The following is a 56,033-nucleotide window of genomic DNA, read 5'->3' as shown; positions in this document are numbered from 1 at the left end:
GTCAGGCGCCCCATGTCGCTCTGCATCCAGCTCTTGTCCCAATCCGACGTCAGCCCCAGGCGATACGTCAGCGTCGAATCACTGGTGGCCCCCAGGCCGAATTCGAGGCCGGCGGCCTGCGCCGATAACGAGTGTCCTACCGCGACGGCTGCAATCGCAGCCAAACAGAACAAGCGCTTCATAAAACATCCCTTCCGAACGAGTTGTATGGTTTTTTGTACAAGCAATCTCGCTATAGAAGCCTGCGCAGTGACAGAAGTTCAGCTTCTAATGGCGAAATTTCACGAAATTTTCACGTGCGGAAGCTTCGCACAATTCCGGGATGTTTCCATAGTGTCGGTAGGACATTTCTGAAGTGAGACAGATCGCCACTGGTCCAGAACTGCGCCATCGCAGGTTCGCCGCCGGCCAGCACGTCGCGTTCACCCAATAAACGCTTAAGTTGACGTGCCACTGCGGCGCCAGTATCGATCAGGATGATGCTCGGCGGGAGCATCTGCGCCAGCAGCGGTTTGAGGAAGGGATAGTGAGTGCAGCCAAGGATGATGGTGTCGCAACCGGCACTGAGCAGCGGCCCGACGTAGCCCTGGAGCAACTGGCGCAGGGCCGGGCTGTCCAGGTCGCCGGTTTCAATCAGTTCCACCAGGCCCGGACAGGGTTGGGTGATCACGCGCACATCGGCGGCAAAACGATCAAGCAACGCCGCGAACTTGGCGCTTTGCAGGGTGCCGGTGGTGGCGAGCACGCCGACCACACCGCTGCGAGTCGCGGCGGCGGCGGGTTTGACGGCGGGCTCCATGCCCACCAACGGCCAATCGGGGTAATCCAGACGCAGGTCAGCAACGGCGGCAACGGTGGCCGTGTTGCAGGCAATCACAAACGCCTTGGCGCCCCGCTCACGGAAAAACGCCGCGACCAAACGCGAACGTTCGCGGATAAAGGCCGGAGTTTTCTCGCCATAGGGGATATGTCCGCCATCGGCCACATAAAGCAGCGACTCGTGGGGCAGCAGTTGCTGGATTTCCTCCAGCACCGACAGGCCGCCGACACCGGAATCGAACACACCGATCGGCGCGTCCTTACCCATGGCGAGTGCCGCAGACACTGCAGCCAGGGTCACGCTTGACCCGCAGCTCGCGAAAACGCGTGGTCAAGGCATCGATCAGCAATAAACGCCCGACCAACGGTTCACCGAAACCGGCCAGCAGCTTCAGGGCCTCGAGGGCTTGCAGGCTGCCGACCAGCCCCACCAGCGGGCCGACCACGCCGGCTTCACTGCAGGTCAGCTCGGCGTCGCTGCCGTGCCCGTATAAACAGTGGTAACACGGGCTGTCGGCGCGACGCGGGTCGAACACCGACAGCTGGCCTTCCAGGCGAATCGCCGCGCCGCTGATCAACGGCTTGACGGCGGCGACACAGGCGGCATTGACCGCCTCGCGGGTGGAGAAGTTGTCGCTGCAATCGAGTACCACATCCACGCCGGCCACGGCAGCGGCCAGCGAATCGGCGTCCAGCGCGGTGCGATGGGGCACCAGGCGGATGTCGGGGTTGATCGCGCTCAGGCGCGCCATGGCCGAGTCGACTTTGGTCTGCCCGACGCTGGCGGTGTCATGGATGATTTGACGTTGCAGGTTGGTCAGGTCGACCGTGTCGAAGTCCGCCAAATGCAGCTGGCCCACTCCCGCAGCCGCCAGATACAGCGCGACCGGCGCGCCCAGGCCGCCGAGGCCTACGATCAGGGCGCGGGCGCTTTTGAGGCGCAACTGGCCGTCGATGTCCACATGCTGCAACAGAATCTGTCGGCTATAGCGCAACAGCTCCTGGTCGGTCAGCACGGCCGGCGCCCCAGGCTGATACGGTCGTGGCCGCCCAGGTCGACGCGGCTGTGCACGTGCTCAAACCCTTGGCTATGCAACAGGTCGCGCACCGCAGGGGCCTGATCGTAACCGTGTTCCAACAGCAACCAGCCACCGGCATTCAAGTGGGCCGGCGCGTCTTTGATGATCAACCGCAGGTCATCCAAGCCATCATGGCCCGCCACCATGGCGCTGGCCGGCTCGAAACGCACGTCACCGGCCACCAGATGCGGATCGTTGTCGGCGATATACGGCGGGTTGCTGATAATCAAGTCGAAGGTATGACCATGCAGGGCGCTGAACCAATGGCTGTTGAGCACCGTGACGTTAGCCAGGTGCAGACGCTGGCGATTACGCTCGGCCAGGGCCACCGCTTCCAACACACGGTCGACCGCGGTGACCTGCCAGGCCGGGCGTTCGCTGGCCAGGGCCAGGGCAATCGCGCCGCTGCCGGTGCCCAGATCAAGCACCCGGGCGGGTGTAGCGGGCAACAATTCCAGCGCCGCCTCCACCAGCATTTCGGTCTCCGGACGCGGGATCAGCGTGTGCGGCGCCACTTCAAGGTCGAGTTTCCAGAAGCCCTGCTGGCCGAGAATATAAGCCACGGGCTCGCCCGCACGGCGGCGCTGCAGGTAGCCGGCAAATGTCAGGGCGTCTTCGCTGCTGACGATTTTTTCCGGCCAGGTGTGCAGGTAACTGCGCGATTTGCCCAGGGCCGCGGCCAGCAACAGTTCGGCGTCCAGACGCGCGGTGGGCGAGTCAGGCAGGTCGGCGGCGCGCAACAGGCTGGCGATGATGGTCATTTATTCACCTATCGCCGCCAGTTGGTCGGCCTGGTATTCGGCGAGCAACGGCTCGATGACCGCGTCCACGCCGCCGGCGAGGATCTCGTCCAGGGAATACAGGGTGAGGTTGACCCGGTGGTCGGTTACTCGGCCCTGGGCGAAGTTGTAGGTGCGAATACGCTCGGAACGGTCGCCCGAACCCACCAGCAGTTTGCGCTCGCTGGCAATCGCATTGGCGGCGGCGCTGGTTTGCTGGTCGTTAAGCTTGGCCGACAGCCAGGACATCGCCCGCGCCCGATTCTTGTGCTGGGAGCGCTCTTCCTGGCACTCCACCACGATGCCCGACGGCAAGTGAGTGATACGAATCGCCGAGTCGGTCTTGTTGACGTGCTGGCCGCCGGCGCCCGACGAGCGGTAAGTGTCGATGCGCAGGTCCGCCGGGTTGATCTCGATGGCTTCCTGCTCGTCCGGCTCGGGCAACACGGCCACTGTGCACGCGGAGGTGTGGATGCGGCCCTGGGATTCCGTGGCCGGCACCCGTTGTACACGGTGCGCGCCGGACTCGAACTTCAGCTTGCCATAGACATTGTCGCCTTCGACACGCGCAATGACTTCCTTATAGCCGCCGTGCTCGCCTTCGTTCTCGGACAGGATCTCCACCCGCCAGCCGCGACGCTCGGCGTAGCGCGAGTACATGCGAAACAGGTCGCCGGAAAAAATCGCGGCTTCGTCGCCACCGGTGCCGGCGCGGATCTCAAGGAATACGTTGCGCCCGTCATTGGGGTCCCTGGGCAGCAGCATGCGCTGCAGGTCGCCTTCCAGTTCGGCAAGCTTTTCCTTGGCCTCGCGGACTTCTTCCACGGCCATTTCACGCATGTCCGGGTCGCTGTCCTTGAGCAGCGCCTGGGCGCCTTCCAGGTCCGCCTGCACTTTGAGCAGGTTTTTGTAAGTGGCGACCACGGGCTCAACTTCGGCGTATTCCTTGGAATAGGCACGGAACTTGGCTTGATCGGCGATGACTTCGCCATCGCCAAGCAATGCGGTCAGTTCTTCGAAACGGTCCTGGAGCACGTCCAGTTTATTGAGCAGTGACGCTTTCATTGCGGTTTTTTATCCGAAGAGCTGTCTGACGCGCCCTCACCGAGGGCAAAGAGTTCCTGGGCCATGGCCAGCGCATCGAGGCGGCCTTCGGCGGTCAATTTCTTGAGCTGTACGCTGGGTGCATGCAGTAATTTGTTGGTCAGGCCCCGCGCCAATTGCATCAGCACCTCTTCAGCGCTGCTGCCATTGGCCAACAGACGTTGAGCTTTGATCAGCTCTTCATCGCGCAGACGTTCGCCCTGCTGACGATACGCCTTGAGCACATCCACCGCCGCCAATTCGCGCAGGCGCACCATGAAATCTTCGGCGCCGGTGCTGACCATTTCCTCGGCGGCCTGGGCTGCGCCCTGCCGCGTCTTGAGGTTTTCGGCGACCACTTCATGCAGATCGTCGACGCTATATAAGTAAACGTCGTCCAATTCGCCGACTTCAGGCTCGATATCCCGGGGAACGGCGATATCCACCATGAAAATCGGCTTGTGCTTGCGCAGTTTCAGCGCACTTTCCACCGCGCCTTTGCCCAGGATCGGCAACTGGCTGGCGGTGGAGCTGATGACAATGTCACTGCGTACCAGTTCAGCGGGAATATCCGCCAACAGCACCGCATGGGCGCCGAACTGCTCGGCCAGAATGCTGGCACGCTCCAGGGTGCGGTTGGCCACCACGATACGCTTGACTCCCAGGTCGTGCAGGTGACGGGCGACCAGAGTAATGGTTTCCCCGGCGCCGATCAGCAGCGCCTGGCTGCGCTGCAGGTCGCTGAAAATCTGCTTGGCCAGGCTGACGGCGGCAAACGCCACCGACACCGGGTTCTCGCCGATAGCGGTGTCGGTGCGCACCTGCTTGGCGGAATTGAAGGTGGCCTGGAACAACCGGCCCAGCAGCGGCCCCACTGTGCCGGCCTCGCGCGCTACGGCGTAGGCGGATTTCATCTGGCCCAGAATCTGCGGCTCGCCCAATACCAGCGAATCGAGACCGGATGCCACGCGCATCATGTGACGAACTGCCGCATCCTCTTCGTGCACATAAGCGCTGGCGCGCAGCTCATCGAGGCTCAAATGATGGTAATCGGCCAGCCAGCGCAGAACGACATCCGCCGAGAGATGTTCCTGTTCTATATAGAGCTCGCTGCGATTGCAGGTCGAAAGGATCGCAGCTTCGCGACTGTCGGTGAGCCGGCAGAGCTGCTGCAAGGCCTCAACCAACTGCTCAGGCGTAAACGCCACGCGCTCGCGCACGTCTACAGAGGCAGTCTTGTGGTTAATACCGAGTGCGAGGAAGGCCATTCAATATCGCTGATGATGTCGGGAAGCCGGCGATTGTCCTACTTCGAAAGATTCAGAACAACCACCGTCGTCTATTGTCCCTATACCTTGTGCCTATAAAAGGCGCGCACTGAGACTCGGTTATGTTTGACCGAAGGCTTGTGTCATGATGATCCGACCGCAGGTTAGTCGTCCTCTTCCTATATGAATAGATCTTCCGCGTTGCTCCTTGCTTTTGTCTTCCTCAGCGGCTGCCAGGCCATGGCCCCCGCGCAGCCGGACGGTACGCCGCCGGCGGAAGACAGCACCCCCGCCCCAGAAAAGCCCAAGGTGTATTCATCGTTCAGTGAAGAAACGGTGTACAGCCTGCTGACTGCCGAACTGGCCGGCCAACGCAATCGCTTCGACATTGCGCTGGACAACTACGTCACCCAGGCCATCAATACGCAGGACCCGGGCATCTCCGAGCGCGCGTTTCGCATCGCCGAGTACCTGGGGGCCGATCAAGCGGCGCTGGATACTTCACTGATCTGGGCAAAGAACGCCCCGGACGACCTGGAAGCACAGCGGGCCGCAGCCATCCAACTGGCGCGGGCCGGACGCTATGACGACTCCATGGTGTATATGGAGAAAGTCCTGCAGGGCAAGGGCGACACCCATTTCGACTTCCTCGCGCTGTCGGCCGCCGACACCGATCAGGACACCCGCAATGGCCTGATGAAAAGTTTCGACCGTTTGTTGCAAAAGCACCCGAAGAACAGTCAGCTGATTTTCGGCAAGGCCCTGTTGCTGCAGCAGGATGACGAGGCCGAGGCGGCCTTGAAACTGCTGGAGCAGAACCCGCCGGACGACGGCGAGATCGCCCCGATCCTGCTGCGCGCTCGCCTGCTGCAGGCCCTCAATCGCGGCAAGGAAGCGATTCCGCTGCTGGAAAAAAGCATCAAGAAATACCCGGAAGACAAGCGCCTGCGCCTGACTTACGCCCGCACGCTGGTGGAACAGGACCGTATGGAGGACGCCAAAGTGCAGTTCGCCAATCTGGTCCAGCAATACCCGGACGACGACGAACTGCGCTATTCGCTGGCCCTGGTGTGCCTGGAAGCCAAAGCCTGGGACGAGGCCAAAGGGTATCTGGAAGAGTTGATCCAGCGCGAAAGCCATGTGGACTCGGCACACCTGAACCTTGGCCGTATTGCCGAAGAACGCAACGATCCACAGGCTGCGCTGCTCGAATATGCCCAGGTCGGCCCCGGCAACGACTACCTGCCGGCGCAACTGCGCCAGGCCGATATCCTGACGAGTAACGGCCGCACCGACGAGGCGGAAAAGCGCCTGGCCGCGGCGAGGGCTGCCGAGCCGGACTACGCCATCCAGCTGTACCTGATCCAGGCCGAGACATTATCGGCCAACAATCAAGGCGATCGCGCCTGGAAAGTGCTGCAGCAAGCCCTGCTGCAATTCCCCGACGATTTGAATCTGCTGTACACCCGCGCCATGCAGGCGGAAAAGCGCAATGATCTGGCACAGATGGAAAAAGACCTGCGCCTGATCATCAAGCGCGATCCGGACAACGCGATGGCGCTCAACGCTCTGGGCTACACCTTGTCTGATCGCACCACGCGCTACGACGAGGCCAAGGCACTGATCGAACAGGCGCACAAGCTCAACCCGGAAGACCCGGCCGTACTCGACAGCCTCGGCTGGGTGAACTACCGCCTGGGCAATCTGAATGAGGCTGAACGGTTGCTGCGCCAGGCACTGGAACGCTTCCCCGACCAGGAAGTCGCCGCTCACCTGGGCGAAGTGCTGTGGGCCAATGGCAAGCAACGTGAAGCCCGCCAGATCTGGGAGAAATTCCTCAAGGAACAACCTGAAAGCCCTATTCTGCGCGGCACCATCAAGCGCCTGACCGGATCCGAGACCCTTTAAGCTTATGTTTTTGCGCCACGTTGCAATATTCAGTCTTATCGCCTTACTTGCCGGCTGCTCCGGCCTTGGCACCCGCGAATCCGTTGAGGGCCAGGGCAACCCGGCGCAATGGCAGCAGCACAAGAATCAGCTGGCCAGCATCGATGGCTGGCAGATCGAGGGGAAAGTCGGCGTTCGCGCGCCGAAAGATTCCGGCAGCGGCACATTGTTCTGGCTGCAGCGCCAGGACTACTACGATATTCGCCTCTCAGGCCCACTGGGCCGTGGCGCAGCGCGCCTGACCGGCCGGCCGGGGCAAGTCAGCCTCGAAGTGGCCAACCAGGGCCGCTACGAAGCAAGCTCCCCGGAAGCTCTGCTGGAAGAGCAGATTGGCTGGAAGTTGCCGGTGTCTCATCTCGTCTGGTGGGTTCGCGGGCTGCCAGCCCCGGACAGCAAGAGTCGCCTGAGCCTCAACGGCGACAGCCGCCTGGCCACCCTGGAACAGGATGGCTGGCAGGTTGAATACTTAAGCTACGTGCAACAGAACGGCTATTGGCTGCCTGAACGCATCAAGCTGCACGGCACCGATCTGGACGTCACGCTGGTGATCAAGGACTGGCAACCGCGCAAGCTGGGGCAATGACGTGAGCGCAGAAAAACTGACCCTGCCCTCCCCGGCCAAACTCAATTTGATGCTGCACATTCTCGGACGCCGTGAAGACGGCTACCACGAGCTGCAGACGCTGTTTCAATTTCTCGATTACGGTGATGAATTGACCTTCGCCGTGCGCGAAGACGGTGTGATTCGCCTGCATACGGAATTCGACGGCGTACCCCACGACAGCAACCTGATCGTGCGCGCCGCGAAAAAGCTCCGGGAGCAATCGGGCTGCGCGCTCGGCATCGATATCTGGATCGATAAGATCCTGCCCATGGGCGGTGGAATCGGCGGTGGCAGCTCGAATGCCGCAACCACTCTGCTGGGTCTTAACCACCTGTGGCAGCTCGGCTGGGACCCTGATCGCCTGGCGGCGCTGGGCTTGACGCTGGGTGCCGACGTCCCGGTTTTCGTGCGTGGCCACGCGGCTTTTGCCGAAGGCGTGGGGGAAAAACTGACCCCTGTGGAGCCCGACGAGCCGTGGTATGTCGTGCTTGTCCCGCAAGTATCTGTAAGTACAGCAGAAATTTTTTCAGATCCGCTGTTGACACGTAACTCTCCTCCCATTAAAGTGCGCCCCGTTCCCAAGGGAAACAGTCGAAATGACTGCTTACCGGTTGTAGCAAGGCGTTATCCAGAAGTACGTAACGCATTGAATTTGTTAGGTAAATTTACCGAAGCAAAATTAACCGGAACTGGAAGTTGTGTGTTTGGGGGCTTCCCAAGCAAAGCTGAAGCTGATAAAGTCTCGGCCCTTCTTACAGAGACCCTTACAGGGTTTGTAGCAAAGGGAAGCAACGTTTCGATGTTGCATCGCAAGCTGCAAAGTCTGCTCTAAAAGGAATCGAGTACTGGGTACTCGTTGCAACAGATACAGGGGCGTCGCCAAGCGGTAAGGCAGCAGGTTTTGATCCTGCCATGCGTTGGTTCGAATCCAGCCGCCCCTGCCATTTTCCTATACTCATCCAGGTTACCCTCAGCCTCTAGGTACTGCGCGTGTCCAAGATGATGGTCTTTACGGGGAACGCTAACCCCGATCTGGCTCGACGTGTCGTACGTCAGCTGCATATCCCTCTCGGTGACATCTCTGTCGGTAAATTCTCCGACGGCGAAATTACAGCCGAGATCAATGAAAACGTCCGCGGTAAAGATGTCTTCATTATTCAGCCGACTTGCGCTCCGACCAACGATAACCTGATGGAACTCGTCGTGATGGCTGATGCCTTCCGCCGCTCCTCAGCGACTCGAATCACAGCTGTAATCCCTTACTTTGGTTATGCCCGTCAGGATCGCCGTCCGCGTTCCGCACGTGTGGCCATCAGCGCGAAAGTCGTGGCTGACATGCTGACCGTGGTAGGCATCGACCGTGTTCTCACGGTTGACCTGCACGCAGACCAAATTCAGGGGTTCTTCGATATTCCGGTAGATAACATCTACGGCTCCCCCGTCCTGGTGGATGACATCGAAGACCAGCGCTTTGAAAACCTGATGATCGTGTCCCCGGACATTGGTGGCGTCGTGCGTGCACGGGCAGTTGCCAAATCGCTGGGCGTGGACCTCGGGATCATCGACAAACGCCGTGAAAAAGCCAATCACTCTGAAGTGATGCATATCATCGGTGATGTCGAAGGGCGTACCTGTATTCTGGTTGATGACATGGTCGACACCGCCGGCACCCTGTGCCACGCGGCGAAAGCCTTGAAAGAGCACGGTGCGGCCAAAGTCTTCGCCTACTGCACGCACCCTGTGCTGTCGGGCCGAGCGATCGAGAACATCGAAAATTCCGTGCTGGACGAACTGGTGGTGACCAACACCATCCCGTTGTCCGCCGCCGCTCAAGCCTGTGCGCGTATCCGTCAATTGGATATCGCACCGGTCGTAGCCGAAGCGGTTCGCCGCATCAGCAACGAAGAATCGATCAGCGCGATGTTCCGTTAAGGGTAACCCCCTTGGCAACACAGCACTGACGAAAAGCGCCCCGCCCCAGCATTGTGTTGGGGCGGGGCTTTTTTGCCCATATCGAGCCTGGCGCTGGTCGCAAACGCCACTCGATGATGGCTATTTTGGAGATACAAAATGACTGAATTTACTCTGAACGCCCAAGCGCGTACTGACCTGGGGAAAGGTGCGAGCCGCCGCCTGCGTCACGCCGCGAACATTCCTGCCGTTGTATACGGCGGTAGCAAGCCTGCTGAATCCGTGACCATCCTGGCCAAGGAAATCGCCAAGCTGTTCGAAAACGAAGCTGCCTACAGCCACGTTATCGAGCTGAACGTCGACGGCACCAAGCAGAACGTCATCGTTAAAGCGATGCAGCGTCACCCTTCCAAGCAGTTCATCATGCACGCTGACTTCGTTCGCGTTGTTGCCGGCCAGAAACTGACCGCTATCGTGCCTGTGCACTTTGTTGGTGAAGAAGCTCCGGTCAAGAAAGGCGGCGAGATCTCGCACGTCCTGAACGAAATCGAAGTGACCTGCCTGCCGAAAGACCTGCCTGAGTTCATCGAAGTCGACCTGTCGGCTCTGGAAATCGGCGCCATCGTTCACCTGTCCGACATCAAGGCGCCAAAAGGCGTTGAGTTCGTTGCACTGGCTCACGGTGATGACAAAGCAGTTGCCAACGTACACGCTCCACGCGTTGCTCCAGAAGCTGAAGAAGGCGCTGCAGAGTAATTCACTCTGTCTTGCCGGAGCTTGAGGAAACATCGCGGACCGAAACGTAGCGAGAAAGCGGGCGATAACGCGACGTTTACTCTTGAGTAAATGATCTTTGTCGTCCACTTTCGCCGCACACAGGTCGCGGCGACGTTATCCACAACTCCAAAGGAAGGGCCCCTGTCGTGACTGCCATCAAACTGATCGTTGGCCTGGGAAATCCAGGCGCCGAATACGAACAGACCCGGCATAACGCGGGGGCCCTTTTTGTTGAGCGCATCGCCCACGCCCAAGGTGTCAACCTGGTGGCCGATCGCAAATATTTCGGCCTGACCGGGCGTTACTCGCATCAGGGTCAGGATGTTCGTCTGCTGATTCCCACCACCTATATGAACCGCAGCGGCCAGGCTGTCGCGGCGCTTGCGGGCTTCTTCCGGATCAAACCCGAGGAAATCCTGGTGGCCCATGACGAACTGGACCTGCCACCCGGCGTCGCCAAGCTCAAGCAAGGCGGTGGCCATGGCGGCCACAACGGTCTGCGCGACATCATCGCGCAGTTGGGCAATCAGAATACCTTTTACCGCCTGCGGCTCGGCATCGGCCACCCAGGCGTTGCCAGTATGGTTTCAAATTTCGTCCTGGGTCGTGCGCCACGCGCCGAACAGGAAAAACTCGATGCCAGCATCGATTTTGCCCTCGGCGTGCTGCCGGATATCCTCGCCGGTGAATGGAACCGTGCGATGAAAAACCTGCACAGCCAGAAGGCCTGACTCTTACCGAGGGGAAACACCATGGGATTCAATTGCGGCATCGTCGGCCTGCCCAACGTCGGCAAATCCACCCTGTTCAACGCCCTGACCAAGTCCGGTATTGCGGCGGAGAACTTCCCCTTCTGCACCATCGAACCCAACAGCGGTATCGTGCCGATGCCCGACCCGCGCCTGGACGCATTGGCGGCGATCGTCAATCCCAAGCGCATCCTGCCGACCACCATGGAATTCGTCGATATCGCGGGCCTGGTAGCCGGCGCGTCGAAAGGCGAAGGCCTGGGTAACAAGTTCCTGGCCAACATCCGTGAGACCGACGCCATCGCCCACGTGGTCCGCTGCTTTGAAGACGAGAACGTGATTCACGTCTCCAACAGCGTCGACCCGAAGCGCGATATCGAGATCATCGACCTGGAACTGATCTTCGCCGACCTCGACAGCTGCGAAAAACAACTGCAGAAAGTCGCGCGTAATGCCAAGGGCGGCGACAAGGATGCCGTGGTCCAGAAAGCCCTGCTGGAGCAGTTGATCGCGCACTTCACCCTGGGCAAGCCGGCACGTAGCCTGATGAAAACCATGGGCGCCGACGAGAAGGCCGTGATCAAAGGCTTCCACCTGCTGACCACCAAGCCTGTGATGTACATTGCCAACGTCGCCGAAGATGGCTTCGAGAACAACCCACTGCTTGATGTGGTCAAGGCCATTGCCGACGAAGAAGGCGCCATCGTTGTTCCGGTGTGCAACAAGATCGAAGCAGAAATAGCCGAGCTCGACGACGGCGAAGAAAAAGACATGTTCCTTGAGGCCCTCGGCCTGGAAGAGCCTGGCCTGAATCGCGTGATCCGCGCCGGTTACGAAATGCTCAACCTGCAGACTTACTTCACCGCCGGTGTCGAAGAAGTCCGCGCATGGACCGTCAAGGTCGGCGCCACCGCTCCACAGGCGGCAGGTGTGATCCACACCGACTTCGAGAAGGGGTTTATCCGTGCCGAAGTCATCGCCTATAACGACTTCATTCAGTACAAAGGTGAAGCCGGTGCCAAGGAAGCCGGTAAATGGCGACTGGAAGGTAAGGAATATATTGTTAAAGATGGCGATGTGATGCATTTCCGCTTTAACGTATAAACATCACTCAGCACTTCCGTCACAAATAAAAAAGCCGATGCCCTGCATCGGCTTTTTTGCGCCCATTTCTTCAAGGCCGAGCGCACAATCCCTCTCCCGACTTATCCTACTTGCCCAACCTTCTTTAATTAAAAGTTAAAACATATAACTCCAGACTCACACCATGAACTTTTTCCTACGTCATTCCAGAACATGACTACTTTAAGTTTTGGCGATCCGCTTGATACTCTGCGCTCGATTGCATTGCGATAATGGAGCACTTCTTAATGCCGGCCTCCAAGCACAGGGACAATGAAATAGACATTTCACTCATCGAAGGTCCGGACATTGAGAACATACTAAACAGCACCGCTACGCTCAACATTGACCTGCTTTTACTGGGAGAAACAGGCACCGGAAAAGATACCCTTGCACAGCGGATTCATCGCCTATCGGCGCGGCGAGGCAGCTTCATTGCCGTGAACTGTGCGGCCATTCCAGAAACGCTTGCGGAGAGCCAGCTATTCGGCGTAAACACCGGTGCCTACACTGGCGCCGTGCAGTCGAGGGCGGGCTTTATCGAAGCCGCACATCTGGGGACGCTGTATCTGGATGAAATCGACAGTATGCCGCTCCCATTGCAAGCCAAACTATTACGCGTACTGGAATCGCGCAGTGTCGAACGCCTGGGCTCAACTCGATCTATTTCTGTCGACATGCGCGTCATCGCCTCCGCCCAACAATCACTGCACGAGATGGTCGAGCAAGGCACCTTTCGCAGGGACCTCTACTATCGCTTGAACGTCGTCAGCATCTACCTTCCGCCCCTGCGGGACCGGCGAGAGCGGATCATCCCATTGTTTCTGGATATGATTGCGCAAGAGGCCCAACTCTTTAAGCGTTCCAAACCCAGCCCTCTTGGCAAGCTATTGCTGGAGCAACTGTTGCAACACCCCTGGAAAGGCAATATCCGCGAATTACGCTCTACAGCGAAACGCTTCGTGCTGGGGCTCCCCACATTCTCAGCGCCAGTGGTACCCCGCCATGAAGCCGACCAGAGCCTGAAGTCACGATTGCACCAGATGGAAAGATCGTTGATCGAGGAATCACTGCGTCAACATGAATACTGTATCGACGCCGTGGCGATTGAATTGGGTGTCGCGAAAAGGACGCTCTATCATCGGATCAAGCAGCTGGGAATCTCACTCAATGGAGAATGACCTCTGTAGCCGGTGAAACTCTACACTTTTTGAAACATACATAATGTGAAGCAATGGAACGCTCAAATTTTATGAACCACATAACTTATGGAACAGCCTTGCTGAATCCGACAAAAGAATACTCACTTCTTGGAGAAAACAGTATGAGTAATATTCCAGCTTACACCCCGCCGTACGTGGGCAGTTATGGAGGTCTTTCTGAAAGTGAGGCAGATGACGCTTTCGAGCAGATACAAGATAAAAAGCGTGCGGACGGTGTCCGAAACGCCCTGGAAAAAGCAGTCGCTGAAAACACCAACGGTAAAAAAGCGACGGCTGACACGATTCGCTTGTCGTAAAGATTGAGCGCATCGGGGCTTTCCCGGCATATCGTGCCGGGAAGGTCATGTCAACCAAATAACGGTTATTACTGACAACAATAGGTTCGTTCACATTTTATGATGGCAGGTGTTCCATGCTTATAGGAAACATACGAGAGAAGGAGATCAATACACGTACCAAGGACCAGGAGTCCGCCCCGCCGAGTTCAGATGTAGATTTTTTTAACGCCCTGTTGCCACCTCAGGCATTCGCGAGTACGGCCATAAGTACCGCGCCCTCGATGAGGCTACTGTCCGAGGCATCAAACACGTTGGACTCGATGACTAAAAACATGACTAAAAGCCTGCGTGCATTGACCAGCAAGGACAAACACGAAGAGGCTCGAAAATACCCGAGCCAGCTATCCGACGCAGTACTGCTTCAACATATGTTGACCAAGTGCGTTGGTAAAACCGCTCAGGGCATCGATAAAATCTGCAATCTCCAATAGGTTTAAATGACTCGCACGCTGCTTATCGTATCCACTCTGCCCCTCATACTCTTGCTGACCGCTTGCAGTGAACGTGTCGAGCTTCATACCAAGTTAACTGAGCAAGAAGCCAATGAAGTTGTGGCAGAACTGGCCGACAAACATATCCGCGCCACCAAGGCTCCAACAAAAGACGGTGTTACGGTGGCCGTCGATGCCAACGATATTGCGCGCGCTGTGCGAACACTGGAAGCCGTTGGGCTGCCGCGTGCGACGCGCGCTACGTTAGGCAATACCTTTCGCAAAGAGGGCGTCATTTCAACCCCCTTGGAAGAACGCGCTCGCTACATCTACGCGTTGTCCCAAGAACTGGAAACCACGTTATCGAATATTGATGGGGTTATTGTCGCTCGCGTGCACGTCGTACTGCCCGAGCGCGTCGCGCCGGGAGAACCTATACAGCCTGCGTCCGCGTCCGTGTTTATCAAACATGATCCGCGGCTTGATCCCGATAACATCAACGCCCGTGTACGCAGGATGGTTGCAAGTAGCATTCCCGGCATGACCACAGCGGTCGACAACCCACAAAAAATGACGGTCGTATTTGTGCCGGCCACGGCCTATCTGGAGCAGCAACGCTTGGCCTATTTCGGGCCCTTCCTGGTGCCCGGAAATGACATCGGTTTTTGGCGGGCCAGCGTTACATTCTCGCTGATCGCTGTAGTGCTTATAGGTGCGGCGGGAATATTCTGGCGTAAACGAAAGAAAGCTCAGCCCCTTGACGTGCCTGTTCGCTCCCCAAATGAGCAGTAATCTGGTTTGGGCCCAATGGTGGTCGGCACCTTGGTTACAGGCCCACGAGGACTGGAGAGAACTCGATAACTACCCAGCACACCTGGCGCTGCATCGCACCCGGCAGGTGGTAGTGGGCACGTATTACGGCGTTGCGCCCTGCCTGCCTCCCCCACCCGACCCTGTCCTGCTTCAACTGGCAATTGCCTCGGCGGCACAACTTGAACTTGCGCTCGCCTTGATTGGCAGTGTCTGCCGCCCGGCCTGCGCCCAAGCATTGGATGAAGAACTTTATCAGTGGTGTAACAGACTATCCAAAGCGCTGGCGCTTGATATGGCGCAACCTGATGTTGATCCGTTGCAATTGCTGCGCGCCTGGGTTCCTGCCGATACCTGGCAACGAATCAGGCTGCGATTCCCCCGTCAACGCGTTCTGGATCTGGAAGCAGAGATACTGTCGCGCGGCGACTCACAGAGCCGTCTCGATACGCTGTGGCATGCCGTCGTTTGGCGAATAGGGGGAATGTCGAGCAACGATAGCGCTTCGAGTTCAGAGGCGCATGGAGATTAACGATGCTGGTCCGACGTAAAATCAAATCCGTGGAAGGGGCGCCGCCTCTGTCGGGAAGCCTGATCTCTGGCGAAACGCTGGCAAGCTACTCGCAGGCCATTGATGTGGTGGATCAAGCAAAAGCGGAAGCTCGGCAACTGCTGGAAGAAGCCAAAGAACAACGCCAAGAGTTCCTTGAAAAAGCAAGTCTTGAAGTATGGGAGCGTGCCGATGCGCAGTTCAGACGCTGGGAAATCGAGCATCAGGCCTTATGCGATAACCTGGAGCAATACGCCACCTCAGTCGCCAACCAGGCCATTTATCATCTGCTTGAAGAAACACTCGCTCCACAGCGCCTGGCTGCGCTGATCAGGCAACTAATGGCGTGCCATGTTCCGGCGATCAAGGCTACGTTGGCCTGCCATCCGCATGACCTTGAAGCAATCAAGCAGTGCCTTGCCAGCCGTAACAGCACTCACTGGCTACTGCGCCCAGATAATGCCCTTCAACCTCAAACACTGATATTGCATACCGACGAGGGGGACTTCCATATTGATTGGGAGGCGATGATCCACGCGTTCATGGAAAACGATAAAGGCCGTTAACGTCACGCCACACCGTCGTATAAGAAATAAGTGGCCACACATGGAACCAAATCGACATAAAAACCAAAAAATAAAAAATATCCCCCTCAAAGGCCCCCCCTATGACCTTTCTCGATAGCTATAAAGACAGACTTCTAAGCGATGCGAGACATGCCAAAAGGAATGTCGACTTCGCAGCGGAAAACAACTCTGGATCAGAAGAAGATGTGGCGGCGTTTTACGAACTGATCATGAAATATCGCAAAGCGGAATACGCTATCAATGAACAGACGCGAATTAAATTCATGCTGACCAAATCTGGCCTGGACAGCGTATAGCAAATTGAAAACGTTGATTCGTGAGTACTTGAGAAACAAGAGCGGGGAGTTCCGTTACTTCGAGAATGATGACGAAATCATCTTTCGCTACTGTTCAAGCCGTTTGTTGATAAGTGTTCAACTGTCCACCCGCGCTCCGGATAAAGCACAGTTGATGACGTGGATGCGACTGGGAGAGCCCAGTCTGAATCACTTTCAGGGAGCGCTCGCTCAAGCCCCAACCAGCGGTGCACTTTGGTTGATTCATTGTCTGCCTGAACGGACGGACGAACAGCATCTGAATAGCGGCATCGAAGCCCTGCTCAACCAACGCGATACTTGGCGCGCCACTGCCGCGCGCATGAATGAACGCCCTCCTGAACCGCCCCTCACCTCGCTACGTTCGTTGCTGTACTAATCAGAGAAATGTCTATGTATAACAAGCCCCACAAGCGCAACAGTTTGTGTATCGCCCCGTCCGAATCTTCATGCAGACGAGCCGATTGGCGAAGCCTGATCTTACTGGCCTGCCTGTTGACGCCGGCGCAAAACACCCTTGCCGCCATCCCTCCCGAATGGAAAAACACCGCTTACGCCTATGAAGCCGAACACAAACCTCTGCGCGAAGTACTGGAAGACTTCGCCCAGACCTTCGGCACCCAGCTCCAGGTCGAAGGCCTGCTGGAAGGTAACGTCAACGGCAAGATCCGCGCTAATACCCCGCAGTCGATGCTCGACCGTCTCGGTGTGGAACACCGTTTCCAGTGGTACCTGTACAACAACACCCTCTATATCAGCACGTTGGATCAGCAGGAATCAGCGCGCCTGGAAGTCTCGTCCGAAACCATTGCCGACCTCAAGCAGGCCCTCACCGATATCGGCCTGCTCGACAGCCGTTTCGGCTGGGGTGAGTTGCCCGAAGATGGCGTCGTGCTCGTCTCAGGCCCCCGTCGCTACATCGAGCAGATCAAGCACTTCAGCAGTCAACGCCGCTCTCCGGATGAAAAACAGAGCGTGCTGAGTTATCCACTGAAGTTCGCCAATGCGGCTGACCGCCGCGTGGATTATCGCGGTGAGAAGCTCACCATCCCCGGAGTGACCAGTATTTTGCGCGGGCTGTTGGAGCCGCGCTCCACCTCGACGCTCTCGAGTCTGAGCCAGCGCCCAGCGTCACCCCCCGCGCCGCTCACACCCAACATTCCCCGGTTAGGCAACCCGCTGCTGGGCCAGATGCTCGGAGCCGGTGCAAACCCAGCGCCATTGGACAACGGTGCAACGCTCACTCCACGCGCCCCAGCCCCCACCAGCAGGATTCGCGTCGAAGCCGATGTGCGCAATAACGCGGTGCTGATCTATGACCTGCCGGAACGCCAGGCCATGTATCGCGATCTGATTACTCAACTCGACGTCGCGCGCAAACTGGTGGAAATCGACGCCGTCATCCTGGATATCGAGCGCACGCAGCTGCATGAGTTCGGCGTTACCTGGGGGTTCCAGAACAGCCGGTTCCGCAGTGGCGCCGGCGTGTCACCGGGCGCCTCGTCGCAGCTGTCGATTGAAAACCGCGACCGTTTCTATGCCGACATCCGCGCCCTGGAAGCCAAGGGGCTGGCAACCATGGTGTCCAACCCATCGGTGCTCACCCTGGAAAACCAGCCGGCGGTGATCGACTTCAACCGTACGCAATACCTCACGCCCGGCAGTGAGGTCGCCACCATCCTGCCGGTGACCGTGGGCACCAGCGTCCAGGTCGTGCCACGCGTCATCACCAGCCGTGGCGGGCATCAGATCCATCTGGCGGTGGATATCGAAGACGGTAACTTCGATGACAGCAACTCTAAATCCGGCAACCTTGATGTACGCCGTGGCACGGTCAGTACCCAGGCAGTAATGGCGGAAAAACGCTCGCTGGTGGTCGGTGGTTTCCACGTCACCGAAAGCAGCGACAAGCACAGCAAGGTGCCCCTGCTCGGTGATATTCCCTTATTGGGCAAAGCGTTGTTTTCCTCGACCGAACGGCAGAACAATCGACGTGAACGCCTGTTCATCCTGACCCCGCGGGTCATCGGCGACCAGGCCGACCCGTCACGCTACCTGCCCCAGGCCGATCAGGTTGAGTTGCAGACCGCCCTCGCCCCGTTGGCCAGGCGTTATGCCTCTCATCAACCGGTGATCAAGCGCAGCGATATCATCGGCACCCTGGCGCATCTGGTCAGCGGTGAAGTGCCCAAGGCCTTCAAGGCCGCGCCGATGCCGCTTGGGCTGAATACGCTGTGCAGCACCCGTGACGTGCTCGCGCTGAACACCGAACGCAGCCAATGGTATGCCGGCCCCGACTACAACGTCGCAGTGGTGGTGCTGCGCAACCAGTTCACGCGCAATGTGCGTATCGACGAGAAAGAATGCAGCAACTCGCAGACCCTGGCCGTCAGCGTGTGGCCGCGTGCCTGGCTCAAGCCGGGTGAAGAGGCCGAGGTATTTATCGCCATGCGCCCCGTGGTGAAGGATGAACACCTGAGTGTGCCGCGCCCCTCCTTGATCACTCCTGCTCAAAAGGTTACGCCATGAAACCTCGCCTGCTATGCGCCACCCTGATCGCCACTGCGCTGCTCGTCGCCGGCTGCACCCCCACCTGCAAGGGCGACTCCTGCTCTCGCCCGCAATCGAGCAAGGACACCATGGTGATCTGGTGGCCGCCACAGATGCGCATTGAACCAGGCCCCGCCGGCGAGCGAAAAGACTACCAGACGGTATCACTGGAGCGATGAGCGCGCCGCAAATGCCCGACGTGCTACGCCAGGCGTTTCTGGACAATCTGGTGAGCGGCGCTGCCGCTCACCTGCCGCTCGCTCCCGGTATCAAGGCGTGCGCGCTGCAAGGCGGCAAGCAGCCGGGGCTGGCGTTGTATATCGCGCGCGAGGCTTTGCAACCCGGGCAACTGCAACGGGTGCTGGAGCGACGCTTTGAGTATGCGTCGTTGTACGAGGGCTGCTTCGCCTACCTCGATGCCCAGCACGCTTTGGTGATCTGGCACGCATTGCCTGCGGCGCGTCACACGCTGGACACAGTCCTCAGCCGGATGTTGTCGCTGGCCAACCTCGCCGCCCTGGACTCACCGTCCAACCGCTGATCAGCGCCGCTCCAGCTCCGGCAACTCCAGGGTTTCACGCTTGGCCTCATCATCCAGCTCACGCAGGGTCCGGTAGATCAATGCCACGGCCTGCAAGGTTTCGCGAGGAATGCTTGCACCCAGTTTGTTCTTGTAGAGCGTGCGGGCCAGCCAGACGCATTGGATCACCGGCACTTCGGCGGCCTTCGCCCGGGCGATCAGCTGTCGCGCATCGGCGTCCGTACCTTTACTGACCAGCAGCGGCAACGGCGTCTTGCCTGGGCGGTAGTACAGGGCCACCGCGAAGTGCGTGGGGTTGACCACCAGCATATCGGCCTCTTCCAGCTTGGGCAGCTTGACCTTCGGCTCCTCCTGGGCCAGTTGGTACGCCAGTGAGCGGCGCTGGCCTTTGACATGGGGGTCGCCTTCCATGTCCTTGTACTCCTTGACGACCTCGACCTGGGTCATGCGCATGCGCTTGGCGAAAAAGTACTTCTGCAGGCTCAGGTCGATCAGCGCCAGCACCAGCAGCAGCCCGAGACAGGCATGCAGCAAGTGCCTGAACAGTGCGATCAGCGCCAGCAGGTAACTTTGCAGGTCGCTGTTGGCCAGATTGATCAACACCCCCAGCGAAGGCCAGACCACCACGTACACAATCAGGCCAATCAGGAATGCCTTGGCGATGCTCATCAACAGGTTCATCACCGACTGGGCCGAGAACATTTGCTTGAGCTGGCTGACGGGGTTGAGGCGGTTGAAATCGAGCTTCAGGGCCTCCGGGGCGAACAGCAACCCGAACTGCATCCAACTGCTGATCAGCTTTGTGACAATCGCCACGCCAACCATCAGCAGGGCGAACGAGACAAACATCAACAGCCCTTCAACCAGCACTTCTTCCAGCGCTCGTACAAACGGCTGGTTAAAGCGCGACATCGGCAGCGCCATCAATTGCTGGAAGCGCTGCAGGCTGGTCTCGGCGGTGAACAAAGCGATCTCACTGATGGCGGTGAGCACCAGCAACTTGGGAACGTCCTGACTCTGGGCGACCTGCCCCTTCTTGCGCTGGTCGCGCAGTTTCTTGGCTGAAGCGGGATGCTTTTTTTCCCCCGAATCACTCATGGTGTCGAGGCCCTGAACAGCAGCCCGAGCGAGTGTTTTAACTCGCCAAGCCCGAACATGCGCCCGACCATCAGGTCCTGCAGCAGCGCAAAGTACAACAGCACAACCCCGATACCTGCCAGGCTCTTGACCGGCGGTGCCAGCGTACTCACCTGTAACTGTTGGCTGTAGACCCCCAGTAAGGCGATTCCGAATTCCAGCAACAACAGCACCGCAATGAAGGGCGCGGCGTACAGCATCATATGCATGAAGGTATCGCCAAGCAGGCCGACGAATACACTCGTGCCGTTAGGCGCAGGCAGCGGAAACCACACCGTGGGGGGCCAGATCAGGTAGCTGTCCCAGATCACCTGGGTCAACGCGCCCAACCCCAGGCTGACCATCAGCAGAAAGATCGCCAGCTGCTTGAACAAGTGCCCGATCGGCGTGGCATCCGGCCCCAATGAAGGGTTGAGTTGACCGCCGGCCAGCGCACCGCGCTGGTTGTCCAGCAGTGCCCCTACCGCCTCGAACATCCAGAACGGCATCGACAACAGCACTCCCAGCAATACGCCCAGCGCCAGCTCCTTGAGTACCAACCCGCCGAGCATGAGCGCCGAATAATCCTGCCCCTGCAGCGCCGCATGGATACCCGGCGCGGGCATCAATGCCATGACCATCACAATGGTGTGCCGAGGCATGCCGCGTATGTGCTGAAAACAGAACGCCGCCACCAGGAAGGCACAGGGGTAGATACGCGCCATGCCGATCAACAGGCTGGGCAGGAACTCGAGATAGAGCAGCACGGGCGAGGCCTCAGTTCAGGGCCGAACGGCCGATCATGTCGAAGGTCAGGTTGATCAGTTGGATCAACTCCACACCAATCCAACGCCCGGTCACGATCAGTGTGATACCCACCGCCACCAGCTTGATACCGAAGGGCAACGTCTGGTCCTGTATCTGCATCAGCGCCTGCACCAGGGACGTCAGCACACCAACCACCACCGCCACGATCAACGGCGGCGCTGACAGCACCACCACCAGCAACATGCCCTGCTTGAACAGCACGATCGGTTCCATAAGCCACTCAGAGGTAAGAAAGGAACAGGCTGTCGAGCAGCCGCGACCAGCCGGACACCAGCACGAACAGCAGCAGTTTTAGCGGCAGGGAAATGGTCATTGGCGACACCATCTGCATGCCCAGCGCCAGCAGCAGGTTGGAGACGATCAGGTCGATCACGATGAAGGGGATATAGATCAGAAAACCGATCTCGAACCCCGCCTGCAGTTGCGACAGCACGAACGCCGGCACCAGCAGGATCAGGTCTTCACGCTGCACCTCCTGCGCCATTTGCGCAGGCCACAGCCGCGTGGTGTTTTCCAGCAGATGGGTCAACACATCCGGGTCCACGTTGCGCAACATGAAGGCACGCAATGGCTGGATAGCTTCACTCCCGGTCTGCAAAAACAGTTGCACACTGCTCGTGTCCACGGGTGAAGCCTTGACGTTCTCCGCGATCGCGTACCCCACCGGCGCCATGATAAACAGAGTAGCCGCCAGGGCGATGCCATTGATGGCCATGCTCGGCGGTACCTGCTGCACGCCGATGGCGTTGCGGGTAATCATCAGCACAATGACAATCTTCAAAAACGATGTGCAAATCACCAACAGCATGGGCAGCAACGCCAATGCCCCGACGAACATCGCCAGAACCAGGGGGTTGACCCCTTCAAATGTCATCGGCCGACCATCACGCGGGACAACTGCAAGCCCAGGCGCCCGTCGACTTCCACCAACTGTCCCTGGCCGATGGTGCGGTCGCCGTAATAGAGACCCGCCATGCCAGGCGCATAACCGGCGATACCCAGTACCGAGCCGGGTGCGAGATTCCGCAGCTCACCCAGTGTCAGGTTCAACGTGCCGCAGCGCACGTTCAACGTCATGCTCAACTCGTCGAACGGCTCGTGGCCGAACACATCCACCACGGGTTCATCTTCTCCATAGTTCGAATAATCGGGCGCCGCAAAATGTTCATCCATGGATGTGTCCTCGATAGAAGTAAGGGTCAGGCACAAAGCCCCGCCGGCATCGTCGATGCAGCCATGCAGCCGCTGTTTGCCAACCTGCAGGTAGCCGCTGCCCTGGGCTTGGAAAAAAGTCTGCTCAGGCACCAGCACGTCACCGGTACGCAGGCCGCGCACCTGGGCGATCAGTAGGTGCAAACGCCCAAGGGTCACGGCAATTGCCAGCTGCAATTGCGCCGGCAACGGCTCGGCCACGGCACGCCACGCGCCGGCCTCGCACAACGCCAGGAAGCTGTCAGGCGTCAGCCACACGTAGCTGTCGACCCGAGACGTGCCCAGGGACACGCAGAGCCGGCAACCAAACCCTTCAGGGCGATCGGTTTCCAGCAAACGCACAGGGCCCAGTAACGCGCTCACCTGAGGGCTCAGGTGATGCTGGAACACTGCCCAGAACCATGAATCCGGATCGTTGCCGGACGGAGCCAATGTCACTGGACAATCGCCCAGCAGACTGAGCACCGGCCCTGCCTGGGCGAGCGCCAGCACGCCACACGCGGTTTCGAAGCAAACGGCCTCGGCCCGTGTGGGCGCGCGTCCGGGCTCCAACCGCAGCTCGCCGTTCTGGTCAGCAACCTGAAACGCCAGGCGCAGTCCGCGCCCCAAACGCCGGCGCGCGGCAACCGTGTCGCCCTTGATCAAGGGCAAGGTCAATGTCGGGACCATCATGCGCCGCCGGCAGCAGGCAGCAGCAGATTGACCGGCAGACCCAGCACGTGTGAAAACCGGTCTTCACAGTGTTGTCGCACACCGCTGAGCCAGCGTGCCGTCGCGCCCTGTTCCGCTTCCAGCTCAACGCTCCAGGCGCTCTGTTCACGGTGCACGCGGGCGTTGATCCGGCCCAGGCGAGGTAAATACAACACTGCCTGCAGGGGCCATTGGGAAGCGGCCTGTATGCGAGGCGCCAATTGTTCGGCGAGGGCCTCAACCATGCCCGCCGCAGCCGATGCCTTGATGCCCGATAAGGACGCCCCAGAACCACTGTGTTCATCGCTATCGGCAAACAGTTGAGCGAACAGTTGCCCTTGCTCCCAAGCCACAGCGCCCACAGCGCCCGGCTCACGCTCCTCGCGCGCGTGAAGCGGACGTGGGCGCTCAAGGGGTTTATTCGAAACCTCGCTCATGTCGACTCCTGAGCCAGAAGGCGGGACAACTCCTGGAGTTTTTCCACTTGACGCAGACACTCGGTGACGTGCTTCTGGGCCTGCCCAACGCGGCTTTCCCTGTCGTCCTGCTGGCCTTGCAATTGCGCCAGCTGGCCTTGGTTGCGCCGGGTACTGGCGGATAAGGAGCGCTCCTGCGCGCCCCAGGACTTCAAATCCTGCAGGCTCAGCATTCGCCCCTGGTGCTGACTGAGCAGTTGAGCACTTTGCCGGGTCTCTTCCAGTCGAGTCTGCTCAAGTGCTTCCTCGGCCTGTTGGATATGTGCGAGCAGCGCCTGCCGGGCACGCTTGGCCTCGCGTAACGCCCGCTCGGCCCGGTCGGCCCGATGCCGGCGCAGGCGCCGCAATGTATCCACCTCACCGAGCAGCACATCAGAATGGGACATGGGTGGTCAGCTCCTTGAGTTGCTCCAGCGTGTGCGCCATCGGCGTCGGCTCACGCAGGTCCTGGCGCAGGAAACCGTCGACCGCCTGGCGACTGTCCACCGCCAGGTCAGTGAGAGGGTCGCTGCCGGGTTGGTACTCGCCCAGCTTGAGCATCAGTTCGATCTGTTGGTACGCCGACAACAAACGACGCAAGCCGGTGCCGGCCTGGATATCTTCAGGTGCCGCGACGTTGCTCAAAATCCGCGACAGGCTCGCCAGCACATCCACCGCCGGATAGTGCCCGCGTTCGGCCAATTTGCGGGACAGCACGATATGGCCGTCGAGCAGTGAGCGCACTTCATCGGCCACCGGATCGTTCATGGAGTCCTGTTCAATCAGTACCGTGTAGATCGCCGTGATCACGCCATCGCGCGTCAACCCGGCACGCTCCACCAGGCGCGGCAGCAGGCTGTAAACCGACGGTGGCAGGCCTCCGCGCCCCAGAGGTTCGCCGGCGGCCAGGCCGATTTCGCGCTGGGCCCTGGCGAAACGGGTCAGTGAGTCGATCAGCAGCAAGACCCGCCGCCCCTCGCGCCGAAACCCTTCAGCCAGAGCCGTGGCGGTGAACGCCGCGCGGGCGCGTTCCATGCTGGAGCGGTCGGAGGTGGCACACACCAGCACCGCCTTGGCGCGCAGTTGCTCATCGAGTTCATGGTCGAGGAACTCCCGCAGTTCCCGACCCCGCTCACCAATCAGGCCGAACACGATGACATCGCACTCGACGTTGCGCGCAATCTCGGCCAACAACGTGGTCTTGCCGCAGCCGGCACCGGCAAACAGCCCGACGCGCTGCCCTTCGCCGAGGGTCAAAAGGCCGTCGATCGAACGCACGCCGGTGGCCAGTGCGCGATTGATCCGCGGCCGCTCGGTGGGCAGCGGTGCCTCACACAACACGGAGTGGGCGTCCGATGCGCCAGCTTCGGCAAATGCACTGGCGCCCTCGCCGCTGATCGGTCGCCCGAAACCATCCAGCACCTGGCCCAGCAATGCCTGGCTGACCTGCACGCGATGCGAGATGCCCAGGCGCTCTACGCCCGCGCCGACTTGCACGCCTTCGAGGTTGCCCAGGGCACTGAGCACCGCATCCTGATTATCGAAGCCGATGATCTCGGCGAGCATGTAATTGCCGGGGTGCTTTTCCACCTGGCACAGATCACCGATACGCGCCTGGGGCAGCCGACATTGCAGCAGCATACCGTTGACGCGCTGGATTCGACCGCGCATGGTCACTGGCGAAAAATTGGCCAGTGACTGGATCTGCCGCTGCTGCCACGCGTCCAGGCGCGCCTGTAATTGCGTACTCACCAGCGCACCTCATAACGCTGCGCGCCATCGAAGACCACCTTGCTGTTGTCGATCAGTACCAGGCGCAGCCCATCCACTTCGTCGCCTACAAAGAGTCGGTTGCCCTCCTCCAGCACCACGTGACCGTTGGGCCCTCCTACGATCTGCACAATCCTGAACGGCAGTTGCTCATCGCGCGCTCGCACGCGGCTGATCACCGGCACCGCGCTATCGAACTGCTCACCAAAACGGCTGAGCATGCGCGCCACCAGTTCCACTTCTTCCTGGGAAACGTCGCCGCCGAGTGCGACCTGGCCATTGATCAGTTGCAGGCTGACGCGCTGGCTCAATTCACGCTCGCTGAGCATCTTCAACAACTGCTGGCGGACGTCAAACGGCGAATCGAGTTTGTGTTTCTGGGTCACCGGCGGCATCAAGGAAGCCTGAGCCTCAGGCTCCCCTGTAGAAATCATGCCCACCACCACGATCATGGCCGTGACCGCCAGCACCAGACTGAGCAGGCGCTTTTGCTGCGATGGCGGGATCGATGATAGTTTAAAGCCCGGTGCGGGGTCATCGGCCGGTGACTGCGAGGGTGGCTCGGGCGTGGCGGCCTGGGGCCAGGGCTGGTCGGCCAAGGTGACGCACAACTGCGCCTCCCCCACCCAGAACGGTACGTTCAGCGCCAGGCTTGCGATCTGTGCCAGCATCCGACCGCCGGCGTCCCGCAGCAGCCCCGCCTGCGCCTGCACCGACCAGTTAGCCTTGATAAAACGAAGGTGCGCATGTTGCTCAGCGATCCCCGTACCGTGGAGTACCAGGTCGGCATCGGCGTGGGCACCGATGCTCCACTGCTCACCGAACAATGGCAACGCAGCGCCCTGACTCGGTCCGTCAAGCACCCGTAGCTCAAACATCATAGGGCCCTCCGCACCGGCCGTGGCCAAGTCGTCATGCCGCCGCACCACGCATCAGCTCGTCCTGGCCCAGGTCAATGCGCCCCAGCACTTTGACCTTGGACGAGCTGCCCAACTCGGCAAACGACAACACGGCTATATGGTTGAACTCTTCCACCAGCAAAGTACGCAAGGGGCTGCGCAAATCCTGCGCCACCAACAGCACGCTTTTGCTCTTGGCCCTCAAGGTAAAGGCCTGGTTGAGCAGGTTGATCAAGGCTGCGCTGTGTTCATCCTCCAGCGCGAAGAACACCCCGGTCTGTGTCTGGCGCAGGGCTTCACGCAGGATGTTTTCGCTGTGCGGCGACAGCAACCAGGCATGCAGGCCATCGTCTTCGCTGTGCTGGTGGTATATCTGCGCCTTGAGGGCAATGCGCGCGTAGTCGGCCAAGGCCTCCGGTTCCCGCTCGTGCTGGCCGTATTCGATCAGCGACTCGACGATCAGCCGCACAGCCCGCAGCGGCACCCCCTCACTGGCCAGGCGCTGCAGCACCGCCGAAAAGCGTGACAGCGGCATGATGCGTTGCAGTTCCTGCACCAACTCCGGCTGGTTGTGCTCCAGCCAACCGAGGATCGCCTTGCTCTCCTGGATGCCCAGGAACTGCGGCCCGCTGAGCATCATGGCCTGCTTCATGCGGTCGATGATCAACGCCGTGGCGGTGAAGCGCTCCAGCTGCGGATCATCGAGCAACGGGTCATCCGGCGCCAGCCAGAGCCAATTCTGCTCGTCACGCTCCACCAACCCCGGTATGCCACGCCCAGGCTCGACTGTCAGCGCACTGCGCTCAACCGCCAGATGGCTGACCACCGACGCTTTGACCATCGGCACTTCGTGCACACAGAAACGCATTTCATCGGCGGCCAGCGAATCATCCAGCTCGACTTCGAATGGCGGCAGCGTCAGGCCGATATTGGCGACCAATGCGTTACGCGACTGGCGAATCCCGTGAATGAGCTCCGCCACCTGGGGCGTACCGCGCAAGGACGAAGGGAACTGCAGCAGATAAGGACGCGAAGGATCGAACCCGCGCAAATCCTCGCTGCCGTTCTCCTCGGGGCGAACGGCGTCGGTGGCCTGAGCGGCGGGTTCCGCTTGCCGTCGACGCTGACGCAACAGGTAAAACCCCAAGGCGCCGGAGATCAGCGAGATCAGCATGAAGACTCCGGTCGGCATGCCCGGCACCGCGGCGAATGCGAGCATGCCCACCGACGCGATCACCCAACTCTTGGGTTCGCTGGTCATCTGCCGGGCGATTTCGGCGCCCATGTTGGTCACGCCCCTGCGCCCATCCGGCGCCACGCGGGTGATGATCATGCCGGCCGTCAGCGAAATCAGCAGCGCCGGAATCTGTGCAATCAGGCCATCACCGATGGTCAATACCGAATACAACGCCATGGAATCGGCGGCACTCAAACCGTGCTGGAACATCCCCGTGGAAAAGCCTCCCAGCAAGTTGACCACCACGATGATCAGACCGGCTATGGCATCGCCCTTGACGAACTTCATGGCGCCGTCCATGGCCCCGAACAACTGACTCTCGCGGGACAGTTGCTCGCGCTTGTCGCGCGCTTGCGCGCCGTCAATCAGGCCGGCACGCAGGTCGCTGTCGATGGACATCTGCTTGCCCGGCATCGCATCGAGGCTGAAGCGCGCGGCGACTTCGGCGACCCGCTCGGAGCCCTTGGTGATGACCAGGAAGTTGACCAGGGTCAGGATCAGGAAAATCACCATCCCCACCGCCAGGTTGCCCCCCACCACAAAATTGCCGAAGGCCTCGACGATATCCCCCGCGTCCTGTTCCAGCAGAATCAGGCGCGTCGTCGCGATCGACAGTGCCAGCCGGAACATGGTCGTCAACAGCAGGATTGAAGGAAACGAGGAAAACGCCAGGGGCCCCGGCAGGTAAAGCGCCAGCACGATAAGCAGGCATGAGATGCAGATATTGAGTGCAATCAGGATGTCCACCAGCCAGGTGGGCAGTGGCACGATAAAAATAAACACGATGGCCATGACCACCACCGCGCCCAGCACTTCGGCGCGCTGTGCCACTTTGAGCAATACACGGTTGATGGCCGACAGTGCGGTCACGCCGTGCCCCTCGGCTCACTGATAAACCGTGCGGCTGGGCGTGTCGTGCGGTGCAACTCATCCAGCACCACCAGCAATACATGCAAGGCCTCCTGCCGTGCTCGGCTGTCGGGCCACACCGCCAGGGGCAGTTGTTGGAACAACGGATAAAGCGCGTTGAGGCACACCAATTGCTGCTGGGTCGGGCCACCGCCCAGCTCACTCGCCAGGCGCAAGGCCTCGGCGGATGCAATGCCGCCGCCGGCGTAACCCAACAGACGCTGGAGCAAGTCGACGGCGTCGTACTCGACGCACAGGCGTTGGATCATCCCACGGCAGCCGGCCAGCACTGCGCTCAGTTGCCCGCAGCTTTGTAGCCCCAGCAGCAAGGTGCGCAACGCGGCAGTAGGCACCGATGAGACCTGCGCGGCAACATCGTCGGCCAGCGCTTTGCGCATCACCTTGATGCCTTCGTGGAACCGCTCAGCACCGTATACACCCAACAGGGCTTGCATCATCGTTGCCAAGGATTGGCGCCTGACCACACTGGCGTAATACAGAGCACGCAGCGCCTGGCGCTCCTGCGGATCGACACCCGTCGCCTGCAGCGCCGAGGCGATGTTCAGACCGGCCTGAATCTCACCACTGAAACGAACCTCCAGCCTGGCAATGGCATCGCGCGCCAGTGCAGCCTCAGCCGCACGCACTTCGGCATCCGCCTGGGCCGCCACGTATTTGAGCACCACAAAAGCCCGCGCCGGGTCTTGCCCGGTGAGTTCCAACAGTGTTTCAACGGTGGGGTTGTGCAGCAGCTGCATCCTGATCCGACGCGAAATGGATGCCATGGTCGCCTGGGCCGGATGACCCAGCTGATCATAGAGCTGCGCAAGCTGCTCGGCGGGGGGCACACGCACACCCACTTTCCGTTCGGCCAGGGTCCGAAACTGATTACCCACTTCCTGGCTGAACAGCTCAGCCAGCTCGTCAACGCCTTTGCCGGGCACCGGTACCGACGCCGGGGTGACCGCCGGCAGATCCAGGCGTGGGTTCACTTGAATATCGTTATTGGCTTCAATCTTCATGGCAGGCCAGCACAGCAAGAATGTTTCCCTGTGTGGCAAGACCCGCCGCTACGGTTCCATCCAATTCCAGTGTGCGCGCCAATTGAAAAGACTTGCACAGACGCCCCTGCACAGCGTGCCAGCGGTTGCGCAAAATCGACTCAATTCAAGATATTTATCTATATTAATCAACTAGTTATATATATTTTTTTGCTTGGCACAGGCAGTGCTTAGTGGGTCTGGTCGACACGTTTCGACTGCGTCTACCCAAAGGAAAAAAACATGAATATCCCTATTGAAGCTTTAGCGCACCTCGTTGGCAGCTCGCCTCAATTCATGCATCACCTGACAGACGACGAGCAAAAAAAACTCCGGCGCTTCATCCACAAGCGCGTACTCAACCCCGAAGATGCGGACGATCTGCTGCAATTGACCTACCTGGAAGCCTGGCGCAACCGTGAGCGCTACAGCGGCATAGCCACGCTCAGCACCTGGATGTGCGGCATCGCGCAGAACCTGATACGCAATCACTTCAGGCGCATGTACGCCAAGCCGGCGCACTGCGAATTCGACGAGTCGCTTTCCCACGGCCAGGATGAAAGCAACAACCTGGACTGGGAGTTCGAGGTCAATCGCCGCCTGGAAAAGACCCTGAACGCCATCGATCATTTGCCCACGGAAATGCGTAAGACACTTTACGCCTCGCTGGAAACCGACGGCAGCTATCAGGACACGGCTGACGCGCTGGACATACCCATCGGCACCGTTCGCTCCCGCCTTTCACGGGCACGTGAACAGCTCAAACGCGTGACTCACACTTCGCAACATCCGTAGCCGAGACTCAACGTTGGGCGGCAGGGATATCGCCCAATCGAAGCCTTCGTGTACCGCCTGCCAACCGCGCAAGCTCGACAGCCCCTCTACTGCCGAAAGCCTCCATCCACCTCGCCACTCGTCGCCGAAGCGCGCTGTTTTCGTTAAACAGTTGAAAGCGTAGGTAAAAATTCAAAATAAACGCTTGACGCTTTGGCGTTCTGCGCGAATAATGCGCGCCACTTGGCTACATAGCTCAGTTGGTTAGAGCATAGCATTCATAATGCTGGGGTCCGGGGTTCAAGTCCCTGTGTAGCCACCAAGTACTGAAAAACGGCTTACCGAAAGGTAGGCCGTTTTTTTATGCCCGCCGAAAAGCATGTCCGCCGTGCCCCACGCGGCCGTTGTACATGCGCGTAAAAAAACTCTCCAACTGTATTTTGACGCTCCCTCGACCCACTGTTAGTGTCCAGCCTCCCCCACACACGGAGTGCCCCACGGTGAAATTGGACATCTACCAAGTCGACGCCTTCAGCGAACAGCCTTTCGGCGGCAACCCGGCTGCGGTCTGCCCACTCACCGAGTGGTTGCCGGACGAGCGGCTGCAGGCAATAGCCGCCGAGAACAATCTCTCCGAAACCGCTTACTTCGTACGCCGGGGCGAAGGTTATGAGTTGCGCTGGTTTACCCCTGAAGTCGAAGTGGACCTGTGTGGCCATGCCACGCTCGCGGCGGCGTGGGTGTTGATTCACAAGCTGGCGGACAGGGCCGACGTGCTGCGCTTTGCCACCCGCAGCGGCGAGCTTCGCGTGACACGCAACGGTGATGAGCTGGCGATGGATTTCCCGGCCAAAACGCCACAACCGTGCGAGCCGCCCGCCGGAATGTTCGCCGCGCTGGGCATTGAACATGCCGACGTGTTCAGCACCGACGACTTCATTGTGCTGCTGCAGGATGAAGCCCAGGTGGCGGCGCTGACCCCGGACTTTGCACGGCTCAAGGGCCTGCCCAAGCGCGGAATTGCCGTGACCACGCGCGGTACGCGGTTTGACATTGTGTCGCGCTGGTTCGGACCGAATGTCGGGGTCAATGAAGACCCGGTCACCGGTTCGGCGCACACCTCGTTGGCGCCGTTCTGGGCCGAGCGCCTGGGCAAAACCCACTTGACTGCGGAGCAAGGCGGCGCACGTAAAGGCCAGCTGCACTGCGAACTCAAGGGCGACCGCGTGATTATTTCCGGCAAGGCTGCGCTGTATATGCAAGGCACGATTTACCTGTAGAACAGCCTTGGCCAAAGGACAACGATTACTGCTTACCATGAACGGAGTTCAGCGCGTGTTTTCGATTTCTCGCCGTCAACTGACGGTCATCGCCGCGACCCTGGCGTTGGCAGCCTGCCATAGCTCGGTTAACGAACAGCCTCCGGCTCCGGAGCTGGGCTCGGGCTATCGCACCGGCCTTACCCCCCGTCACGCCGAGCGCCACATGGCCGCCGCCGCCAACCCGCTGGCCGCGCAAGCCGGGCGCGACATGTTGCGCCAGGGCGGCTCGGCGATTGACGCCGCGATTGCAATGCAGGCGGTGTTGACCCTGGTGGAGCCGCAGTCATCGGGGATCGGTGGCGGTGCATTCATCCTGCTGTGGGATGGCGAAAAGGTGCACGCGTACGACGGCCGCGAAACCGCACCGGCCGGGGCCTCAGAGCACCTGTTCCTCAGCGCCGACGGCAAGCCGATGGCGTTTCCCGAAGCACAGATCGGCGGCCGCTCGGTCGGTACGCCAGGGGTACTGCGTGCGCTGGAAATGGCGCATAAAAAGACCGGTCATCTGCAGTGGGCCAAATTGTTCGAGCCGGCGATCCGTCTGGCGGAACAAGGCTTCGCGATTTCCCCGCGCTTGCACAGCCTGATTGCCGCCGACCCGTATATCGCCCAATCGCCGGACATGGCGGCGTATTTCCTGAATGCCGACGGCACGCCTAAAGCCACCGGCACCCTGTTGAAGAACCCGGCGCTGGCTCACGTGTTCAAGCGCATCGCCAAGGAAGGGCCGGACGCGCTCTACACCGGGCCGATTGCCGACGAAATCGTGCGCAAGGTCCAGGGCCATCGCAATGCCGGGAGCCTGTCCCAGGCCGACCTGCAAGGCTACGCCGCCAAGGAGCGCGCGCCGCTGTGCAGCGATTACAAACAATGGACAGTCTGCGGCATGCCCCCGCCATCCTCCGGTGGGATTGCCGTGGCACAGATCCTGGGCACGCTGCAGGCGCTGGAAGCCCGCGATCCGCGCCTGGCCATCGCGCCGATGACACCGCTCAAAAGCCCATCGCCCGCCGGGTTGGAACCGACGCCCGAGGCCGTGCACCTGCTCGCCGAGGCCGGGCGCCTGGCATTTGCCGATCGCGCGCTGTATGTGGCCGACGCCGATTTCACACCGGTTCCGGTCGCAGGCCTGATCGCACCGGACTACCTGGCCCGGCGCGCCACCTTGATCGGTGAACGCAGCATGGGCGTGGCCAAGCCCGGTCAACCGGCTGGCCTGCAGGTGGCCTACGCACCGGATCGTTCGCCGCTGCGCATCTCCACCTCGCAGGTGGTGGCGGTGGATGACCTGGGCGGCGCGGTGTCGATGACCACCACGGTGGAAGCCGCGTTTGGCTCCCACCTGATGGTCCAGGGCTTTTTGCTCAACAACCAGATGACCGACTTTTCGTTCATCCCCGAAGAAAATGGCCAGCCCGTCGCCAACCGCGTGCAACCCGGCAAACGGCCACGTTCGGCCATGGCACCGACATTGGTATTCGACCGCCGCAGCGGTGAGCTGCTGGCCACCGTGGGCTCTCCGGGAGGCTCGCAAATCATCGAATACGTGAGCAAGTCGCTGGTGGCCCTGCTCGACTGGAAACTCGATCCGCAGGCGGCGATCAACCTGCCTAACTTCGGCAGTCGCAATGGCGCAACCGAGCTGGAGGCGGGCCTGGTCAGCCCGGCGCTCAAACAGGCGCTGAAAGACAAGGGCCACACGCTGAGCGAGATCGAGATGACCAGCGGCGTACAGGCCATCGTCCGCACGCGGGACGCGCAAGGCAAGGTATCGCTGAACGGCGGCGCCGACCCTCGGCGCGAAAGCGAAGCGCTGGGTGACTGACTGGAAGGGGGCAAGCCCGTTCACCACAACACGCTCACTCAGCGGCTGATCTTCAGCCCCTTGCGCGCCGCGTGCCGCTCCATCGCCAGTTCGATCAGGCGGGTGACCAGCTCGCTGTAGCTCATCCCCGCGGCCTGCCATAGCTTGGGGTACATGCTGATGCGGGTGAAGCCGGGCAGCGAGTTGATTTCGTTGATCAATACCTCGCCATTGTCAGTGAGGAACACATCGACACGCGCCAGCCCGGAGCAGCCCAACACTTCAAACGCCTGCACTGCCAGGTGGCGAATGCGTTCGCTGGCGTCATGACTGATCGCGGCCGGCACCACCACCTGGGCAGCCTGGTCGTCGATGTATTTGCTGTCGTAGGAATAGAACCCGCTGCTCACCACGATCTCGCCGCAACCGCTGGCGATGGGGTTGTCGTTGCCCAATACCGCACATTCGATTTCACGACCCTGAACAGCAGACTCCACCAGCACCTTCTCATCGAACCCCAACGCCAGTTCAACGGCGGCACGGTACTCGGCTTCGCTGCCGACTTTGCTCACGCCCACTGAAGATCCCTGGTTGGCCGGTTTGACGAACAGCGGCAGGCCCAGCGTATTCGCCGCCTTCTCAAACGAAGTGCGGGCCGCATTGCCACGGGTGAGCGTCAAAAACGGAGTGACGGCGATACCGGCGTCACGCAGCAGGCGCTTGCTGATGTCCTTGTCCATGCAAATCGCCGAGCCCAGCACGTCGGAACCGACAAACGGCAGGTCGGCCATGCGCAGCAAGCCTTGCAGGCACCCGTCTTCCCCAAGGGTGCCGTGGACGATGGGAAAGATCACGTCGATATGTTCCAGCACGCCTTGGCCGGAAGTCTCCACGACCTGGCGATTGGCTTTGCCCGGCACGACCGCCAGTTCGCGATTGGATTGGTTGAGGGCGATCAAGGCTGGGTTTTCCTGATTAAGCAGGAAGTTGGAGGTGTCGTTGAGGTGCCAGTGACCGGCCTTGTCGATGCCAATCAGGATCGGTTCGAAGCGCGTACGGTCGAGGGCATCGACGATGTTGCGCGCCGACTGCAACGACACTTCATGCTCAGCCGAACGGCCACCGAAAATAATACCTACCCGCACCTTGCCCATGACTCGACCTCATTGTTGAACGTAGGGCTTCTTACCATGGGCGGTCAGCGCTTGCCAAACGCGCGGGTAGCCAGCGGCTGCACGATCGTACAAGACCCCGCAGACAGCGCGCCCCACACTGAGTTACCGTGTTTCCACCTCTTCCTGTGACAAGTCACCATGGGCAATTCGACCACCCCGCTCGATTGGCTGCACCGTGCGCCGCACGCCAGCGGCCTGGACCGTATCGAGGCGTACTTTGCAGGTTTCGCCTTCGACCCGCATCGCCACGACACTTACGCCATCGGGCGTACGTTGTTCGGCGTGCAGAGTTTTCATTACCGCGGCGGCATGATCCACAGCCTGCCCGGCACGACCATGGTGATTCATCCCGATGAGGTGCACGACGGCCGCGCCGGGAGCGAGGAAGGCTTCAAGTACCGCATGATTTATGTGGAACCGGCGTTGATTCAGCAGATCCTCGGCGGCAGGCCGTTGCCGTTCGTGCCCGCAGGATTGTCCACCGATCCGCGGCTGTTCCGCGCCAGCGAAGTGCTGTTGCAGAACCTGGATTGCCCGGTCGACCCGTTGCAGGAACAGGATGCGTTGTTCGACCTGGCCCAGGCGTTGAGCGCTGCGTCAGGAGCGGTCGTCAGCCGCAAGACGTTCGACTACCTGGCCGCCGAGCGGGCACGGGAATTTATCCACAGTGCCCTGGGCCGCAGCATCACACTCGATGACATGGCCGAGCACGCAGGGCGAGACCGCTGGGGCTTGTCGCGGGATTTTCGCCTGCTGTTCGGCACCAGCCCCTACCGTTACCTGACCATGCGCCGCCTGGACCTGGTGCGCAGCCTCCTGGCCCAGGGCCAATCTCTGGTAGATGCGGCGCTCACCGCCGGCTTCACCGACCAGAGCCATATGACCCGGCAATTTCGCAGCACCTACGGCATGCCGCCGTCGCGCTGGGTGAAGATGCTGGGACGTTGAATGCGTTGGCCAGGCTTACAACTGGCGCCCATCGATCGGCTGGCCGATGCTCAGGAAATGCCCGCCCGCCACGTGGTGCAAGGTGCGCAATGGGTCGTGCCCCTCGAAGTGCCAGCGCCCGTCACTGAAGACACGCTCATCGGCGTAGGCGGCGACCACTTCACCGAGGAACAGGTCGTAGGTCTGCTGGTTATGCGGCTCGGGCAGCAGGCGGCACTCCAACCACGCCACGCCCCCCTCCAGCAACGGTGCGTCGGTGTGTTCACCGTTGAACGTGCGCAAGCCATAGGCGGCGAATTTGTCGAGGTCGCGGCCACTGATGGTACCGACGGTCTGCACCAGGTCGGCCTGGGCCGCACACGGCACCTGCAGCACAAAGGTGCCGGCGCCTTCCAGCAGTTCGCGGGTCCAGGTGGATTTGTCCAACACCACCGCGACCTTCGGCGGTTCGAAATCCATCGGCATGGCCCAGGCGGCAGCCATGATAGTGCGCTGGCCTTCATGAGCGGCGCTCACCAGTACGGTCGGGCCATGATTGAGCAAGCGGTAGGCCTTGGGCAGCGGGACAGGACGGCAGTGTTCGGGGCTCATGCAGGGTGGCTCTTCAAGCGAAAAAACCTACGATACCTCAAGCACAAGCTCCCCGGGTAAGGTCCGCCGTGAGTGGCCAAGCCCTCGGAACATGAAAAAAATCGCCAACACAACGGATCTATAGGGGGGCAACGTCCGATCAGGTATCCTTTTGGCGCAGGAAACAAAAAGAAACAATTATCCTAACCTGTTCGATAAGGAGTCCCGCTTTGGCGTTATCGACTGCTGCGTGGATGGTGCACGACACCCGCCTGATGTTTTGCGTACTACTGGCCATCGCCAGCATCATCGTGCTGATCAGCGCGACCAAGCTACCGCCGTTTCTGTCGATTTTGATCGGCACCTTTATCGCCGGAGTGGGTGCAGGCCTGCCGCCGGAAGATGTGGCCAAGGCCTTCAGCAAAGGCGCCGGGGCGATCCTTGGCGAGGCCGGGATCATCATTGCCCTGGGTTCGATGCTGGGCGCGCTGATGGCCGAGTCCGGTGCGGCCGATCGCATCGCCACCACCCTGCTGGGGCTGGGCAAGGGCAAGTCGCTGCCGTGGGTCATGGCCTTGGTGGCGATGGTGATCGGCTTGCCGCTGTTCTTTGAAGTGGGCCTGGTGATGATGGTGCCGATCATCTTCGTCATGGCCAAGCGCTCGAACCAGCCACTGCTGAAAATCGCCATCCCGGCGCTGGCGGGCATGACCACGTTGCACGCGTTGATGCCGCCGCACCCAGGGCCGCTGATTGCGGTGGGCGCGCTTCACGCCGACCTGGGCCTGACCATGCTGCTGGGCTTTTGCCTGGCGGTGCCGGCGGTGATACTGGCCGGGCCGATCTATGGCAACTGGCTGTCCAAGCGCCTGCATGTGGATGAGCCGGCCGACATCGGCGCGCTGTTCAGCGCGCCGCCCAAGGCACCGCGCCAGCCGAGCTTCGGCGTGTCGTTGCTGATCATTCTGTTGCCGGTGATTCTGATGCTCGGCAGCACCTTGGCCAAAGTCGCATTGCCCGCCGAAAGCAGTGTGGGCATGACGCTCAAGTTCCTCGGCGAACCGCTGATCGCCCTCGGCCTGGCGGTAATCGCTGCGGTGATCTGCCTGGGCTGGGCGGCCGGCATGCCACGCGCCGAGGTCGGCAATACCCTGCGCAAGGCACTCGCGCCGATTGCGGTGTTGCTGTTGACCATAGGAGCCGGCGGCGGCCTCAAGCAAACCCTGCTCGACGCCGGCGTCAGCCAGACCATCAGCAAGGTCGCCGAAGGCGCGCACATGCCGTATCTGCTGCTGGCCTGGCTGATCGCCGTGGCGTTGCGGCAGGCCACGGGTTCGGCAACCGTCGCCACCACCACAACGGCGGGCATCCTGGCGCCGATGATGGCGGGCCTGGCGGCGACACAAAGCTCACTGGTGGCCCTGGCGATCGGCGCCGGCTCGGTGTTCTTCTGCCACGTCAACGATGCCGGGTTCTGGATGGTGCGTGAGTATTTCGGGCTGCAGCTCAAGCAGACCATTTGGGTCTGGTCGGTACTGCAGACCATTGTGTCCGTGGTCGGCCTGGTCGGTACGTTGCTGCTCTGGCACTTCCTGACCTGACCCTCAGGCCATCAAAGCGTGGCGCTTGCCAAACAGCGCCACACTGCCCACCCCCACCGCGCCCATCACCACGCAGTAGCCCACACAGATCCACGGACTGGCGGGCATGAGTGCGATCAGCATCAGCGGCGTGGTGCTGGCCCACAGCGCGTAGGCGATGTTGTACGTGAAGGAAATCCCCGACACCCTCACCGCCGGCGGAAACAGGCCGACCATCACCGAGGGCACGGCGCCCACCACCCCGCAGCTCAAGCCCGCAACGGCATACGCGGCGCCGAGCCACGCACCACCGCCGATCAGGCTGGCGTACAACAGCGCAATCCCCACCGGCAGCAACAGGCTGTAGACCAGCACCGCGCGCCAGGCACCGATGCGGTCCACCAGCAGGCCGGCGAGCACACAGCCGATGTTGAGAAAGACGATGCCCAGCGCGCTCAAGGCGAAGGTGTGACTGGGGCTCATGCCGAAGGTTTTCTGCATCATGGTCGGGGTAATGACCACCAGCACCACCACGGCCGAGGTGAGCACGCAGGTGAGGATCATCGCCGGCAGCAACACCGCGCGATGGTCGCGCAATACGGTGCGCAGCGGCAGTTCGGCGGCAGCCTGTCGGCGCGCCTGCATTTGCATGAAGACCGGGGTTTCACTGAGCCAGCGGCGCAGCCACACGCCGATCACCCCGAACACACCACCGAGCAGGAAAGGAAACCGCCAGGCGTAGTCGAGGATCTCAGCGGGCGTAAAGACTTGCGCCAGCAGCGTTGCGGTCAGAGCGCCAAGCAAGTAACCGAAGGTCAGCCCGGCCTGTAGGAAACCGAGCGCGTAACCGCGATGGTTGCGCGGCGCATGCTCGGCAACGAAGGTCCAGGCACTGGGCACTTCACCGCCCACCGCCGCGCCTTGCAGCACCCGCAGCGCCAACAGGATCAGCGGTGCGAAATAACCGATCTGGGCGTAGGTGGGCATGATCCCGATCAGCAGGCAGGGCAAGGCCATCATCAGGATGCTCAGGCTGAATACGCGTTTGCGTCCCAGGTGATCGGCAAAATGCGCCATCAGGATGCCGCCCAACGGGCGCGCCAGGTAGCCGGTGACAAAGATGCCGAAGCTTTGCAGCAGGCGCAGCCACTCGGGCATTTGCGGCGGGAAGAACAGTTGGCTGAGGGTCAGCGCGAAAAACACAAAGATGATGAAATCATAGATTTCCAAGGCACCGCCCAAGGCAGCCAGGCCCAGGGTTTTGTAGTCGGAGCGGGAAAAGCGCTGCGCCTGTGCGACAGAGGTGGCAGTCATGGAGTGGCTCGGCAGACAAACAAAATGGCGTGCAGGTTATGAGCTGAACCGGATCATGGCAATCGCGGCAGATATATTTGTTTTCCTCATGGATCGATGAAGATAACTGCATTCCCATATGAATGGCCGTAGCGGAATATGCCGTCCAATTGCCAAACCCATAATAACGACAAGAGGTAATGACTCGTGGCCGACGCTATCGAAGAAAGCCGCTATGCCCGATTCGCCCTGCGCTGCTCCAATTTTGCCGAACGCTGGTTCCCGGACTCCTGGGTGTTTGCCGCGCTCGCGGTGATCATCGTCGCCGTGGCGACCCTGGGCATGGGCGCCGCCCCGACCGACGCCGCCAAAGCCTTTGGCGATGGTTTCTGGAGCCTGATCCCGTTCACTATGCAGATGGCCTTTGTGGTGATTGGCGGTTATGTGGTCGCCAGCTCGCCGCCGGCGGTGCGCTTGATTGACCGCCTGGCCCGCATTCCGAAGAACGGCCGCTCGGCCGTGGCGTGGGTGGCGCTGATTTCCATGGTCGCGTCGTTGCTGAATTGGGGCTTGTCCCTGGTGTTCGGCGGTCTGCTGGTGCGGGCGCTGGCTCGGCGCACCGACCTGCGCATGGATTACCGCGCGGCGGGTGCGGCCGCCTATCTGGGCCTGGGCGCGGTGTGGGCGCTGGGACTGTCGTCGTCGGCCGCGCAGTTGCAGGCCAACCCAGGCAGTTTGCCGCCATCCATCCTGGCCATCACCGGGATGATCCCCTTCACCGAGACGATCTTCCTGTGGCAATCCGGCGTGCTGTTGCTGGCGCTGATCGTGGTGTCGCTGATCATCGCCTACGCCACCGCCCCAGGCCCCAACAGTGCGCGCGACGCCCAGGCCTGTGGCGTCGATCCGGCCTTCAACCTGCCCAAGCCGCAGGCACCGACGCGCCCCGGCGAATGGCTGGAACACAGCCCGCTGCTGACCATCCTGCTGGCGCTGCTGGCCGCCGGTTGGCTGTTCCATGAGTTTTCGACCAAGCCGGCGATCAGTGCCATCTCGGGGCTCAACACCTATAACTTTCTGTTCATCATGGTCGGCGCGCTGCTGCACTGGCGCCCGCGCAGCTTCCTGGATGCGGTGGCCCGCGCGGTGCCGACCACCACCGGGGTGTTGATCCAATTCCCGTTGTACGGCTCGATCGCCGCGCTGATGACAGTGGTCAAGGGCGGCGACGGCCAGACCCTGGCGCACCATATCTCGACCTTCTTCACCTCCATCGCCTCCCACGACACCTACGCGCTGCTGATGGGGGTGTACTCGGCGGTGCTGGGCTTCTTTATTCCTTCGGGCGGCGGCAAGTGGATCATCGAGGCGCCGTACGTGATGCAGGTGGCCAACGATCTGCAATACCACCTGGGTTGGTCGGTGCAGATCTACAACGCCGCCGAAGCGCTGCCGAACCTGATCAACCCGTTCTATATGCTGCCGCTGTTGGGAGTACTGGGGCTCAAGGCGAGGGATTTGATCGGTTTTTCGTTCGTGCAATTGCTGGTGCATGCGCCGCTGGTGCTGTTCTTGTTGTGGGCGTTGGGGACCACGCTGGCGTATTTGCCGCCGGTGATGCCGTAGGCAATGGAGAGTGCGCCTGTTATTGCAACGGGCGCAGTCAATCAGGCGCGACAGCCGGTATATGTGCTCGGTCTGATGCGACATTGCAGTCGACTGTCAGGCAGTCATCGGGGGCAAGCCCCCTCCCACAGGTTCTCGCAGCGCCGACAGGTCGCGCTGTTGTCTTGGTTCCGTCATATCCCCCTGCTACCGTCCTGCGAAATATCTTGCAACATCTCGCCAGGACTCCCCCGCAATGAGTGACGAGCACAAAGACCGCCCCTCCCCCGATTCTGTAACTCAACCGCCTGTGGACACCAGCCGTCGGCGCTTCCTGGGAGGCGCGGCGGTACTGGGGGTGGGCGCTACCTTGAGCGGCTGCGGCAATACCAGCGAAGCGCCCGACACACCGCAGGAACGACCACTGACGCCGCAGGAACTGGACAAGGCCTTGCGCGAACAGGTGAAAACCGTGGTGGTGATCTACGCCGAAAACCGCAGTTTCAATAATCTGTTTGCGGATTTTCCCGGCGTGGAGAAACCACTGTCGGCGCTCTCCGCCGCCGACTACCAGCAGCGCGACCGCGACGGCAGCCTGCTGACCACCCTGCCTGCAGTTTGGGGCGGTGTGCTGCAGGTAGGCCCGCAAAGCGTGGACGGGGTGACTTACCCCAATGACGTGCAATTCCAGGAAAACCTGCCCAACGCACCGTTCGCCCTCAAGGGCCCGAATGCCGAAGACTTGCCTTTGAGCCTGGTGACCCGCGACTTATGGCATGTGTTCTACCAGAACCAGATGCAGATCAACGGCGGCAAGAACGACGGTTTTGTTGCCTGGGCCGATTCCGGCGGCCTGGTGATGGGCCATTACGCCCAGAGCCGTTATTCCCTGCGTCTGTGGGACGTGGCCAAAGAGTTCGTGCTTTGCGACAACTTCTTCCAGGGCGCGTTTGGCGGCTCATTCCTCAACCATCAATACCTGATCAGCGCCACCGCGCCGGTGTACCCGAACGCGGCGCAATCGGTGGCCAAATCGCAGATCGCCACGTTGCAAAGCGATGACCCCACCGACACGCGCCTCAAGCCATTGGACAAATCCCCGGCCAGCGCCATGACCGGCCCGCCGCAATTCGGCCCCAGTGCGTTGACTCCGGACGGTTATGCGGTAAACACCCTGGCCCCGCCCTATTGGCCGACCTGGATCCGCGACCCGCAGAATCCGGATTACTCCAAGCCCGACCTGCCCAATGTGCTGGTGCCGCAGACCCACGAACACATCGGCGACAAGCTGTCGAAGAAGAATGTCGACTGGGCCTGGTACGCCGGGGCCTGGCAGGCGACGCTGGATCAGTTCAAGGATTCGGGCGGGATCCCCAAGATTCCCAATTTCCAGTACCACCATCAGCCGTTCAACTACTTCAAGCAACAGGGGCCGCAGAACCCGGCGGAGCGCAGCAAGCGTCTGCGCGATGGGGGGTTGGGCGATGAGTCCAGTACCAACAAGTTCTTTGCCGATGCGCAGGCTGGAAAGCTGCCGGCAGTGACGTTCTACAAGCCTCAGGGCAACCTGAACATGCACGCCGGTTACGCCGATGTGGCGTCGGGCGACCGGCATATCGTCCGCGCGCTGAAGGTGTTGCAGGAAAGTGCGCAATGGAAAAACATGGTGGTAGTGGTGACCGTCGATGAAAACGGCGGCTGGTGGGACCACGTGGCACCGCCCAAGGGTGATCGCTGGGGCCCTGGCACGCGCGTTCCGGCGCTGGTGGTGTCGCCCTTCGCGCGCAAGGGCACAGTGGACCACACGGTTTACGACACCGCGTCGATCCTGCGGTTGATTACTCGGGTTTTCCAGCTCGAGACCCTGCCCGGCCTGAAACAGCGCGACGACGCGATGATTGCACGCGGCCAGGTACCGATGGGCGATCTGAGCAACGCATTGCACTTCAGCGTGTAGGGTTTCTTATCCAATAGCGACATGTTCGCTGATTTAGCACGCGGTTTTCCTGGTCAGCCGCTACTGTGTGCAAGTGGGCCTTCATCCCGCGCAGACGGGCTTTCGCTGACAAGGAATCAATTATGTTCACATCGACCAGGCTGTCCCTGACCCTGGCCGCACTGATGGTCAGTGCGGTCGTGCAGGCCGATATCGAAGTACCTCTGGGCAGTACCCAGCGCGTCACCCAATTGTTCGCCTTTCCCAATAACTGCAATGTGATCTGTTATCGGCCCTGGACGCTGGAGCAGACCGCCGAGCATTACCTGAACCAGAGCCTGCAGCGCGACGGTTACAGCCGCGCCAAAGTCAGCGTCAAAAGCCATGACGGCCAGGTGACGGCGACATTCAGCGGCGTGCCGGACGGTTATGGCCAGCCATTGACTACCCTGCTCAACACCGCCGACCTGGCGTATCAGGGCGCCAGCAAACTCAACAGCGACGGCAAGTGGGCCTATAACTGGTACCTGTTCCTGCCGCTGGGCATGGCCCTGGAAAACCGCAAGAGCATCGAATTGCTGCACTTCCCGCCGGACTATTCGCTGACCCAGGCCCAGGATTACCTGGAATCGGCCACCACCGACCGTTGGGCCACGCTGCTCACCGACAACGGCGTGCCGGCCACCGAAACCCCGGCCTACCAGACCATCATCGATATCGCCCCCATCGCCGCACCCTCCAATGCCGGTAAAGATTTGGAGGCGGTCTACAGCTATTTCACCGACTACCAGACGCGCATGGTCAAGGAATTGAGCCTGTTGCCCAACGGCGCGCTGCCGATGGTGGCGTTCGGCGCACCGGTGCGTAACTGGATCAAGCAGCAATACGGGCAAACCGTGGGCGTGCTGGGCCTGGCGCAGATCAGCCCGGCTGTCGGTAAGAGCGTATCGGTGCTGGGCTCCAACCACCCCAGCTATATCTGGTACGCCGCCGACCCGGCGACGTATGACGGCAACGAGCAGAAGGCCGACGAGGCGGGTTTGAAAGTCATGGGCCAGGACTTGAGCGCCGCCTGCTGGCAGGCGGGCATGGGCCAGAAACCGGCGAGCGATGCGAACGTGCTGCTCCAGGCCTGTATGAACACCTGGCAGGTCACGCGCAAGGAACAGACCTGTGAATTGTTCTACACCTCGGTGCGCAAACTGACCCCGACCGAAGCTAACGCCAAGTGCGCCACCCCGACCATAAAAACTCAGCTCAAGCAACTGAAGAACGCCGCCCCGACGCCGACAATCATGGCGCCGCACCTGTAGGGCGCCACCCTGCGCGAACGATTTCTACTGTCATATTTGACAGTAGAAATCGGATCCAACTTCGGCGAACCTTGAGCCGCGCCCATCCATTGCAAGACTGGCAGTCAGACATTATCCGCAGGTCGAAGCAGCCTGACCAAGGGCCCACCTAGGAGAGTCATGAAAACTCAAACCATGGGTATGGCTGAAACGGCAGCAAATGATTGCCTGTACCCTTTCAAGACATTGCTCGTTGAGCGAGGCTACCCCTCGTCCAAACACTTCAAGATCGTTGGCAAAGGCGGCGGTGTCGAGGCGCGCGTTGGATTCGACAGCCGTGTGCTGATTGCACAGGTTTCCGGCTACGCCGTGAACAAACGAGGCCCGCGCACGCTGCAGTTGTCGCCGCGTATCCACTTGTACGACTGCTGGTTCTGCGGCCTGCTGCGGCACTCGTGTAACCCGAATGTATTTTTCGACAGCACCTACCTCGAGTTGTGGACCGTAAGGCCCATCCCCGCCGGCACGCCACTGACGCTCGATTACGCCAGCAACGAGGACACCCTGTCCCGACAATTCGCCTGCCATTGCGGCGAGCTCAATTGCCGGGGCTGGATCACGGGTCGCGATGAGCCGCTGAACGCCGAAGGGCAGGCGTTCATGGCTCGATGGCGCGAGCGTAAGCGCCCTTAAGCTTCGCCCAGCGGACGCAGGCGGTATTGCGGTGGCAGTTGCTCGAAGCCGCTGATGGTGGTGTTCAGGCTTTTCCAGCGGCCATCCTTGATGCCGTAGATGCAACCATGGATCGACAGGCTCTGCCCGCGGTGCCAGGCGTTTTGCACAATGCTGGTGTGGCCGACGTTGGCTACTTGCTGAATCACGTTCAGCTCGCACAGCCGGTCCACACGCTCTTCTTCGGTCGGCAGCTGGGCCAGCACGTCACGGTTCTCATAGTAGAGATCACGAATGGTGCGCAGCCAGCCGTCGATCAGGCCGAACTGGCGGTCCTGCATGGAAGCACGCACGCCTCCGCAGCCATAGTGCCCGGTGACGAGGATGTGTTTGACCTTGAGTACATCGACTGCGTACTGGATCACCGACAGGCAATTGAGGTCGGTGTGCAGCACCACGTTGGCCACGTTCCGGTGCACGAACAGATCGCCCGGCAGCATGCCGACGATCTCGTTGGCCGGCACCCGCGCATCGGAACAGCCGATCCACAGGTATTCCGGGGTTTGCTGGCGGGCGAGCTTGGCGAAGAATTCGGGATCTTCCTGTTTGATCGCATCCGCCCAGCGTTCGTTGTTATCAAGCAGGTCTTGTAGTTCGTTCATCAGGAAAGCCTCAGGAATGATGCGCAGCTGTGTGACACACGACCACTCGTCCAGGTCACGCCCATGCGCAATTAGCTTGAATCTTTAGGGCGCCGTGCCTGTCCACACACTATATGCCCCACAGTATGAGGATTGGCCATGACTGAATCACGACGTCCCTACGGCGCTACCCAGCCCGAACCGATTGATGACAACGAAGACCGCATGGGTTCGATGCGCGAGCTGGATTTTGACGACGAGGCACCCAGCGCAGAAATCGGCGACGAAATCCCCCGTGGCGAGCGCGAACACTTGATGCCTGACGAGCGCGTGCGTGAAGCCGGGATGACCGGGGCTTCCACCGACGATCATGAATCGACCGACGACGACATGAGCCCGGAAACCCTGATCCACGAAGATGGCGCACGGGATGCACGAGAGGCCGGCGAAGACAGCCCCGCCGATTTCGATCTGAGTGTTGTGGACGAAGACGAGATTGGCGCAGGAAATGGTCTGGATGAGGCAGAACTGGCGGATATCGACCCTGTAGATGGTAATCGCTGACCGGCGCAGTTCAACCTGCGGGAGCCGGCTCAGCCGCTCCCGCATCGGCTCGGGTGGTCAATCGACCAGGGTGCAGGCCATGACCACCGCATCTTCACGCCCACCGACCGCCGGGTAGTAATCTCGGCGACGGCCGATTTCATTGAACCCGTAGCGCTCGTACAACCGAAAGGCCCCGGTATTGCTGTCACGCACTTCCAGGAAACACTCCCGCGCATTCGCCGCATAGGCACGCGACATCAGGTGTTCCAGCAGTGCCAGGCCCAGGCCACGGCCCTGGTTCTCCGGCTTGACCGTAATATTGAGCAGATGCGCCTCGTCGAGAATGATCTGCACCACGCCGTGCCCCACCTGCTGCTCGCCTTCGAACATCAGCCAGATCTGATACTTGCCCAGCCCATCGAGGAAAATGCCACGGGTCCAAGGGTGGCTGAACGCCGCGTATTCGATTTTCAGCACCGCGTCGAGGTCGGCCTCGGTCATCGGGCGGAAAGATAAAGCCTCACTCATCGGTTGTTTTCCAGCGCGCCATCAGCCGGCGCATGGCTTGCCAGACATCAGCCTTACGCTGTGGCTCTTCCATTAATAATTCCAGGCCCGGCAGGGCCCATACCGAGCCCAGGCTTTCGACCTGCAGCTCGCGATACCACGCCTCGGCGTTGGCTTCACCGGCAAACCGCACGGCGGGCAGGCCAATCAGCCACACGCACACGCTGGGTTCGTCTTCCAGGCGCGCCGCGACAAACCCTTGCACGAAGTCGCGCGCGGCCTCCGGGCCTTGATCCATGGTGCCCCGCGCCAGCAACGGCCAGCGCACCGGGTCGCCGACGATCTGCGGGCTGTCGGGCAGGCCGGCGGCACGCAGCATGTCCTTGAGCAGCAGGTAGGCCGGGTCGCGGGTTTGGAAGCGCTCGCCGGTAGGCAGTTCCACCAGCAGCAGGCAGCGCCCGGCACGCAGCAATTGCAGGGCAAAACGCGGCGGCGGCACCACCGGCGCCTTGACCACCGGCGCAGCCTCTTCGGCCACTGTGGGCTTGGTCACTGGCGAAGGCCGCGGGACTTCGACCTTGGTCCGCTCCACCGCCGGGCGTGTCTCGGGCACCGACTTGATCACCGCGACCGGCGGGGCCGCTTCCTCCCCCGAAGACTCCAACACCACATCGGGCTCAAGCGCCTGCAACAGCTCGGGCCGCGATGGCGCAGCAAACGGCAGTTCGGTACGGGGCAGCCAATTGACCACCTGCATGGCGGTCAAGTAAGCGCGACGTCGGGACTCGATAAGCACAGCTCGGCCACTTGTGGATAAGTAAAGAGCGGGGATTCTACCGCTGTTCGCTCTCAATCGCCCACTGCGCACTGACCGGCTGTGGATAAATCCCCCGTCCGATGCAGTACAATCGCGACTTTTAATCGCCAACCAGCCGGCCATTCCCATGATCGAACCCAAGCGCGTCCTGCGCGCCCTCGCCGAACACTGGGCCTTACTTGAGCCACTGTGCGAACACTTCGACCAAGGCACCCTGAGCCTGAGCGAGCTGCGCGCGCAACTGGCCGCCCAACAACTGGACAGCACGCCGCAGGACATCACCAGCCTGCTGGACGTGTGGATTCGCCTCGACATCCTCGTACCTGTGGCCAAGAGCCCGAACCGCTTCGAGCTTAACGCCCAGATTCACGATTTCCTGGCCTACCTTCGCAAGGAGCACCGGCTCGGCCTGTGCCTGGAGATCGAAGCCTACCTGCGCCACCTCGAGCGTCTGGCCGGCTATATTCAGGACGCCTTCGACATCCGCGACGGCCACGACCTGGCTCGCCAACTGCGCCTGCTCGATATGCGCGTGCGCGACGTGCTGAAAAAACTCGCCAACGATGAACAGGCCCTCGCCGCCGTGGCCGACCGCGCCAAGACCAGCGACCGGCAGATTCCGTTGCGCCAGCGCTATGCCGAAGTCCTGGCGACCTGGGATGAATACGTCGAACCGATGATCCAACTGGTGAACGCCGACGGCGCCTTCGAACAAGGCGTGCGCAAGGTCGAGAATGTGCTGTTGCGCCTGCTCACCGAACAGCAGCGCCTCGGCCATCTGGTGGACGATGACATGCTGCTGCGCACCCACGCGCGCATCCTCGAAATGCAGACCAGCGCCCAATTGACCTTGCGCCATGCGCGGGAACTGTTGCTGCCGCTGCGTGAAGAAGCGCGCCGGCACAACGCCGTGACCCGTGGCGCGGCGTTGGCCTTGTCAGCGATTCGACGCAAAGGCCTGGACGCGGTGCCGCAAGCGGCGATGCCTATGTTCACCCGACCGCAAAGCACCTTCCTGGGCAGCGCGAGCCAGGTGGAAGCCTATGTGTATGCCCTGGCGAACTTCGAGCCCAAGCCTGCGCGGTTCCCCAAGGCACACAAGTCCCACAAGGGCGAAGCCCAACGCGCGCCGCGCACGGTCAAGGAGATGCTCGAGCGCTGCGAAGACGCACTGCCGATGCCGGACCTGATGACCTGGCTGCTGGAGCAGGAGCCCGACGGCGCCACCGACGAGTTGCTGTACTGGTTCTCGCGCCTGTCCCGGGAAAAACGCTTCAAGCGCGAACGCCTGGAACGTCGCGATTACCACACCCACGAGCATCAGGTCAGCCTGCGCTCTTTCGCCCTGCTCCCGGCCACGCCTGACGCGGCCGAGCATTCTGCGAGCATTCCTCATGCATCTTGATCTATCCGAACTGTCCCAGCTGGCGCCGATTTTCCGCGAGCTGTTCAAGGGTTACCACGTCAGCCGCCGCGACCCGGAGCTGTACGCCCAACTGTCGAACTTCCAGGACCAGTACCGCATGCTGTTCAAAGCCCTGGGCTTTGAGCTGGTGTGCGACACCCGCGGTTTCTATTACTTCGTGCCGGACACCGCCGTGGCTGCCGCGCAGGTCAACAAGACCGCGCAGCGCCTGGCGTTGTTCACCTTCATCCTCGTCGAGCACCTGGCCGACCAGGGCCGCGACCCGATCGCCGTGCTCGACGGCGGCAGCCTGGGTCGCGACGAACTGCCCTCGCTGCTGGAAAAGTACCGCGACCTGTTTATCCAGGCTGAAGTGCAAACCCAGGAAGAACTCGAAGAAAAAATCATGCGCCGCATGACCCAGCTCGGATTCGCCGGCGAAGACAACGGCGTGTACCGCTTCCTGCCACCAATGCATCGCTTTCTCGACGTGTGCCTGTCGGTGCAGCAGGACCGCGATCTGGCGGCCAGCGTGCACAGCGTGTTGCCACTGCCGGCGCCGGTGATCATCGACGAAGACAGCGATGAAAAACTGTTGCAGACCGATGATCCGCTGGATCTGAGTGACTTTGACGAAGAAAGCGAAGAAGACGCCTTGGCCCGCGCCATCGCCGAAGAACAGGAGACCGACGCATGAGTAAGGAACGCTACGGCATCCGCCGCTTCGCCCTATTGAACACCGCCGGCTACAGCCTGGGCCTGTTTCCGCTGGAAGAGCCGCTGTCGGTGTACGGCGCGAACAACCTGGGTAAATCCGCCTCGATCAACGCGCTGCAGTTCCCGATCCTGGCGCGCATGTCGGACATGAGTTTCGGCAAGTACACCTTGGAACAATCGCGGCGTTTTTACTTTGCCAGCGACACCAGCTACATCCTCGTCGAAGTCTCCCTGCCCCACGGCCCGCATGTGATCGGGGTGGTCGGTCGCGGCCCCGGCGGCGGTTTCGGCCACCAGTTTTTTGCCTACGCGGGCAAGCTGGACCTGGCCCATTACCAGCAGAACGACACCTGCCTGCGTCAGAAAGAGCTGTTCACCAACCTGGAGCGAGAGGGCCTCAAGGCCTATGAGCTCAAACCGGATGAACTGCGGCGCTTGCTGGTGGGTGGCCACACGTCGATCCCGCTGGACCTGACGTTGATCCCGCTGCGTTCCACCAGCGAGCAGAGCCTGAAGACCTTCCGCGCGCTGTTTATCAACCTGCTGCACATGCGCGAAATCACCGCGGCCAAGCTCAAGCAACTGTTCCTCGATGCGTTTGAACACAGCCTGCGGTCCGGCAGTGTGGATTACATCGCCGCGTGCGAAGAAGCCTTCCGCGATGTGCGACGCATGGAACAGGACTACAACTCGCTGGTGGCCGCCGGGCCGCTGGTCGAAGCCCTGGCCAATGGCGTGAAACAGCGCGACATTCTGCGTGGCAAGCTGCATCGTCTGTCGCCGCTGCTGGATTCGCTGCTGGGGACCTGGTCGGACTACGCCAGTGCGCGCAAGGAAGAGCTGACGATCCAGGCCGAGCACTACCGCAACGAGCAGGACGCCCTGCAGAACGACCAGCGCGGCGGTACTCAGGAACTGATGCGCCTGGAGCGGGAGATCAGCGGCATCCAGCGTTGGCTGGGTGAATTGTCGGTGCTCAAGCATCGCTTTGCGCTGGTGGATGACGTCAAGGTGCTGGAGCAACAGCTGCTGGCCGCCAAGGACGCCCACGACGAACTGGCCGGCGCACTGGCACAGTCGCGGCAGTTCAGCGCCGAAGACCTGGATGAGCGTTTGCGTGATCTGGAAAAGCGCTTGAAGTCAGTCAAGCAACAGCTCGATCACGCGGACAACAACAGTTACGCCAAACTGCGCGAAGAATTCTCACAGCAGGACGTCGAGCGTCTGATGCGTCTGTTCAACAGTTCGCTGTTCAGCCTGCCGCTGGGCGAACACGGCATCACGCTGGACGAGGACGGTCAGTGGGTCAAATCCCTGGAGCAGATCCTTGATGGTTTCAAGGGCGAGCGCTTTGAAGTACCGGGGCTGTCCATCGATATCTCGCACATCGAACCGCCGGCATTGCAGGCCCTGGCGGACCGCGCGGCTTTGCGCGATCAGAAAGAGCGCCTTGAAAAAGAACTCAAGCAGCTCAAAACCCAGCAAGCCGTGGCGGCGGACCGCGCGGCGAGCAAAACCCAGACCGAAGCGTTGTACCAACAGGTGCTGGATGCGCAAAAAGCTTTGGAAGACTTCCGCCGCGCGCAGACCCTGAGCGCCGAGGAAGGCGAAAAACTGGAAAGCCTGGCGCAGATGGAAGCGGCGCAGGACGAGTTGAAACGCTCCAGCGATGCGTTCACCGAGCGCGTCCAGCAACTGTCGGCCAAGCTGCAACTGGTCGGGCGGCAGATCGGCGACATGGAAGCCAAGCAGCGCACCCTGGATGACGCGCTGCGCCGTCGCCAGTTGCTGCCGGCGGATCTGCCGTTCGGCACACCGTTCATGGACCCGGTCGATGACTCCATGGACAACCTGCTGCCGTTGCTCAATGACTATCAGGACAGTTGGCAGGGCCTGCTGCGCGCCGACGGCCAGATCGAAGCGCTGTACGCTCAGGTGCGCCTCAAGGGTGTGGCCAAGTTCGACAGCGAGGATGATGTGGAACGTCGCCTGCAACTGCTGATCAACGCTTATGCCCACCGCACGGATGAAGCCCTGACTCTTGGCAAGGCACGCCGCGCGGCGGTCACCGATATCGCGCGAACCTTGCGCAATATCCGCAGCGACTACGACAGCCTGGAACATCAGCTGGCGCTGTTCAACCGCGAGATCAACAAGCGCCAGGTGTCCAACCTGCAAAGCTTCCGCATCGTGCTGGCGCCGAACAAGGAAGCGCTCAAGCATATCGACCAGATCATCCACAGCGCCGGGCAGTATGAGGAAGGCGAAACCTTGTCGGTATTCGACCTCAGCCAGAGCGCCGAGCAAGACAACAAGAACGAAGAAGCCAAGGAATACCTGGCTCGCCTGGTGGCCGCTAATCACAACCAGTTGGGCCTCAAGGATCTGTTCGAGCTGGCCTTCGAAATCACTAAGGTCAACGGCCAGCCGGTGATCCACACCGATATCGATGGCGCGGCGTCCAACGGCACTACCATGACCATCAAGGCGCTGACCAACATGTATTTGTTGCTGCACCTGATGGACCGTGACCAGGCCGGCCGCGTGCGCTTGCCGTACTACCTGGATGAGGCGGCGGATATCGATGAGAAGAACCAGGCAGCGCTGCTGGAAACCAGTTTGCAGTTGGGCTTCGTGCCGATCCTGGCGAGCGTGAAACCCCAGGTATCCGCCCAGGTGGCGATCGACCTGGAAGGTGGCAGCGGGCCGAACGGCATCTATATCGACGAGGCGGACTGGAAGTACATCCGTCGCCATGATGTGGTGAAGGCGACGGTGAATGTGCAGGCGGATGAACCGGAGCTGGATGAGGTCTGACCTGCGGCACTGAAATGCAAAAAGGCCGCGATTTTATGGATCGCGGCCTTTTTGGTTTTTGCAATGATGTTGAGGGCCCCATCCGGGGCAAGCCCCCCGGTTTATCTGCCCAGTGGAATTTTAGGCGCCCAGGTCAGCCATTCGTCTTCAAATTTGTCGAACAGCGCAAAGGTTTGTTGCGGTCGCGCGGCGTTGCCCATGCGCTCGCCTTCCGGCGTCGCGAAGGCAATGCCGCCAGCAACCAGGGTCTCCAGGGATTCGGTGCGTACCGTTGCGCCTTTGAACAAGCCGAAGTCGAGGCCGAAACCGCTGGTGTTCCAGAAGCGGCTGCCGCTGCGCACAAGTGGCGCGTACTTGGGCTCGATCAGGATATGAATCAGCACACGGTCGGCGGTTTGCCCCAACTCGTAGCCGGTGACTTTGCCCACGGTGACCTCACGGTAGGTAACCGGCACGCCTTCCTTCAACGAACCACGACGCGCGGCGCTCAGCACCAGGCTCAGGCCGGCCTCTTGGTGGACGGCTTCCGGCGGCTGGTTCAGCGCGACGAAACTCTTCTGCGGGCCAGCATTTTTCGCTGCCGGTTGCACTTCGATGTACTGGCCGGTGACCAGGGTTTCGAGATTCGAGGTTTTCATCAGGCCCAGCTCAGGCTTGACCACCCAGAATTGGCTGCCGGCCCGCGCGATGCGATCCGCCACTTGGGTAATACGGGCGGTCAGCAGCACCGACTGCATATCGGCACTGAGGTCGACGTTCTCGATCTTGCCGACATCCAGGCCTTTGAAGCGCACAGGAGTTCCCGGACGAAGGCCGTCGGCACGGTCCACCTTGATGGTCACCAGGGTGCCATGTTGGTTGGCCGCTTCACGGTCGGCAAACAGGCGGAAACGAGGGATACGTTTTTTCAGCGGTACATTAGGCTGTGGCGTTTCGAATGCGATCCCGCCCGCCATCAGGCTGGCCAAGGATTCACTCTTGACCTGGATGCCACCGGTGAGGCCGCCAGTCAGGGTCACGCCGCTGGCATTCCAGAACCGCGTCGAACCGTTGACCAGGTTTTCGTATTCCTTCTCGATGTGAACGCCGATCACCAGCTGCTTATTCTTGCGCGAGAACTGGTAGCTCTGCACCGAACCGACCTTAACCTGCTTGTAGAGGATCGGGCTGCCGACATCCAGGGAGCCCAGGTTATCGGTGAACAACACCATGTGCAGACCTGGGGAACGCAGGTCCAGCGGTGGCGCTTTGGCGCGCGCGACAAACTCACGTTGCGGAGCACTGCCTTTATCGCCGGGGCGGATGGCGATGTAGTTACCTTTTACCAAGGCTTCCAGGCCGGTGATGCCGGCCAGAGAGATGGACGGCTTGACCACCCAGAATTGAGTGTCCTGTACCAGGTAGTCTTCCGCCAGGGGGTCGAGGGTCAACTCGGCGTTGGCGCTGGACAGATCCGGGTCGATCTTCAAGGTTTTAAGGCTACCGACCTGAATGCCTTTGTACATGACTGGAGTGCGGCCCGCTTGCAGGCCCTCGAAGTCGGTGAGCTTGACCTTGACCCGAATGCCGGCCGCGGCGGCGTCGAAATCTTCGTACAAACGAAACGGCAGACTTGGATCCGTGGGCGGGCTGTCCTTGCGATTCTCCGGAGTAGCGAACGCGATACCGCCGGCGACGATGCTGGAGAGCGATTCGCTGCGCACCTTCACACCGGAGAGATTAGCGTCGATGCTGATGCCGCTCGCATTCCAGAAGCGCGTGTGTTTGCGCACCAGGTGAGCGTAGGTCGGCTCGATATAAAGCTTGATCTCGACCGTGCTCTGGTCTTCGGACAGCAGGTAGCTTTTGACCTGACCAACCTGGATCTGCTTGTAGAACACTGGGCTGCCACGATTCAGTGAACCCAGACGGTCGGCTTTGACGGTCAGGTGCAGGCCGGGCTTGGCGTCCGATAAAGGTGGCTCTTCGGAGAGAGCCTTGAATTTACGCGTGGGTTCGCCATCGCCGGGGCTGGCGGCGATGTAATTGCCGGAGACCAGGGTTTCCAGGCCGGTGATACCGGCGAGGCTGACGCTTGGCTTGACCAGCCAGAAACGCGTATTGGTCTTGAGGTATTGCTCGACGTCCTTGCCCATCTCGATGGTGGCGATTACCCCGCGGTTGCTGCCTTCGTCGTCCAGCGCCAGGGCTTTGACCTTGCCCACGGGCATGCCTTTATAGACCACCTCGGTTTTGTTGACCTGGATGCCTTCGCCGCTTTCAAAGCGCACTTGAATCTCGATGCCCTGTTGCGAGTAGGCACGCCAGCCAAGCCAGCCGCCAATGATCAAGGCAATCAGGGGCAAGACCCAAATGGCCGACCAATTGGAGGCGGGGCGGGTTTTAGCTTTAGGCAAGTCACTCATGGTCGTCGTCCGACTCCGTGTTATCCCAAATCAGTCGGGGATCGAAAGTTACAGCGGCAAGCATCGTCAAGATCACCACACTGGCGAACGCTGCAGCGCCGAGGTTGGCCTCGACGCTGGCAAGTCGTCCAAAGTTAACGACCGCCACCAGAATGGCGATCACGAAGATATCCAACATGGACCAACGTCCAATGAATTCGATAAAACGGTACATCACGATACGTTGTTGTGCGGAGAGCGGCTGATGACGCTGCACCGAAAACAGGAGCAGCCCAATGCCCACGAGCTTAAAAGTCGGCACCAGGATACTGGCGATGAACACCACGGCGGCGATGGGAAACATACCGTGCTGCACCAACTGGATCACACCGGCCATGATAGTGCTGGGTTCTCCCTGGCCGAGTGAGTTGACCGTCATGATCGGCAATACATTGGCGGGGATATACAGAATCGCAGCGGTAATCAGCAACGCCCAGGTACGCACAAGGCTGTCAGGGCGGCGTGCATGGATCAGCGCACCACAACGAGTGCAGGTTTGCTCATCAGTATCAGGCTCTTGCCTGTTCAACTCATGGCATTCGGTACATATCAGAATACCCGCATCAATCGCCCGCATGATCATCCTCTCCTGACAGCGCTTGCCAGATCTGGTGGGGCGACATCACCACCTCAAGCAGGACTTGAACCATTAATAAACTGATAAAGCAGAACAGGCCCAAGCCGATCGTGATGGAGGCCATGTCTGCGAGCTTTACGATCGCTACGAGCACCCCCATCAAATAGACTTCCAGCATTCCCCAATCCTTCATATGGTGGTAGATGCGGTACAGCAGTAACCCGTAACTGCGGCCGATCTTCCAACGAACACTCAGCAACACCAACAATTGGCATAGCAGCTTGAGCAAGGGGATGCCCATGCTGCACAGGAACACCACGATGGACACGCCTTGCATACCGGTGTCGAACAAACCAACAACGCCGCTCCATACGGTATCTTCCGAGGATTGCCCGAGTAGATTGAGCTGCATGATGGGTAGAAAGTTCGCGGGTATGTATAGCAACAAAGCGGCTAGCACCAACGCCAGGCTTCGTTCAATCACGTTATGGCGGTGAGCGTAGAGCTCATAACCGCAGCGCGGACATTGGGCCTTTTCTCCAAGGGCGAGCTCTGGCTTGCGCATCAGCAGGTCGCACTCATGGCATGCCACCAGATCGTCCAGCGGTAAGTCCGATACCTCAAGGGCATCAACTGGATCGGGCATAGGTAGGGCTCTGACTCTAAAAAAGGTTAGGTGCCTATTCTAATGATCTGGTTCAGAAATAACTGTGCAAATTTGTCGGGCGGCTTGACGAGGCGTGTGCAGGCGCAATGGCTGATAACAGTACTCGCGCTGATGCCGGCGGCGCTTTTCGAGCGCCCAAAACAAAACCCCAACTGCTCTCGCAATTGGGGTTTCGGAATTTAATCTTGACGATGACCTACTCTCACATGGGGAAACCCCACACTACCATCGGCGATGCATCGTTTCACTGCTGAGTTCGGGATGGGATCAGGTGGTTCCAATGCTC

At 60.6% G+C, this 56,033-nt stretch carries 57 protein-coding genes, 2 tRNA genes and 1 rRNA gene (1 of these 60 running past the window's edge); 33 read left to right on the top strand and 27 right to left on the bottom strand.

Annotation, left to right across the window (positions count from 1 at the left end; genetic code table 11):
• The 6 genes from G7025_RS12965 to hemA form a co-directional block, all read right to left on the bottom strand.
• Positions 1 to 182 carry the beginning of an acyloxyacyl hydrolase gene (locus G7025_RS12965; RefSeq protein WP_181079597.1) on the bottom strand. It extends 337 nt beyond the left edge of the window, so only the first 182 of its 519 coding nucleotides appear in the window; it begins with the start codon at positions 180 to 182; its stop codon lies off the left edge, out of view.
• 110 nt (positions 183 to 292) lie between these two features.
• On the bottom strand, positions 293 to 1,087 hold the full coding sequence (murI, locus tag G7025_RS12960; protein WP_181079596.1) for a glutamate racemase: 795 nt from the start codon (positions 1,085 to 1,087) through the stop codon (positions 293 to 295).
• Positions 1,080 to 1,835 (bottom strand): molybdopterin-synthase adenylyltransferase MoeB, encoded by a 756-nt coding sequence (locus G7025_RS12955; protein ID WP_181079595.1) that lies wholly within the window; start codon positions 1,833 to 1,835, stop codon positions 1,080 to 1,082. The genes murI and G7025_RS12955 overlap by 8 nt, the downstream gene beginning before the upstream one ends.
• The gene (gene prmC, locus G7025_RS12950) at positions 1,829 to 2,659 is read right to left on the bottom strand and encodes a peptide chain release factor N(5)-glutamine methyltransferase (RefSeq protein WP_181079594.1); all 831 of its coding nucleotides are present in this window, start codon (positions 2,657 to 2,659) and stop codon (positions 1,829 to 1,831) included. Before prmC ends, G7025_RS12955 begins: the two co-directional genes overlap by 7 nt.
• The gene (gene prfA, locus G7025_RS12945; protein WP_181079593.1) at positions 2,660 to 3,742 is read right to left on the bottom strand and encodes a peptide chain release factor 1; all 1,083 of its coding nucleotides are present in this window, start codon (positions 3,740 to 3,742) and stop codon (positions 2,660 to 2,662) included.
• Entirely contained in the window at positions 3,739 to 5,028 is a 1,290-nt protein-coding gene (gene hemA, locus G7025_RS12940) for a glutamyl-tRNA reductase (protein ID WP_181079592.1), read from the bottom strand. The genes prfA and hemA overlap by 4 nt, the downstream gene beginning before the upstream one ends.
• Before the next feature lie 183 nt (positions 5,029 to 5,211).
• Between hemA and G7025_RS12935 the strand changes: the two genes are divergently transcribed.
• The 19 genes from G7025_RS12935 (at position 5,212) to G7025_RS12845 (ending at position 19,482) form a co-directional block, all read left to right on the top strand.
• Positions 5,212 to 6,936 (top strand): tetratricopeptide repeat protein, encoded by a 1,725-nt coding sequence (locus G7025_RS12935; protein WP_181079591.1) that lies wholly within the window; start codon positions 5,212 to 5,214, stop codon positions 6,934 to 6,936.
• A gap of 4 nt (positions 6,937 to 6,940) precedes the next feature.
• Complete coding sequence (lolB, locus tag G7025_RS12930; protein ID WP_181079590.1) at positions 6,941 to 7,558, top strand: lipoprotein insertase outer membrane protein LolB; 618 nt, start codon at positions 6,941 to 6,943, stop codon at positions 7,556 to 7,558.
• Between the two features lie 49 nt (positions 7,559 to 7,607).
• A complete protein-coding gene (ispE, locus tag G7025_RS12925; protein WP_219855308.1) occupies positions 7,608 to 8,411 on the top strand; it encodes a 4-(cytidine 5'-diphospho)-2-C-methyl-D-erythritol kinase in 804 nt (267 codons plus the stop codon).
• Positions 8,412 to 8,448: 37 nt separating this feature from the next.
• Positions 8,449 to 8,523 (top strand) — tRNA-Gln (locus G7025_RS12920).
• Between the two features lie 46 nt (positions 8,524 to 8,569).
• Positions 8,570 to 9,511, top strand: a complete 942-nt coding sequence (locus G7025_RS12915; protein ID WP_003171603.1) for a ribose-phosphate pyrophosphokinase — start codon at positions 8,570 to 8,572, stop codon at positions 9,509 to 9,511.
• A 138-nt stretch (positions 9,512 to 9,649) separates the two neighbouring features.
• Positions 9,650 to 10,246: a 50S ribosomal protein L25/general stress protein Ctc gene (locus G7025_RS12910; protein WP_034095781.1), complete on the top strand. Its 597-nt coding sequence runs from the start codon at positions 9,650 to 9,652 to the stop codon at positions 10,244 to 10,246.
• Positions 10,247 to 10,413: 167 nt separating this feature from the next.
• A complete protein-coding gene (pth, locus tag G7025_RS12905; RefSeq protein ID WP_095169011.1) occupies positions 10,414 to 10,998 on the top strand; it encodes an aminoacyl-tRNA hydrolase in 585 nt (194 codons plus the stop codon).
• Between the two features lie 21 nt (positions 10,999 to 11,019).
• A complete protein-coding gene (gene ychF / locus G7025_RS12900) occupies positions 11,020 to 12,120 on the top strand; it encodes a redox-regulated ATPase YchF (RefSeq protein WP_181079588.1) in 1,101 nt (366 codons plus the stop codon).
• A 266-nt stretch (positions 12,121 to 12,386) separates the two neighbouring features.
• Positions 12,387 to 13,319 carry a sigma 54-interacting transcriptional regulator gene (locus G7025_RS12895; RefSeq protein ID WP_181079587.1) on the top strand — a complete coding sequence of 311 codons (933 nt, stop codon included), beginning with the start codon at positions 12,387 to 12,389 and terminating at the stop codon, positions 13,317 to 13,319.
• Between the two features lie 71 nt (positions 13,320 to 13,390).
• Positions 13,391 to 13,657, top strand: coding sequence for a hypothetical protein (locus G7025_RS12890; RefSeq protein WP_181079586.1), 267 nt, complete (start codon positions 13,391 to 13,393; stop codon positions 13,655 to 13,657).
• A gap of 116 nt (positions 13,658 to 13,773) precedes the next feature.
• Entirely contained in the window at positions 13,774 to 14,130 is a 357-nt protein-coding gene (locus G7025_RS27075; protein ID WP_370694739.1) for an EscI/YscI/HrpB family type III secretion system inner rod protein, read from the top strand.
• A gap of 6 nt (positions 14,131 to 14,136) precedes the next feature.
• Positions 14,137 to 14,922: a type III secretion system inner membrane ring lipoprotein SctJ gene (sctJ, locus tag G7025_RS12880; protein WP_181079585.1), complete on the top strand. Its 786-nt coding sequence runs from the start codon at positions 14,137 to 14,139 to the stop codon at positions 14,920 to 14,922.
• Positions 14,912 to 15,472, top strand: a complete 561-nt coding sequence (locus G7025_RS12875; RefSeq protein ID WP_181079584.1) for a type III secretion protein — start codon at positions 14,912 to 14,914, stop codon at positions 15,470 to 15,472. The genes sctJ and G7025_RS12875 overlap by 11 nt, the downstream gene beginning before the upstream one ends.
• Before the next feature lie 2 nt (positions 15,473 to 15,474).
• Positions 15,475 to 16,056: a type III secretion system stator protein SctL gene (sctL, locus tag G7025_RS12870; protein WP_181079583.1), complete on the top strand. Its 582-nt coding sequence runs from the start codon at positions 15,475 to 15,477 to the stop codon at positions 16,054 to 16,056.
• Positions 16,057 to 16,157: 101 nt separating this feature from the next.
• Positions 16,158 to 16,373, top strand: a complete 216-nt coding sequence (locus tag G7025_RS12865; protein ID WP_181079582.1) for a hypothetical protein — start codon at positions 16,158 to 16,160, stop codon at positions 16,371 to 16,373.
• A gap of 4 nt (positions 16,374 to 16,377) precedes the next feature.
• A complete protein-coding gene (locus G7025_RS12860) occupies positions 16,378 to 16,770 on the top strand; it encodes a type III secretion protein (protein ID WP_181079581.1) in 393 nt (130 codons plus the stop codon).
• A gap of 14 nt (positions 16,771 to 16,784) precedes the next feature.
• Entirely contained in the window at positions 16,785 to 18,920 is a 2,136-nt protein-coding gene (sctC, locus tag G7025_RS12855) for a type III secretion system outer membrane ring subunit SctC (RefSeq protein WP_181079580.1), read from the top strand.
• Complete coding sequence (hrpT, locus tag G7025_RS12850; RefSeq protein WP_181079579.1) at positions 18,917 to 19,120, top strand: HrpT family type III secretion system protein; 204 nt, start codon at positions 18,917 to 18,919, stop codon at positions 19,118 to 19,120. Before sctC ends, hrpT begins: the two co-directional genes overlap by 4 nt.
• Positions 19,121 to 19,131: 11 nt before the next feature.
• Entirely contained in the window at positions 19,132 to 19,482 is a 351-nt protein-coding gene (locus G7025_RS12845) for a transcriptional regulator (protein ID WP_181079578.1), read from the top strand.
• Here G7025_RS12845 and sctU read toward each other — a convergent pair whose 3' ends face one another.
• From sctU to sctW, 11 genes are read right to left on the bottom strand one after another with little or no spacing between them, the layout of a single operon-like run.
• Positions 19,483 to 20,580 (bottom strand): type III secretion system export apparatus subunit SctU, encoded by a 1,098-nt coding sequence (gene sctU, locus G7025_RS12840; RefSeq protein WP_181079577.1) that lies wholly within the window; start codon positions 20,578 to 20,580, stop codon positions 19,483 to 19,485.
• On the bottom strand, positions 20,577 to 21,365 hold the full coding sequence (gene sctT / locus G7025_RS12835; RefSeq protein ID WP_181079576.1) for a type III secretion system export apparatus subunit SctT: 789 nt from the start codon (positions 21,363 to 21,365) through the stop codon (positions 20,577 to 20,579). Before sctT ends, sctU begins: the two co-directional genes overlap by 4 nt.
• Before the next feature lie 10 nt (positions 21,366 to 21,375).
• The gene (gene sctS, locus G7025_RS12830; protein ID WP_181079575.1) at positions 21,376 to 21,639 is read right to left on the bottom strand and encodes a type III secretion system export apparatus subunit SctS; all 264 of its coding nucleotides are present in this window, start codon (positions 21,637 to 21,639) and stop codon (positions 21,376 to 21,378) included.
• A 7-nt stretch (positions 21,640 to 21,646) separates the two neighbouring features.
• On the bottom strand, positions 21,647 to 22,300 hold the full coding sequence (sctR, locus tag G7025_RS12825) for a type III secretion system export apparatus subunit SctR (protein WP_181079574.1): 654 nt from the start codon (positions 22,298 to 22,300) through the stop codon (positions 21,647 to 21,649).
• Entirely contained in the window at positions 22,297 to 23,310 is a 1,014-nt protein-coding gene (locus G7025_RS12820; protein WP_181079573.1) for a FliM/FliN family flagellar motor switch protein, read from the bottom strand. The genes sctR and G7025_RS12820 overlap by 4 nt, the downstream gene beginning before the upstream one ends.
• Complete coding sequence (locus G7025_RS12815; protein WP_181079572.1) at positions 23,307 to 23,765, bottom strand: type III secretion system HrpP C-terminal domain-containing protein; 459 nt, start codon at positions 23,763 to 23,765, stop codon at positions 23,307 to 23,309. The genes G7025_RS12820 and G7025_RS12815 overlap by 4 nt, the downstream gene beginning before the upstream one ends.
• A complete protein-coding gene (gene sctO / locus G7025_RS12810) occupies positions 23,762 to 24,190 on the bottom strand; it encodes a type III secretion system stalk subunit SctO (protein WP_181079571.1) in 429 nt (142 codons plus the stop codon). The genes G7025_RS12815 and sctO overlap by 4 nt, the downstream gene beginning before the upstream one ends.
• Entirely contained in the window at positions 24,177 to 25,535 is a 1,359-nt protein-coding gene (locus G7025_RS12805; RefSeq protein WP_181079570.1) for a FliI/YscN family ATPase, read from the bottom strand. Before G7025_RS12805 ends, sctO begins: the two co-directional genes overlap by 14 nt.
• Positions 25,532 to 26,431, bottom strand: a complete 900-nt coding sequence (locus G7025_RS12800; protein ID WP_181079657.1) for an FHA domain-containing protein — start codon at positions 26,429 to 26,431, stop codon at positions 25,532 to 25,534. Before G7025_RS12800 ends, G7025_RS12805 begins: the two co-directional genes overlap by 4 nt.
• A gap of 34 nt (positions 26,432 to 26,465) precedes the next feature.
• Positions 26,466 to 28,559: a type III secretion system export apparatus subunit SctV gene (gene sctV / locus G7025_RS12795; RefSeq protein ID WP_181079569.1), complete on the bottom strand. Its 2,094-nt coding sequence runs from the start codon at positions 28,557 to 28,559 to the stop codon at positions 26,466 to 26,468.
• Positions 28,556 to 29,620 (bottom strand): type III secretion system gatekeeper subunit SctW, encoded by a 1,065-nt coding sequence (sctW, locus tag G7025_RS12790; protein WP_181079568.1) that lies wholly within the window; start codon positions 29,618 to 29,620, stop codon positions 28,556 to 28,558. Before sctW ends, sctV begins: the two co-directional genes overlap by 4 nt.
• A 261-nt stretch (positions 29,621 to 29,881) precedes the next feature.
• Here sctW and G7025_RS12785 point away from each other — a divergent pair, with 261 nt between their 5' ends.
• The 4 genes from G7025_RS12785 to ggt all read left to right on the top strand — a co-directional run bounded on the left by G7025_RS12785 (position 29,882) and on the right by ggt (position 33,559).
• Positions 29,882 to 30,433 carry an RNA polymerase sigma factor gene (locus tag G7025_RS12785; protein WP_181079567.1) on the top strand — a complete coding sequence of 184 codons (552 nt, stop codon included), beginning with the start codon at positions 29,882 to 29,884 and terminating at the stop codon, positions 30,431 to 30,433.
• Positions 30,434 to 30,657: 224 nt separating this feature from the next.
• Positions 30,658 to 30,734: transfer RNA gene (locus G7025_RS12780), tRNA-Met, on the top strand.
• Positions 30,735 to 30,912: 178 nt separating this feature from the next.
• Positions 30,913 to 31,692 carry a PhzF family phenazine biosynthesis protein gene (locus G7025_RS12775; RefSeq protein WP_181079566.1) on the top strand — a complete coding sequence of 260 codons (780 nt, stop codon included), beginning with the start codon at positions 30,913 to 30,915 and terminating at the stop codon, positions 31,690 to 31,692.
• A 37-nt stretch (positions 31,693 to 31,729) separates the two neighbouring features.
• A complete protein-coding gene (gene ggt / locus G7025_RS12770; protein ID WP_181079565.1) occupies positions 31,730 to 33,559 on the top strand; it encodes a gamma-glutamyltransferase in 1,830 nt (609 codons plus the stop codon).
• A gap of 38 nt (positions 33,560 to 33,597) precedes the next feature.
• Here the strand turns inward: ggt and ddlA are convergent, their stop codons facing one another.
• Entirely contained in the window at positions 33,598 to 34,692 is a 1,095-nt protein-coding gene (gene ddlA, locus G7025_RS12765) for a D-alanine--D-alanine ligase (protein WP_181079564.1), read from the bottom strand.
• A gap of 159 nt (positions 34,693 to 34,851) precedes the next feature.
• On the opposite strand from ddlA, the gene G7025_RS12760 reads away from it, so the two are divergent.
• Entirely contained in the window at positions 34,852 to 35,661 is an 810-nt protein-coding gene (locus tag G7025_RS12760; RefSeq protein ID WP_181079563.1) for an AraC family transcriptional regulator, read from the top strand.
• A 15-nt stretch (positions 35,662 to 35,676) separates the two neighbouring features.
• On the opposite strand, the gene G7025_RS12755 is transcribed toward G7025_RS12760, so the two are convergent.
• The gene (locus G7025_RS12755; RefSeq protein WP_181079562.1) at positions 35,677 to 36,252 is read right to left on the bottom strand and encodes a flavin reductase family protein; all 576 of its coding nucleotides are present in this window, start codon (positions 36,250 to 36,252) and stop codon (positions 35,677 to 35,679) included.
• A gap of 209 nt (positions 36,253 to 36,461) precedes the next feature.
• Between G7025_RS12755 and G7025_RS12750 the strand changes: the two genes are divergently transcribed.
• Positions 36,462 to 37,832, top strand: coding sequence for a GntT/GntP/DsdX family permease (locus G7025_RS12750; protein WP_181079561.1), 1,371 nt, complete (start codon positions 36,462 to 36,464; stop codon positions 37,830 to 37,832).
• A 3-nt stretch (positions 37,833 to 37,835) separates the two neighbouring features.
• On the opposite strand, the gene G7025_RS12745 is transcribed toward G7025_RS12750, so the two are convergent.
• Positions 37,836 to 39,125 carry an MFS transporter gene (locus G7025_RS12745; RefSeq protein WP_181079560.1) on the bottom strand — a complete coding sequence of 430 codons (1,290 nt, stop codon included), beginning with the start codon at positions 39,123 to 39,125 and terminating at the stop codon, positions 37,836 to 37,838.
• Between the two features lie 186 nt (positions 39,126 to 39,311).
• Between G7025_RS12745 and G7025_RS12740 the strand changes: the two genes are divergently transcribed.
• The 4 genes from G7025_RS12740 (at position 39,312) to G7025_RS12725 (ending at position 44,630) form a co-directional block, all read left to right on the top strand.
• Positions 39,312 to 40,730 (top strand): short-chain fatty acid transporter, encoded by a 1,419-nt coding sequence (locus tag G7025_RS12740; protein WP_181079559.1) that lies wholly within the window; start codon positions 39,312 to 39,314, stop codon positions 40,728 to 40,730.
• A gap of 235 nt (positions 40,731 to 40,965) precedes the next feature.
• A complete protein-coding gene (acpA, locus tag G7025_RS12735; protein WP_181079558.1) occupies positions 40,966 to 42,666 on the top strand; it encodes an acid phosphatase in 1,701 nt (566 codons plus the stop codon).
• 122 nt (positions 42,667 to 42,788) lie between these two features.
• Positions 42,789 to 43,958: a hypothetical protein gene (locus tag G7025_RS12730; protein WP_181079557.1), complete on the top strand. Its 1,170-nt coding sequence runs from the start codon at positions 42,789 to 42,791 to the stop codon at positions 43,956 to 43,958.
• A 159-nt stretch (positions 43,959 to 44,117) separates the two neighbouring features.
• Complete coding sequence (locus tag G7025_RS12725; RefSeq protein ID WP_181079556.1) at positions 44,118 to 44,630, top strand: SET domain-containing protein-lysine N-methyltransferase; 513 nt, start codon at positions 44,118 to 44,120, stop codon at positions 44,628 to 44,630.
• On the opposite strand, the gene can is transcribed toward G7025_RS12725, so the two are convergent.
• A complete protein-coding gene (gene can, locus G7025_RS12720) occupies positions 44,627 to 45,271 on the bottom strand; it encodes a carbonate dehydratase (protein ID WP_025856499.1) in 645 nt (214 codons plus the stop codon). The two genes, G7025_RS12725 and can, sit on opposite strands and share 4 nt — an antisense overlap.
• Positions 45,272 to 45,409: 138 nt before the next feature.
• Between can and G7025_RS12715 the strand changes: the two genes are divergently transcribed.
• Positions 45,410 to 45,814 carry a serine kinase/phosphatase gene (locus G7025_RS12715; RefSeq protein ID WP_181079555.1) on the top strand — a complete coding sequence of 135 codons (405 nt, stop codon included), beginning with the start codon at positions 45,410 to 45,412 and terminating at the stop codon, positions 45,812 to 45,814.
• A 57-nt stretch (positions 45,815 to 45,871) separates the two neighbouring features.
• On the opposite strand, the gene rimI is transcribed toward G7025_RS12715, so the two are convergent.
• Complete coding sequence (gene rimI, locus G7025_RS12710) at positions 45,872 to 46,324, bottom strand: ribosomal protein S18-alanine N-acetyltransferase (protein ID WP_003188286.1); 453 nt, start codon at positions 46,322 to 46,324, stop codon at positions 45,872 to 45,874.
• Entirely contained in the window at positions 46,317 to 47,060 is a 744-nt protein-coding gene (locus G7025_RS12705) for an energy transducer TonB (RefSeq protein WP_181079656.1), read from the bottom strand. Before G7025_RS12705 ends, rimI begins: the two co-directional genes overlap by 8 nt.
• Before the next feature lie 187 nt (positions 47,061 to 47,247).
• Between G7025_RS12705 and mksB the strand changes: the two genes are divergently transcribed.
• Genes mksB through mksF form a run of 3 tightly spaced genes read left to right on the top strand, consistent with a single transcriptional unit; the run spans position 47,248 to position 52,059 of the window.
• Complete coding sequence (gene mksB, locus G7025_RS12700) at positions 47,248 to 48,525, top strand: Mks condensin complex protein MksB (RefSeq protein WP_181079554.1); 1,278 nt, start codon at positions 47,248 to 47,250, stop codon at positions 48,523 to 48,525.
• Entirely contained in the window at positions 48,515 to 49,222 is a 708-nt protein-coding gene (mksE, locus tag G7025_RS12695) for an Mks condensin complex protein MksE (RefSeq protein WP_181079553.1), read from the top strand. Before mksB ends, mksE begins: the two co-directional genes overlap by 11 nt.
• Positions 49,219 to 52,059, top strand: a complete 2,841-nt coding sequence (mksF, locus tag G7025_RS12690; RefSeq protein WP_181079552.1) for an Mks condensin complex protein MksF — start codon at positions 49,219 to 49,221, stop codon at positions 52,057 to 52,059. Before mksE ends, mksF begins: the two co-directional genes overlap by 4 nt.
• 101 nt (positions 52,060 to 52,160) lie before the next feature.
• Here the strand turns inward: mksF and G7025_RS12685 are convergent, their stop codons facing one another.
• The 4 genes from G7025_RS12685 to rrf all read right to left on the bottom strand — a co-directional run.
• Positions 52,161 to 54,464 (bottom strand): PqiB family protein, encoded by a 2,304-nt coding sequence (locus G7025_RS12685; protein WP_181079551.1) that lies wholly within the window; start codon positions 54,462 to 54,464, stop codon positions 52,161 to 52,163.
• On the bottom strand, positions 54,457 to 55,080 hold the full coding sequence (locus G7025_RS12680; RefSeq protein ID WP_181079550.1) for a paraquat-inducible protein A: 624 nt from the start codon (positions 55,078 to 55,080) through the stop codon (positions 54,457 to 54,459). Before G7025_RS12680 ends, G7025_RS12685 begins: the two co-directional genes overlap by 8 nt.
• Positions 55,067 to 55,726, bottom strand: a complete 660-nt coding sequence (locus tag G7025_RS12675) for a paraquat-inducible protein A (protein ID WP_181079549.1) — start codon at positions 55,724 to 55,726, stop codon at positions 55,067 to 55,069. The genes G7025_RS12680 and G7025_RS12675 overlap by 14 nt, the downstream gene beginning before the upstream one ends.
• A 204-nt stretch (positions 55,727 to 55,930) precedes the next feature.
• A 5S ribosomal RNA gene (gene rrf / locus G7025_RS12670) occupies positions 55,931 to 56,033 on the bottom strand; the annotation flags it as partial.

The sequence above is a fragment of the Pseudomonas lurida genome, assembly GCF_013522705.1.
Classification (GTDB): domain Bacteria; phylum Pseudomonadota; class Gammaproteobacteria; order Pseudomonadales; family Pseudomonadaceae; genus Aquipseudomonas; species Aquipseudomonas quebecensis.
Note: the sequence above shows the minus strand (reverse complement) of the source record. Positions and strands in the feature narration are given on the sequence as shown.

Coding starts and splice junctions, on each gene's coding strand:
- murI (WP_181079596.1), bottom strand. CDS start 1,087: ATGGGTAAGGACGCGCCGATCGGTGTGTTCGATTCCGGTGTCGGCGGC.
- prmC (WP_181079594.1), bottom strand. CDS start 2,659: ATGACCATCATCGCCAGCCTGTTGCGCGCCGCCGACCTGCCTGACTCG.
- prfA (WP_181079593.1), bottom strand. CDS start 3,742: ATGAAAGCGTCACTGCTCAATAAACTGGACGTGCTCCAGGACCGTTTC.
- hemA (WP_181079592.1), bottom strand. CDS start 5,028: ATGGCCTTCCTCGCACTCGGTATTAACCACAAGACTGCCTCTGTAGAC.
- G7025_RS12935 (WP_181079591.1), top strand. CDS start 5,212: ATGAATAGATCTTCCGCGTTGCTCCTTGCTTTTGTCTTCCTCAGCGGC.
- lolB (WP_181079590.1), top strand. CDS start 6,941: ATGTTTTTGCGCCACGTTGCAATATTCAGTCTTATCGCCTTACTTGCC.
- ispE (WP_219855308.1), top strand. CDS start 7,608: ATGCTGCACATTCTCGGACGCCGTGAAGACGGCTACCACGAGCTGCAG.
- G7025_RS12910 (WP_034095781.1), top strand. CDS start 9,650: ATGACTGAATTTACTCTGAACGCCCAAGCGCGTACTGACCTGGGGAAA.
- ychF (WP_181079588.1), top strand. CDS start 11,020: ATGGGATTCAATTGCGGCATCGTCGGCCTGCCCAACGTCGGCAAATCC.
- G7025_RS12895 (WP_181079587.1), top strand. CDS start 12,387: ATGCCGGCCTCCAAGCACAGGGACAATGAAATAGACATTTCACTCATC.
- G7025_RS12890 (WP_181079586.1), top strand. CDS start 13,391: ATGAACCACATAACTTATGGAACAGCCTTGCTGAATCCGACAAAAGAA.
- G7025_RS27075 (WP_370694739.1), top strand. CDS start 13,774: ATGCTTATAGGAAACATACGAGAGAAGGAGATCAATACACGTACCAAG.
- sctJ (WP_181079585.1), top strand. CDS start 14,137: ATGACTCGCACGCTGCTTATCGTATCCACTCTGCCCCTCATACTCTTG.
- G7025_RS12875 (WP_181079584.1), top strand. CDS start 14,912: ATGAGCAGTAATCTGGTTTGGGCCCAATGGTGGTCGGCACCTTGGTTA.
- sctL (WP_181079583.1), top strand. CDS start 15,475: ATGCTGGTCCGACGTAAAATCAAATCCGTGGAAGGGGCGCCGCCTCTG.
- G7025_RS12865 (WP_181079582.1), top strand. CDS start 16,158: ATGACCTTTCTCGATAGCTATAAAGACAGACTTCTAAGCGATGCGAGA.
- sctC (WP_181079580.1), top strand. CDS start 16,785: ATGTATAACAAGCCCCACAAGCGCAACAGTTTGTGTATCGCCCCGTCC.
- hrpT (WP_181079579.1), top strand. CDS start 18,917: ATGAAACCTCGCCTGCTATGCGCCACCCTGATCGCCACTGCGCTGCTC.
- G7025_RS12845 (WP_181079578.1), top strand. CDS start 19,132: ATGCCCGACGTGCTACGCCAGGCGTTTCTGGACAATCTGGTGAGCGGC.
- sctU (WP_181079577.1), bottom strand. CDS start 20,580: ATGAGTGATTCGGGGGAAAAAAAGCATCCCGCTTCAGCCAAGAAACTG.
- sctS (WP_181079575.1), bottom strand. CDS start 21,639: ATGGAACCGATCGTGCTGTTCAAGCAGGGCATGTTGCTGGTGGTGGTG.
- sctR (WP_181079574.1), bottom strand. CDS start 22,300: ATGACATTTGAAGGGGTCAACCCCCTGGTTCTGGCGATGTTCGTCGGG.
- G7025_RS12820 (WP_181079573.1), bottom strand. CDS start 23,310: ATGATGGTCCCGACATTGACCTTGCCCTTGATCAAGGGCGACACGGTT.
- G7025_RS12815 (WP_181079572.1), bottom strand. CDS start 23,765: ATGAGCGAGGTTTCGAATAAACCCCTTGAGCGCCCACGTCCGCTTCAC.
- sctO (WP_181079571.1), bottom strand. CDS start 24,190: ATGTCCCATTCTGATGTGCTGCTCGGTGAGGTGGATACATTGCGGCGC.
- G7025_RS12800 (WP_181079657.1), bottom strand. CDS start 26,431: ATGTTTGAGCTACGGGTGCTTGACGGACCGAGTCAGGGCGCTGCGTTG.
- sctW (WP_181079568.1), bottom strand. CDS start 29,620: ATGAAGATTGAAGCCAATAACGATATTCAAGTGAACCCACGCCTGGAT.
- G7025_RS12785 (WP_181079567.1), top strand. CDS start 29,882: ATGAATATCCCTATTGAAGCTTTAGCGCACCTCGTTGGCAGCTCGCCT.
- ggt (WP_181079565.1), top strand. CDS start 31,730: ATGAACGGAGTTCAGCGCGTGTTTTCGATTTCTCGCCGTCAACTGACG.
- ddlA (WP_181079564.1), bottom strand. CDS start 34,692: ATGGGCAAGGTGCGGGTAGGTATTATTTTCGGTGGCCGTTCGGCTGAG.
- G7025_RS12760 (WP_181079563.1), top strand. CDS start 34,852: ATGGGCAATTCGACCACCCCGCTCGATTGGCTGCACCGTGCGCCGCAC.
- G7025_RS12755 (WP_181079562.1), bottom strand. CDS start 36,252: ATGAGCCCCGAACACTGCCGTCCTGTCCCGCTGCCCAAGGCCTACCGC.
- G7025_RS12745 (WP_181079560.1), bottom strand. CDS start 39,125: ATGACTGCCACCTCTGTCGCACAGGCGCAGCGCTTTTCCCGCTCCGAC.
- acpA (WP_181079558.1), top strand. CDS start 40,966: ATGAGTGACGAGCACAAAGACCGCCCCTCCCCCGATTCTGTAACTCAA.
- G7025_RS12730 (WP_181079557.1), top strand. CDS start 42,789: ATGTTCACATCGACCAGGCTGTCCCTGACCCTGGCCGCACTGATGGTC.
- G7025_RS12725 (WP_181079556.1), top strand. CDS start 44,118: ATGAAAACTCAAACCATGGGTATGGCTGAAACGGCAGCAAATGATTGC.
- can (WP_025856499.1), bottom strand. CDS start 45,271: ATGAACGAACTACAAGACCTGCTTGATAACAACGAACGCTGGGCGGAT.
- G7025_RS12715 (WP_181079555.1), top strand. CDS start 45,410: ATGACTGAATCACGACGTCCCTACGGCGCTACCCAGCCCGAACCGATT.
- rimI (WP_003188286.1), bottom strand. CDS start 46,324: ATGAGTGAGGCTTTATCTTTCCGCCCGATGACCGAGGCCGACCTCGAC.
- G7025_RS12705 (WP_181079656.1), bottom strand. CDS start 47,060: ATGCAGGTGGTCAATTGGCTGCCCCGTACCGAACTGCCGTTTGCTGCG.
- mksB (WP_181079554.1), top strand. CDS start 47,248: ATGATCGAACCCAAGCGCGTCCTGCGCGCCCTCGCCGAACACTGGGCC.
- mksE (WP_181079553.1), top strand. CDS start 48,515: ATGCATCTTGATCTATCCGAACTGTCCCAGCTGGCGCCGATTTTCCGC.
- mksF (WP_181079552.1), top strand. CDS start 49,219: ATGAGTAAGGAACGCTACGGCATCCGCCGCTTCGCCCTATTGAACACC.
- G7025_RS12685 (WP_181079551.1), bottom strand. CDS start 54,464: ATGAGTGACTTGCCTAAAGCTAAAACCCGCCCCGCCTCCAATTGGTCG.
- G7025_RS12680 (WP_181079550.1), bottom strand. CDS start 55,080: ATGCGGGCGATTGATGCGGGTATTCTGATATGTACCGAATGCCATGAG.
- G7025_RS12675 (WP_181079549.1), bottom strand. CDS start 55,726: ATGCCCGATCCAGTTGATGCCCTTGAGGTATCGGACTTACCGCTGGAC.